The following is a 41,717-nucleotide window of genomic DNA, read 5'->3' as shown; positions in this document are numbered from 1 at the left end:
CGTCGAGCGGCCGAGCGGCCGTCGCCGCAGGGCGCTGGCCGCGGCGCAGGAGCGTGCGGCCGCGGCCGAAGCCGGGCCGCGGACGCCGTTCGCGCTGCCGCCGGCCGACGCCGACCGTGCGCCCGAGGTGGCGGAGGCCGGTGGTCTTTCCGCCGCTCCCGAGCTTGGATCCGCTCCCCAGTTTGGACCCGTGCCCGGGCTCGGTTCCGCTCCGGGGGTCGGTTCCGCTCCCGGGCTCGGTTCCGCTCCCGCGCTTGGATCCGTACATCAGCATGGATCCGTACCCCAGCATGGATCCGCTCCCGAGCTTGGATCCGTGCCCGGGCTCGGTTCCGTGCCGGTGCCCGGGGCCGTACCCGGGGCTCTGCCCGTGGCCGGTGCGCCCGGCGCTCCGGCGGGCGGGGCGCTGCCGGTGTCCGACGAGGGGCGGCACGAGGCCGTACGGGGGGTGCCGGGCGCCGATCACACGCCTCCGCAGCCGCATCCGCTGCCCAGGTCCCCGCTGCCCGAGGAGTTCCGGGACGGGGCGCGGGCCGAGGCGACCGGGCGTCGCCGGGCCGTGTCGCCGCCGTCGGCGCGGGACGGGGGCGGGGCCGGGGTCGAGACGCGGAGCGTCACCGGTTCCGGGACGGGCACGGGCACGGGCACGGGTTCGGGGACGGGCACCGGTTCCGTACCGCTGCCGCCCGAGTTGCCGATGCCGAAGGACTCGACGCAGGGGCGGGCGTTCAGCGTCCGTACGCTCGGGCAGGGCGTGCCGTTCGTGCCGCCCGCGCAGGTGGCGCCGGTGGCCCCGACGACGCCTGCCGTGGCCCCCGCCGCGCCCTCCAACGGGTCGGGGCGGCGGCGGAAGCTCGCGACGCCGCCCGAGGTGGACCCGCCGGCTCCGGCGGCGCTGCCCGCGGCGGCCGGTGCCGAGGTCGAGGTCAGGCCGCACCCGCAGTCCTCGCCCGAGGCCGCGCTCGGGCTCGTCCCGGCGGCGCCCGAGGGCCGCGCGTACGCCATAGGGGCGCCCGCCGAGGGCTCCGCCGAAGGCCCCGAGCCGCTCGACGGTCCCGGCGGCGCGGTCGAGGTCGCCAACCGGCCGGCCCCGCGTCCCGTCGACGACGAGCTGCCTCCGGAGCCCCTCGACAACCCGCGCCGGCTGCTCGTCTGGCCCGCGCCCGACGTCGCCACCCAGCAGGCGCTGAGCGACCGCGGCTACCGGCCGGTGATCGTGCACTCCCGCGAGGAGGTCGACGCGCAGATCGCCGCCTTCCCGGCCGCGCTGTTCGTCGACCCGCTGACCGGGCCCATCACCCGCACCGCGCTCCAGTCGCTGCGTCAGGCCGCCGTCGCCGCCGAGGTGCCGGTGCTGCTCGCGGCGGGTCTGGGGCAGGCGACCAGGGAGGCGGCGTACGGCGCCGACCCGGCCGTACTCCTCAAGGCGCTCGCGCCGCGCGACAGCGAGCAGCACCCGTCCCGGGTCCTGCTGATCGAGGAGCACGAGGACATCGCGGACGCGCTCGCGGCCACCCTGGAGCGGCGCGGGATGCAGGTGTCGCGGGCGGCGACGGACACGGAGGCGGTCGCGCTCGCCTCGGAGACGCGGCCGAACCTGGTCGTCATGGACCTGATGCAGGTGCGCCGCCGCCGCGCCGGGATCATCGACTGGCTGCGGGCGAACGGGCAGTTGAACCGCACCCCGCTCGTCGTCTACACCTCGGTCGACCTCGACGAGGAGGAGCTGCCGAAGCTGGCCTCCGGCGAGACGGTCCTCTTCCTCGCCGAGCGGTCGAACAGCACCGAGGTCCAGGCCCGGATCGTCGACCTGCTCGCGAAGATCGGCACCAACTAGGCACGGCAAAAGGGAAAGGGGAGGGCGCCCCCGCCCTCCCCTTTCCGTCCGGAGACCCTCTCGGTCAGAGCTGGGTCACGTCCAGCTCGCCCTCCGCGTACTGCCTGCGGATGACCTTCTTGTCGAACTTGCCGACGCTCGTCTTCGGCACCGCCGGCACGATCGCCCAGCGCTCCGGCAGCTGCCACTTGGCGATGCCGCCCTCGTCGGCGAGGAACGCCCGCAGCGTCTCGTAGTCCGCGGTCCCGCCCTCCTTGAGGACGACGGTCGCCAGCGGGCGCTCGCCCCACTTCTCGTCCGGTACGGCGACGACGGCGGCCTCGGCGACCTCCGGGTGGGCCATGAGGGCGTTCTCCAGCTCGACGCTGGAGATCCACTCGCCGCCGGACTTGATGACGTCCTTGGCGCGGTCGGTGAGGGTGAGGAAGCCGTCGGGGCTGATCACGCCGACGTCGCCGGTCTTCAGCCAGCCGTCCTCGCTGAACTTGTCGGCGGGGCGGATCTCCTCGGCGTCGATGCCGCCGAAGTACGAGCCCGCGATCCAGGTGCCGCGCACCTCGAGCTCGCCCGCCGACTCGCCGTCCCAGGGCAGGTGCTCGCCGGAGGGGCCGACCAGGCGGGCCTCGACGCCGGCCGGGAAGCGGCCCTGCGTGACGCGGTAGGGCCACTCCTCCTCGGCGGTGAGGCCGTGCGGCGGGTGGGCCATCGTGCCCAGCGGGGAGGTCTCGGTCATGCCCCAGGCGTGGCAGAGGCGGACGCCGAGCCGGTCGTAGGCCTCCATGAGGGAGGGCGGACAGGCGGCGCCGCCGATGGTGACCTGGACCATCGAGGAGAGGTCGCGGGGGTGGGCGGTGACCTCGGCGAGCAGGCCCTGCCAGATGGTGGGGACGGCGGCCGCGTGCGTCGGCTTCTCGCGCTCGATCATCTCGGCGAGCGGGCCCGGCTGGAGGAAACGGTCCGGCATCAGCATGTTGATGCCGGTCATGAAGGTGGCGTGGGGCAGGCCCCACGCGTTGACGTGGAACTGCGGGACGACGACCAGGGTCGTGTCCCGGTCGGTGAGGCCCATCGACTCGGCCATGTTGACCTGCATGGAGTGCAGGTAGATCGACCGGTGGGAGTAGACGACGCCCTTCGGGTCGCCGGTGGTGCCGGAGGTGTAGCACATCGCCGCGGCCGAACGCTCGTCGAGCTCGGGCCAGTCGTACGTGGTCGGGCGGCCGGCGATCAGCTCCTCGTACTCGTGCACGCGCGGCACGGCGCCGTCCAGGACGGAGCGGTCCCCGGGGCCCGCGACGACGACGTGCTCGACCGTCGGCAGGTGCGGGAGCAGCGGGGCGAGGAGGGGGAGCAGGGAGCCGTTGACGATCACGACCCGGTCGGCGGCGTGGTTGACGATCCACACCAGCTGCTCGGGGGGCAGACGGAGGTTGAGCGTGTGGAGGACCGCGCCCATCGAGGGGATCGCGAAGTACGCCTCGACGTGCTCGGAGTTGTTCCACATGAGGGTGGCCACCCGCTGGTCGCCGATGACCCCGAGTTCGTCGCGCAGGGCGTTGGCCAACTGGTGCGCGCGGGCCCCGGCCTCCGCGAACGTGCGGCGCTGCGGCTCGGGCTCGCCCGTCCAGGTGGTGATGGTGGACTTCCCGTGGATCGTCATCCCGTGCTTGAGGATGCGGCTCACGGTCAGCTGTACGTCCTGCATGGTGCTGTACACGGGGCGTCCTCCCGGTGGGCGCTACGTGGCAGTTAGGGGTGTGGAGATTCTGCGCACGTACCGCGCGGTATGTCACTACCCGGGAGTACGGAAATTGCCAGTGATCGCTGGCGGAAGAGGGCGAACGGCGGGCCCTACGCCCCGTTTCGCTACCGTACGGGGGTCAGCTCCGGGTCCTCACGGAGCTTGCCGAGCGCCCGGGACACCGCGCTCTTCACCGTGCCGACCGACACCCCCAGCACCTCGGCGGTCTGCGCCTCGCTCAGGTCCTCGTAGTACCGCAGGACCACCATCTGCCGCTGCCGCTCCGGCAGCTTCAGGACCGCGCGCCACATCGCGTCGTGCAGCACCTGCCGGTCGGCCGGGTCGGGCTCCGGCAGCCCCGTGGGTTCCGGCAGCTCCTCGCAGGCGAACTCGTCGACCTTCCGCTTGCGCCACTGCGACGTGCGGGTGTTCAGCAGCGCCCGGCGGACGTAACCGTCCAGCGCCCGGTGGTCCTCGATGCGCTCCCAGGCCACGAAGGTCTTGGTCAGCGCGGTCTGGAGGAGGTCCTCGGCGTCCGAGGGGTTGGCGGTCAGGGAGCGCGCGGTGCGCAGGAGCACGGGCCCGCGCGCTCGTACGTACGAGGAGAAGGACGGGTACGACGCGTACTGCGAGGCACCGGCGCAGACGGGGCCAGAGGGTGGCGGAGTCATGACTCCACGCTAGGAGGGGACGGGCCCCGGCGGATCGGCCCCAGGTCCCGAACCCCGCTCCGCCTCAGGTTGTAGGGGCGGGGACGGCTCCACCTCCTCTGGGTGGAGTCCCCCCACCCCCGCCTCAGGGTCGGAACCTGCCTGGGGAGGACATCACCGGGCCCGGATCGGGGGCGGAGGGGAGGGGGAGGAAGGGGGAGGAGGGGAGGGGGCGGGCGTGGGGCCCGGTGCGCTGGGCGGCGGTCCGCGCGGATCGCGGAGGCGGATCGCGGAGGCGGATCGCGGAGGCGGATCGCGTGGACCGCGTTCAGCGCTCCTGTACTGGTCGGGGGCGGGTCGCCGCGAACGCGGTCCTGGTCGTGACGCGGGCGACCGGTGCGTCCACCTCGCTGCGGTCGATGTGGAGCAGGCGACCGCCGTGCGACTCGGCGACGTCGCCCACGTACTGGTGGATGCGGGCGTGCGGCGTCCAGGCCTGCGGGTGCAGCACCGACTCGGTGTACAGCGACGGCTGCCCCCGCCAGCGCGCGAACCACATCACGGCCGGCAGGTCCTTCGTGCCCGCCCTCCGCTGCGCCTCGATGTCCCTGACCCCCGAATCGGCGCTGCTGTAGAAGCCGGGGACGTAGCCGAGGCGCCGCACCTCCCGGTTCCAGGCACGGACGAACGAGAGGGTCGTCGCGGCGCACCGCGCGTCACCCCGCTCGTAGGCCTCGATGTCGAGGTACAGCGGGCTGCTCGCGCCCATCCCCAGGGCCTGCGCCGCCCGGACCGCCTCGGCCCCCTCGTTGGTGCCCTGCCGCGAGGGGTCGGCGCCGATCGCGTACGGCCGCTTGGCGGGCGAGACGACGCACGGCGCCTGGGAGCCGACGAACAGGGGCAGCAGCCGCCAGCCCATGGCGTGCACCGAGGCGACCCACGCCGCGCTCAGCTCCCGCTGCTTCGGGCACCCCCGGCCCCGGCCGCCGAAGTAGACCCCCACGGCCCCGTACGACGAGCTGCGCCACGCCTTCATCACCGCGACCGACGGCGCCTCACACGTGTCGAAGGCCTTGCCCTCGAAGTACGCGAGCGCGGGCGCACCGGCGAGAGCGGGGGCGGTGCGCAGGCGCGCCCCCGCCGGGTCGGGCGCGGGGGCGGGGCCGGGGGCGGGCGCGGTCAGGAGAGTGGCCCCGGCCACCGCCACCATCAGGGCGGCCAGCACCGACCGCGCCCCGAGAGGCGACGCGGAACGCGAGCGGCTCGCCGGTGAGAGCGAGGGCGGCGAGGGCGGCGAGGACGGCGAGGGCGGCGAGGAGGACGAGGGCGGCGAGGAGGACGAGGAGGACGAGGTGGACGGTGGCGGCGGTGCGGGCGGTGAGGTGGACGGTGACGGCGGCGCGGACGGTGACGTGGACGGTGACGGCGGCGCGGACGACGAGGACCGGTGCTGCGGCGCGGACGACGAGGACCGGTGCTGCGGCGCGGACGACGAGGACGGGTGCGGTGGCGCGGACGAGGGGGACGAGGTCGGTGGCGGCGGTGGCGGCGGTGTCTCGGGTACGGGGTCGGGTTCGGGTGCGGCAGGGGGGCGGGCGCTTGTGCTCATGGCGCGAGTGAAGGACCGCCCGAGCCACCCGGCCACCGCTGGGCCCGTCGCCTCAGCCGTCCGTGCCCAGGATCAACCCGGACGTGGGAACCCCGGTGCCCGCCGTCACCAGGGTCCGGGCCGCGCCGGGTATCTGGTTGACGGAGGTGCCGCGCACCTGGCGTACCGCCTCCGCTATGCCGTTCATGCCGTGGAGGTAGGCCTCGCCGAGCTGACCGCCGTGGGTGTTCAGCGGGAGGGCGTCGGCCGCGACGAAGTCGGCCGCCTCGCCGGGCCCGCAGAAGCCGAACTCCTCCAGTTGCATCAGCACGAACGGGGTGAAGTGGTCGTAGAGGATGCCCACGTCGATGTCGGTCGGCGCGAGTCCGGACGTCCGCCACAACTGCCGGGCGACGACGCCCATCTCCGGCAGCCCCGTCAGATCGTCCCGGTAGAAGCTGGTCATGGCCTCCTGCCGGCGTCCGGCACCCTGCGCCGACGCCAGGATCACGGCGGGCGGATTCCGCAGGTCACGGGCGCGCTCGGCGGAGGTGACGACGATCGCCTGACCGCCGTCGGTCTCCTGGCAGCAGTCGAGGAGCCGGAGCGGCTCGACGATCCAGCGCGAGGCGGCGTGGTCGGCGAGGGTGATCGGCTTCCCGTGGAAGTAGGCGGCGGGGTTGCGGGCCGCGTGCCGCCGGTCGGTGACGGCGACGTGGCCGAAGGCGTCCGGGGTGAGCCCGTAGGTGTGCAGATAGCGCTGGGCGGCCATGGCGACCCAGGAGGCCGGAGTGAGCAGCCCGAAGGGCAGTTGCCAGCCGAGGGCCGCGCCCTCCGCCGAGGGCTCGCGCTGCTGGACGCCGGAACCGAAGCGGCGGCCCGAGCGCTCGTTGAACGCCCGGTAGCAGACGACGACCTCGGCGACCCCGGCGGCGACGGCGAGCGCGGCCTGCTGCACGGTGGCGCAGGCCGCCCCGCCGCCGTAGTGCACGCGGGAGAAGAACGACAGCTCGCCGATGCCGGACGCCTGGGCGACGGTGATCTCGGGGTTGGTGTCCATGGTGAAGGTGACCAGGCCGTCGACGTCGGCGGGGGTGAGCCCGGCGTCGTCGAGGGCCGCCCGCACCGCCTCGACGGCGAGGGAGAGTTCGCTGCGGCCGGAGTCCTTGGAGAACTCGGTCGCCCCGATGCCCACGACGGCCGCCCGGCCGCCCAGCTCGTCCCTGCTGCGGAGGCTCATCGCCCGACCTCCACGGTGACCGTCCCGGTGACGTGGTGTCCGAGCCCGTTCGCCCCGACGACCCTGACGCCGACCGTGTCCCCGTCCACCTCGGTGACCGTCCCGGTCAGGACCATGGTGTCCCCGGGGTGGTTGGGGGCGCCGAGCCGGATGGCGACCTTGCGGAGGACGGCCCGGGGGCCGAAGTGGTCGGTGATGTACCGGCCGACGAGCCCGTTGGTGGTGAGGATGTTCATGAAGATGTCCGGGGACCCCTTCTCCCGGGCCAGTTCGGCGTCGTGGTGCACGTCCTGGTAGTCGCGGGAGGCGACGGCCCCGGCGACGATCAGGGTGCGGGTGATCGGGATCCGCAGCGGCGGCAGTTCGTCCCCGGGCTTCATGACGGGTCCCCCTCCGCGAGCAGGTCGCCGAGCTCGGCGAGGAGTTCGGTGCCGCAGCCCAGATAGGCGTCGAGCTGCCGGCCCCACAGGAAATGGCGGTGGACGGGGTGGTCGAGGTCCGCGCCCATGCCGCCGTGCAGGTGCTGTCCGGCGTGCACGACCCGCTTCCCCGCCTCGGACGCCCACCAGGCGGCGGTCAGGGCCGCCGCCCCGGCGTCCAGGCCCTCGTCGAACCGCCAGGCCGCCTCGTAGGTCGTGACACGGATGGCCTCGGTGTCCATATGGGCGTCGGCGGCCCGCAGTTGCACCGCCTGATGCGTGGCCAGCGGCCGCCCGAACTGCTCCCGCACCGACGTGTACGCCACGGCTCTCGCCAACGACCCGGCGCACACCCCCGCCTGCAGCCCGGCGAAGGCGATCCGCGCGGCGGCGAGCACGTCCGCGTAGGCCGCCGCTCCGGGCCCGCCGAGCCGCTCGCCGGTCGGCCCTGACTGCCCGGCAGGCCCCGCGCGCCCTGCCCCCGTCCGCGCCACCGCCCCGCCCAACCGCTCGGCGGGCGTCCCCGCCAGGACGAGCCGGCCGGCCGACCAGGGCGCGGTGAGCTCGACGGCCTCGACGGCCGCCGCGTCCTCCGTGCGGACCAGCCACAGGGCGTGCTCCTCGTCGGGGACGAGGACATGGGTGGCGTCCCTGAGCCACGGCACCCACTCCACGACCCCAGTGAGCCGCCCGCCACCGGAGGCCACGACTCCGCCTGCCTCCCCGTGAGCCGCGTCGTCGCGGGTGGCGGGGGTGGCGGGGGTGTCGCGGGAGTCGCGGGAGTCGCGGGTGTCTTGGGAGTCGCGGGTGGCGCGGGAGGTGACCGTGTCCGGGGCCGGCAGGGCGCCCGTCACCACCGTCGTGCCGTCGCGGAGGCCGGGAAGGAGGCGGGCGCGCTGTTCCCGGGTGCCGTGCCGGGTGACGGCGAGGATCCCGTACACACAGGTCGCGGCGAACGGGACCTGGGCGGTGACGCGGCCCTGTTCCTCCAGGAGGAGGACGAGGCCGAGGAGGCCGGTGTCCTCGACGGCGCCGGGGAGGCCGGCCGCGCAGAGGGCCTTCCAGAGCTCGGCGTCGGTGCCGGTGCCGGCGGCCCTGAGCCGGTCGTGGGTGGCGAGGTCGCCGAAGATCCGTCCGGCCAGCTCCCGGGCGGCCTCCTGCTCCTCGGTGGGCGTGAAGTCCATGTCAGTCCTCCCCTCCCGCGCGGAAGACGGGAAGCTCCAGCTCCTCGTCGACCCGCAGGAACTCCAGCCGCACCGGCATGCCGATCCGCACCTTGTCGTACGGCACTCCCACCACGTTGCTGATCATCCTTACGCCCTCGGCGAGTTCGACGAGCCCGACCGCGTAGGGCGGATCGAAGGCCGGGAAGGACGGGTGGTGCATCACGACGTACGAGAAGACCGTCCCGGCGCCGCTCGCCTCGACCGTGTCCCACTCCCGCGAGCCGCAGTCGGCGCACCCCGGCAGCCAGGGGAAGCGCAGGGCCGCGCAGGCGCCGCAGCGCTGGATGAGCAGCTTGTGCGCGGCCACTCCTTCCCAGAACCCGGCGTTGTCCCGGTTGACCACGGGACGCGGCCGCCTGGCCTTCGGCCGCCCGCCCTCGGTCCCGCCGCTGATCCCGCCGCCGGTGCCGGTCCCGGTGCCCCCGCCGACACCGGTGCCGGCCTCCGCGCCCGTCCCGGTCTCCGTCTCCGTCCCCGTCCCCGTGCCCGTCCCCGTCCCGGTCCCTGTCCCGGTCTCCGTCCCCGTCTCCGTGGGGCGCCGGCCGGCGGGGGCGTACTTGAGGATGCGGAAGCGGTGGGTGCCGGCGAGGGTGCCGCCCGCCCGGACGTCCATCCGCGTGGTCACGAAGTGCCCCGCGCCGAGCTTGGTGGTCTTGCGCGGCGACACGGACTCGATGACGGCGTCGAAGGTGATCTCGTCACCCGGCCGCAGGGGCCGCAGGTACTCCTGCTCGCAGTCCGTCGCGACCACCGACGTGTACCCGGCGCCGTCGAGGAGGGCGAACAGCTCGTCGTACGCCCCGGAGCGGTCGGTGTGTCCGGAGAGGCCGCCCATCGTCCACGCCTGGAGCATGGTCGGCGGAGCGACGGCGTCCGGCCCCCCGTAGGCGGGGTGGGCGTCCCCCATGGCCTCGCACCAGTGCCTGATCATGGGCAGGTTGACCGGGTCCTTGCCGGTGCCCCCGACGGCGGCCGGCCGGCCCTCGTACGCGGCGATCAGCTCGTACAGCCCGTCCGCCGTCCGTTCCGTCCCGCTCATCGCCGCCCCCTCCCCTTCATGCCGAGCCGCATCCTCGCGACGATCTCGCGCTGCACCTCGCTCACCCCTCCCCCGAAGGTGTTGATCTGCGCGGCACGGTTCATGCGCTCCAGCTCACCGCCGTCGAACTCCCCCGGCGATCCCGCCCGCACCGTCCCCGCCCCGCCCGCGATCTCCTGACATATTCGATACACCTCCACCGCCGATTCGGTTCCCGCGAACTTCACTCCGCTCGCGTCGCCCGGGGCCAGCCGGCCGCCCCCCACGTCCCCCACCAAACGCCAGTTCAGCAGGCGTGTCGCCGCCAGTCGGGCGTGCGCTTCGGCGGCTCGAATCCGGATCCACGGCTCGTCAACACGGCGCCTGCCCGTCACCGGATCGGGGGTACGCGCCCGGTCGAGTACGGCGCCGAAGAAGTCCTCGGCCTGCATGCCGATCGCGGCGAGAGCGACCCGCTCGTGGTTCAGCTGGCTGGTGATGAGCCCCCAGCCGCCGTGCTCGGGCCCGACGAGGTTGCCCGCGGGGACCCGGATCCCGTCGTAGTACGTGGCGGTCGTCGTCAGCCCGCCCACGGTCGCGATGGGGGTCCAGGAGAAGCCGGGGGCGTCGGTGGGGACCAGGACGATGGAGATGCCCCGGTGCGGGGGCGCGTCGGGGTCGGTGCGGCAGGCGAGCCAGATCCAGTCGGCGTTCTGGGCGTTGGAGGTGAAGATCTTCTGCCCGTCGATCACCCAGGAGCCGTCGTCCGCGGGGCTCCCACCCGCCGCGCTCCCCTCGGCCGGGGCCGGGTCCCGAACCGCCCGGGTGCGGAGGGAGGCGAGGTCCGTGCCCGCTTCGGGCTCGCTGTACCCGATGGCGAAGACGGTCTCGCCGCGCAGGATCCGGGGCAGGAAGAAGGCCTTCTGCTCCTCGGTCCCGTACGCCATCAAGGTCGGTCCGACGGTGTTGAGGGTGACCATCGAGACGGGGGCGCCCGCGCGGTACGCCTCGTCGAAGAAGACGAACTGCTCGTCCGGGCCACGCCCCTGCCCGCCGTACTCCTCGGGCCAGCCGAGGCCGAGCAGCCCGTCGGCGCCGATGCGGCGGAGCAGTCGGCGCTGGGCGGCCGTGTCGTCGGGGGGAGGCGGGCCGTCGGGCATCAGCTCCCGGAAGTACGCGCGGAGTTCGGCGCGCAGCCGCAGCTGCCGCTCGGTCGGGGCGAGGTGCACGGCGACGGCCTCCCGTGGGACGACTGAGGTTTCTGACTGTCCGTCAGATTCAGGACCCCTGTCAAGGTCGAAGACGCCCGCACCCGGTTCCGGCTTCCGCTCGGCCCCCTCGGGGGCCTTCGCGCACCCTCGGGTCGGGCACCCGCCCACGAAACGCGTGACGGCCCGCGCGACGGTACCGAAGTACCGCCGCACAGGCCGTCGTTCACACCGCGGTCACGCCCCCCGTCGGGCCGGCTCCCGTGCTGCCGGTCACCACCACGGGTTGAAGTTCACCACGTTGTTGGACTGGGCGATGTGGGTGAAGGCGGAGCCGTTCACACTCGCGGTGTTGTTCTGGTTGGAGGCACCGGATCCGGTCGCCACCTGCTGCGTGGTGGTCGAGTTGCCGTGGTTGTCCCCACCCACGCCGCTCCCGATGATCGAGGCGACGCTCGTGTTCGATCCGTCGTCCGCGAACCCGCCGTTGTCGGCCTGGGCCACCCCCGTGAAGAGCGCGGCGGCGAGGGGCAGGGCGGCGGCAGCGGCGAGGACGCGGGCGGTACGGATGCTTGCCATATGTGTTCCTCCGGGAACTGAAACTGGTGCTGTTGCACGGAGCTGCTCTGAACGGACCTGAAGGGATCTGAACGGTTCTGAACCGATCCGAGCTGAGCTGGTCTGAAGTACGGCTATGTCCAAGGCAGTTGGCCTACCGCCCCGGTCGTTTTCTGCTCGACGTCGCGAATCCAGAGTTGCCCACCGAATCCCCGGCGAACCACCCCGGAGCGACCGATTCCCCCGCAAGCGTGAGGACAAGCCGATAAACCCCGGCAGTCCGACGAAAGCCGCAGCTCACCGCGGTGAACACGCGTCGCTACGAGCACGGCCCGTGCGCCGCAAGAGAGGAAGCGTTCCGGCATCCCCTCCGCCGACCGCCGCCCCGGAGCGGACGCCACGGCGCGTCTCCCGCGCGGGGGGATCGAGCACATTCACGACCCAGGGGTAGGCGTTCGAACCGATCCGCGCCCCGCCACGCCCCCGGGACGCCTCCGGGGCGCCCCCTAGACGCCCGCGTCCCCCACTGCCCCCTAGACGCCCGCGTCCCCCACCGCCGCCTCGAAGGCCGCGTACGCGGGCGCGTCGAAGAGCACGAAGCGCACTTCCTCCACCTCGGTACGGGCCGTCCGCACCGTCTCCACGGCGATCCGGGCGCCGTCGTCCATAGGCCAGCCGTAGATACCGGTGGAGATCGCGGGGAACGCGACCGTACGGTCGCCGAGCCCGTCGGCCACGCGGAGGGACTCGCGGTAGCAGGAGGCCAGCAGTTCCGAGCGGTCCTCGTCCCGCGACCAGACCGGGCCGACCGTGTGGATCACGTGGCGGGCCGGCAGCCGTCCCGCCGTGGTCGCCACGGCCTGCCCGGTCGGCAGGCCCTTGCCGTAGTGCGAGCGGCGCAGATCCTGGCAGGCGGCGAGGATCTCCGGGCCGCCCTTCCGGTGGATGGCGCCGTCGACCCCGCCGCCGCCCAGCAGCGAGGAGTTGGCGGCGTTGACCACGGCGTCCGCCGCCTCCGCGGTGATGTCCCCCTGAACCAGCACGATGCGCACCACGGCGAGCCGCCCTTTCCTCCGGTCTTCCCCCGCCGGATTCAAGCCCCCGGGACACGCCCCGGCCATCGGATTTCCCGCCGCGCGACCCGGAAGGGGCGCCCCGGGTGAATCCGGGGCGCCCCTTCACCGTCCGGCGTACGGACCTGCCGGCACCCGCGACAACGGGTTCGGCGCGGCCCTACTGCTGGGGCGGCTTGTCCTGACCCGGACCCGGGTCCGGGCGTCCCAGCTGCTCCCTGAGCTTCTCCTGGCCGGTGTCGACCTGGCCGCTGTACTTGCCCTGGGTCTTCTGGTCGACGAAGTCGCCGGCCTTGTCGATGCCTTGGGACGCCTGATCCTCGTGGCCCTTCAGCATTCCCTTGAGCTTGTCCAACATGGACATCCTGGCCTCCTCGCACGATTCCGGCCCCTCCAGCATCACCGCACCCCCGGCAATCCGCATCCGCTGAGCCGTCCCACCCCGAAGCCGTGCGACCATCACCGAACATCCGGACATCCGGACATCCGGACATCGGAACATCGGAACTTCTCCGAACTTCCCCGAACGGACGTACGCAGCGTTCGTATGCTCTGGCCATGACACTCTTTCGGTCGCGCGGCCGACGCGAAGCCGGTCTCCAGACACTGAACGACTTAGCCGAGGTGAGAGCCCTCTACCAAGCGGGGCGCTACGCCGAGGCGGAGGCCGGGGCCCTCTCCATCGCCGCCGCGCAGAAGCGGCCGCACGACGAGCCGTTCGCGCCGATGGCGCTGGGCGTCGCCGCCCTCGCGGCCGGCGCCCTGGGCCGCAGCGACGAGGCGCTCGCCACCTTCGACGCGCTGTTGCCGGACTACGACCGGATCTTCGGCCCCGACCACACGATGACCCTGAAGTTGCGCACCGACCGCGCCCAGGCGCTGAACATGCTCGGCCGGCACAACGAATGCGAGGCGGAGTGCGTCGAGGTCATGCACCTCGCGGCCCGCAACGAGACGCCGGAGATGCCGTACGTCGTGATGGCCGCCCTCAACGGGCAGATCGCGGCCCTCAACGCGCTGGGCAACTACCAGGCGGTCGAGGGGCTGACGCGTGACTTCCTCGCCGCCCACGACCGCGTGGACCAGTTCACCCTGGTCGTGCGGCTCTCCCTGACCACCAGCCTCAACGCCCAGGGCCGCCACGAGGAGGCCATCGCCGAAGCGGAACGCGCGGACGAGATACACCGCAGCCTGCCCGCGGAGCAGCGCGGTCCGGAGGCCGGCGCCGCCGACCTCGCCACGGCCATGGCCCTCCACGGCCTCGGCCGCGACGCCGAGGCCCGCCCGCTGGCCGCCGCCGTCCACGAGGCCAGCCTGACCGCCTTCGGCCCGGACAACAACCGCACCATCCAGGCCCTGGCACTGCTCACCCGCATCGACGGGGGCTGAGCCCCGCTCCGCGCCGCACCCGGCCGTTACGCGCAGGGCGGGCCCCGGAATCCGGGGCCCGCCCTGCGACCTGCCGCTTCGTACGTCAGACGGGGGCCTCGGTTCGGGAGCACCCGTACCTGCTCGCCATGTCGTACTCGTGGCCGACCGAGATCCCGCGCGTACATGCGGCGCACACGGCGGAATTCACGGGGTTGACCCGCAGGACGTAGACGTCCTCCAGGGCGAGCACCGCGTCCACCTGCTCCTTGCCGTGCTCCGCGATGCCCTGCTGGACGAACTCGAACGCACCGTAGACGGCCCCGCATTCGCACGCGACCCGGTTGGAGTACGAGTGGCCCATGCCCTCGACCCCCAGCTCGGACTCGATCCTTTGCAGCTCCTCGCTCGAGACGGGCTCCAGCCCCCGCTCCTTGATCCGCTTGGGCGTCCAGTACCAGGACTTGACCCTCGCCCCCTGCTCCGGAGTGAGGTAGAACGTCGCGGACCTGCCCTGCCGCAGGGTGTCCTGCACGGCGGCGACGACCGTGCTGTCGTCGGCCGAGATCACCGCTTTTCCGCCGCCGACGACGGCCTCGACGGAGTCGAGCGAGAAGCCTGCCATGACGCGTACCTCCAGGAAGGGCAGGGAAGGCCAGGGATGCTCCGACCCACCGGGAAGAGCCCCGGCCGAAGCCCCGAGCGCGTACGCCGCGGGCGACAACCCACGCCTGCTGCGATCGTCACCCACGGTGTGGCCCTTCGCCAGCCGGGACCGCCACCAGGACCACGGCCCACCCACCCACCCACCCACCCACCAGGAAGCCCCTGACAGCGCGCACCGCCCGGAAGGTCCCCCACGCCGCGACGCCCCTCGTCCAGGCCCCCGTACACGACCGAGGGGCGCCCCTCACCGGGACGCCCCTCGTCATCCGGCGCACGCGCCGGCCTGCTGCGGTGGGTGTGGGATTTGAACCCACGGTGACATCGCTGCCACGACGGTTTTCAAGACCGTTCCCTTAGGCCGCTCGGGCAACCCACCTGTGCCCCGCCTCACCTGCTGCGGAGCGGCTACAGCCTACCGGCTGGGCGCTGCTGCGGATGTACGCACTTTTGGGGGTGCGCGGAGGGTCGAGCGGCGGGGGGACGGGGGATCATCCTGTGCGGTCCGGTCAACGCGTGGGAACCGCGAGCGAGTTCGTGTGCGTGCTCCCTGCGTGACGCCCGTGGTCGGGGTGACCGGTTCCGGGGTGGGAGTGGCGTCGGAGTGGGAGGGGCATCACCGTTGTCCATCAGCAGTCTTCCTGTGCCGTTCCATCTGGATCCGCCGCCGCCGGAGTCGTTCCGGAAGCGGCTGCGGCGCATGCTGCGGTCGCGCAAGGCGCTGTCCGGTGTGACGCAGTGGTTCGTGGACTGGGGGCTTCCGCTGGCGGTGGTCGTCGGCGGCCTGTACTTCCTGGCGGCGCGGGGCGAGGGGTACAAAGACGTCTACAAGACGTTCACGCTCATCGACCCGCCGAGCGGCCTCCCGTCGTGGGGCGCGTCGCTCATCGGGTGGCTCCTCGTGCCCGCGATCATCGGTGGGGTGGCCGGTCACGTCATCGCCACCCGCATCCGGAGCGTGAAGCAGCTGACGACGAGCGGTCTCTTCCGGAGGCGGAAGCTCGGCGACAGGCTTCGGCCGCCGTCGCGGATCGCGTACCTGGGCGACTACTTCAACAAGTCGCCGGAAGCCCACGCGCTGGTCGACAACTTCGTGCGCCGGGCGCACCGGAATCACTGGCTTCTGGCACAGGACCACTGGGAAGTACTGGTGCGCGACACGATGTGCACGGCGGAGTACGCGGAACTGGGCCGGGCCGAGTGCCTGCGGCAGGCCCAGGACCTGACGAGCATCCACGTCCGCACCGCCGCCACCGCCGGACAGTGCGTCGTGTGCGCGGCGCGCCAGATCTGAACGGATCCACCCGGCCATGACGAGCAGGACGAACAGGAGGGGTTGACGGATGCGTACGCGAAGCGCGGTGGAGATCGCCCGGGCATCCCTGGCACTGGCTTATCCGCAGGCGACCGAGGACGGGTTGGACCGGGCCGCGCAGCTCATGGTGCGGTGGAGTTCGGAGGGCGTCGGCGAGCGGCTCGACGGCGAGCTCACCGAGCTCCTGCTCCGGGACCTGCAGACGATCACGGAGAGCCCGACCCCGGTCGAGCGAGTCGCCGACGAGTGGCGGCAGGAGGCCGCCCCGCCGGCGCGCCGTGTCTGGCGGCGGACTTCGGACCTCCCGCCGGACGTACCGCCGGACGTGCCGCCGGCCACGTCCACCCGCGGCTGACCCGCCGGCGCCTGACTGGCCGCGCCGGCTTACGGGGGAGATGGTGGGCGTGCTCGGGGTGGGCGTCGGCGTGTTCGACGGTCGGGCGTGACACGAGGGAGGGGAGCGCCGGGTGTCCGGTGCTCCCCTCCCTCGTGTGCGACGGGGGGGGGTCGCCAGCTGTCTCCGTCGTGTGCGACGGGGGGCCGTCAGCTGTCTCCGTCGTGTGCGACGGGGGGCCGTCAGCTGTCGCCGTCGTGTGCGACGGGGGGCCGTCAGCTGTCGCCGGTGCGCTCGCCGAGGGTGACCGTGGTCGTGGCGGTCTTGCCGTCGCGCTCGTAGGTGACCTGGACGGAGTCGCCGGGCTTGTGGGTCCAGATCTCGCTGATGAGGGTGGGGCCGCTGTCGATCTGGTGGCCGCCGAAGCCGGTGATCACGTCGCCCGCCTTCAGGCCCGCCTTGGCCGCGGGGCCGTTCGCGGTGACGGGGGCGCTGCCGCCGGCGCCCTGGGAGGCGATGGTGGCGCCGCTGCCCTTGCCGTTCATGTTCACGGTCGCGCCGATCACCGGGTAGACCGGCTTGCCGGTCTTGATGAGCTGCTGGGCCACGTTCTTGGCCTGGTTGACCGGGATGGCGAAGCCGAGGCCGATCGAGCCCGCCTGGGACTGGCCGAAGCCGCTGCCGGTGGACTGGATGGCCGAGTTGATGCCGATCACGGCGCCGCTCGCGTCGAGCAGCGGGCCGCCGGAGTTGCCGGGGTTGATCGAGGCGTCAGTCTGCAGCGCGCTCATGTACGAGTTGCTGCCGCCGGAGCCGTCGCCCGAGGCCACCGGGCGGTTCTTGGCGCTGATGATGCCCGTGGTCACCGTGTTCGACAGGCCGAAGGGCGCGCCGATGGCGATCGTCGAGTCGCCGACGGCGACCTTGTCGGAGTCGCCGAGCGCCAGCGGCGTCAGCCCCTTCGGGGCGTTCGTCAGCTTCAGGACGGCGACGTCGTAGCCCTGGGCCCGGCCGACGACCTCGGCGTCGTACGACTTGCCGTCCGAGAAGGTCACGGAGAGCGTGCCGCCGTCCGCGGCCGACGCCACCACGTGGTTGTTGGTGACGATGTGGCCTTCGTGGTCGTACACGAATCCCGTGCCCGTGCCGCCCTCGCCCTCGCTGCCGCCGGACTTCGCCTGGATGGTCACCACGCTCGGCAGCGCCTTCGCCGCCACCGCGGCGACCGTGCCCGCTTCGCGCTTGAAGGAGGCAGGGGCGTCGCCGGAGGAGACCGTGGTCGAGCTGAAGCCGCCGTTGTCGCCGCGCTCCGCCGCCCAGTAGCCGATGCCGCCGCCGATGCCGCCGGCGACGAGCGCCGCGACCAGGACGGCCGCGACCATGCCACCGGTCCGCTTGCGGGCCCCGGGGGCGGGCTGTGCGGGCGGGGGCGGCGCGCCCCAGGCCGGTACCGCCGGCGGGGGCGGCGGCCAGCCACCGGCCGCGGCGTGGGCCTGGGCCGGTGCGCCCGCGGGGGCCTGCGCATAGGTGTGCCGGCCGTGCGCCGGGTCGGGCATGGACTGCGGGTGGGCGGGGGCGGGGGCGGGTGCCTGGGAATCGGTCCGGGGCAGCGTCCGGGTCGGGGCCGGCTCGGGCTCCGCGGGAGCGGCCGGGGCGGGTGCCGGGGCCGCCGGGTCCGGGGTGGCCTGGGCCGGAGGCTCCGTCGCGTCCGCCGTGTCCGCCGCGTCCTTCGCGCCCGTCGTGTCCTTCGCGGGCGGGGTCGTCGGGGGTACGGGAGGCGTGGGAGGGGCGGACGGGGCAGCCGGGTCCGCCGGAACCGCCGTGCCCTCGTTCTCGGTGCTCACAGCTCGCTCTCCTCGTTGACTGCGGGATGGTGGTCCTGCTGGCCACCTACTGCTCCAGGGTGCTGTACCAGCTTTTCCCACAGGACGTCGGGCCGCTGTAAGGCGGAGCTGTGCGTTCGCACCCAGACCTTTATATACGGACAGAACGGACTCACTCCGGTGTGCCCGCCGCACCCCGCCAATGGCACCATGACGCCGTGACTCACGCACGGCAGCACCAGAACCGCGTCCCCCTCCAGGTCGTCGCCCACCGTGGAGCATCCGAGGACGCACCGGAACACACCCTGGCCGCCTATGTGAAGGCCATCGAGGACGGCGCCGACGCCCTGGAGTGCGACGTCCGGCTCACCGCCGACGGCCATCTCGTCTGCGTCCACGACCGCCGCGTCGACCGCACGTCGAACGGCCGCGGCGCGGTGTCCACCCTCGAACTGGCCGATCTCGCCGCGCTGGACTTCGGGACCTGGAAGGGATGGGAGGAGTCAGGCGAGAGCCCGGACCGGAAGGCTCCCGGCTCGACCTCCGTCCTCACCCTGGAGCGCCTCCTGGAGCTGGTCTCCGACGCCGGGCGCCGGGTCGAGCTGGCGATCGAGACCAAGCACCCGACCCGGTGGGCGGGCCAGGTCGAGGAGCGCCTGCTCCAGCTCCTCAAGCGCTTCGGCCTGGACGAGCCGGAGTCCCCCGCCGACTCTCCCGTACGGATCATGAGCTTCTCGGCCCGTTCGCTGTCCCGGATCGCCGCGGCGGCGCCGACGCTGCCCACGGTCTCGCTGGCCCAGTTCGTCTCGCCCCGGCTGCGCGACGGGCGGCTTCCCGCGGGTGCGCGCATCGCGGGTCCGTCGATCCGGATCGTCCGTCACCACCCCGCGGTGATCCTCCGGCTCCAGAAGGCCGGGCACCAGGTCCACGTCTGGACGGTGGACGACGCCGAGGACGTCGAGCTCTGCGAGCGCCTGGGCGTTGACGCGATCATCACCAATCGCCCGAAGCAGGTACTGGCCCAGCTGGGCCGCGACTGAGCTTCGATATACCGACTTGTCCCGTTTCACCCGTCTCCCTTTTCCCACCCTTCACAGGACACAACAGGACTTACAGGGAGTGCACCGGCGCGTTCCGTGTGTACGCGATCGTCACGAGTGCGTCATCGAACGCGGATTGGCCGGTTTCCGGTCCAGGCCTGCGGGGCATCCACACGGTGGCGTGGGGCAAAGGAGGTCTCGGGGGTGGCGTTGGTGGTGGCACAAGAGGTGCCCACGTCGTCGAGCATGGCCGTACCCCATGGCCCTGCCGGCGTCGGTGAGGCGAGGCACCGGATGCGGGACGAGCTGTACCGCAGCGGGGTGTCCGAATCGGTCGTCGACGACGCGGTGCTGATCCTTTCCGAACTGCTCAGCAACGCCTGTCGTTACGGCAGGCCGCTGGGGTGCGCGGATCGGGGCGACGGCGACGTACGGGCGGCCTGGCGGGTCGATCCGGCGGGCGGCCTGCGGGTCGAGGTCACGGACGGCGGCGGTCCGACGCGCCCCGTTCCGTCGACGCCCTCGGTCACCGCGCACGGCGGCCGCGGGCTGAACATCATCGGCGCGCTGTCCCAGGACTGGGGCGTACGGGACAGCGCGACCGGCGAGGTCACCGTCTGGGTGGTGGTCACCGAGGGACACCGCCGCGAGGACTTCGCGGCCCGCGTCGGCGGCGGCTCCGGCTTCGACTTCCTGGACGCGTACGACGACCTGGACTGACCCCGGCCCGACGAGGTCCGGCTACCCGGCCGACCAGGTCCGGCGCCACGGACCGACCAGGTCCGGCGCCACGGACCGACGAAGTCCGGCGACCCGACCGGCGAGAACCCGACGCCACGGATGGACCAGGTCCGGCGCCACCGACCGACCAGGTCCGGCGACCCGACCGGCGAGATCCCGACGCGACCGACCCCGCAAGGTCCGGCGACCCGACCGGCGAGATCCCGACGCCACGGACCGACAGGTCCGGCGCCACCGACCCGCGAGTCCCGGCCCTTCGGCCGGGAGGGCCGCGCCCCGCCTGAGGGGCGGTCGGGCCCGGTGCGGCTAGGCTCGCGCCCGATACAGCACGCACTCAGCGCACACAGCGCGCAGCACGCCGCGATCGGGAGAAAGCCACACCATGGCCAAGAAGCGCCCCCAGACGAAGGCCGGCAAGACCGGTCAGGCACAGGTCACGAGCGGGGAGATCCCGGTCGTCGGTGCCCGCGAGCCGTGTCCGTGCGGTTCGGGCCGCCGCTACAAGGCGTGTCACGGCCGGGCCGCCGCCCACGCCGTGACCGAGCTCGTCCAGCGCCCCTTCGAGGGCCTGCCCGGCGAGTGCGACTGGGTCGCGCTGCGCGAGCTGGTGCCCGCCGCCACCGTGCCGCTCACCCTGAAGGGCGGGCTGCCCGAGGGCGTGCCGTCCGTGACGCTCGCGACCGTGCTGCCGATGGCGTGGCCGGCGCTCCGCCGCGACGACGGCTCCGTCCTGCTCGCCCTGCAGAACGACTCCACCTCCGGCGACCTCGCCCGCGATCTGGCCGACACCCTCCAGCGCGCCCTGGAGGCCGAGCCGGGCACCCCGGTCCCCGCGCGCCGCGTGCCGGCCGAGGGCCCGCGCCTGCAGGAGCTGCTCGACGCGGACGCCGTGTTCGCGCCCGAGGTCCACACGGGCTTCGAGTTCTGGATCCCGCAGTCCGCGGACGGTGGCGACCCGGAGGTCGCGGCCTCCCTGGAGCGGGCCAACGCGGCCGCGATCCCGACCGTGAAGCTGACGGGCGTGGACTCCGCGTACTGGTGCGAGACCCCGGACAAGAACCACCTCCGCTGGGTCATGCCGCACCCGGAGGAGAAGCTCCTCGACGCGCTCGCCCGCCTCCAGGCCGGCGAGGGCACCTCGCTCGGCGCGGACACCCGGCTCGTCGGCTCCTTCCGCGCGCACGGCCTGATGGTGCCGGTGTGGGACCTGCCGACGTCGATGACGGCCGAGGAGTGCGAGAAGCCGGCGGCCGAGTTCGCCGAGCGGCTGGCCGAGGCGCTCGCCTCGGACGCTCCGCTGACGGCGGAGGAGCGCCGGGCGCGCGGTGGCCTCACGAACCGTCAGGTCACTCTCAGCTGATACCCCAGGTGGTATCGGTGACTGACAGACCGACCAGTCGGTGACTTCCGCCACAACGCGGTCGGGGGACGGGTAAATCCCTGTCCGAATAACCGAGATCGAATTTGCGAACAGCAGATCTCTTGTTACCGTTCTGGAAGCCCGGTCGCTGGTGCATCCCCCGTCGCCAGCGATCGGGCCTTTCCATGTCCGCTCCCGGCTCGGCCGGAGCGTCGACGCTCAACTTCCTTCGCTGTCCGCCGTGTTGCTGCCCGAGCGCAGCAGCAGCGGAGTGCCCGCGCCTTCGCCCGTGCCCGCGAATTCCGATACCGCCGTATAGGCCGTGGCCGCGCCGCGACCACGCTCCGGAGGCGTTTCACAGGTTCCCGGTTCGTCCTGCGCGGGCACCGGGCAACGCACCTGAACGGTCCGCCCGCCGGGGGCCATGAGGGTAAGAAACGCGTCGAGATCCTGGCGCGTGGCGTTCCGGTAGTACGTGCGCGCCCAGACGTCGGGACCCTCGCTCAGGACACAGGTCTGCGCCTCGACCCCCTCGGGGGAGGCGAGTTCCGGACCACAGCGCGTGACCCGCTCCGGGGCCGCCGGAGTCGCCGGGGTCGCCGAAGCTCCGGCCGCGCGGGGAGCGGCCGGAGCGGGAGAAGCGGGCGTACGCGTCCCGAGGCCCAGGCCCCTCAGCAGCTCCCCCGCCTTGGCGTCACCCGCGCCGGAGGGGCGTACGGGGTCGCCCGTCGGCCCCGCCATGGCGACGAGCGGCAGCAGGACGGCCACCGTGACGGCGGTCCCGAGTCCGACCACGCGGAGGTTCACCGGACTCATGGAACCCACCTGCTCCTGCTCGGCTGGAGATCTCGAACGGTGGGCTGAACATAGCGGCGGGCGGCGGGCGCCCGGCCTGCCGCGCGCCCGTTCCCGGACAAGTCGGCCCGGGACGCACCCGTTCGGGTGAACGCCCGCCGGCGCGGCCACGCCGACCCCGGCACCCCGGTCGCCCGCTCCGGCCGCGCCGATCCCGGTCTCGCGGTCGCCCACTCCGGCCCGCCGGTCCCGGCACCCCGGTCGCCCGCTCCGGCCGCGCTTGCCCCCGGTCTCGCGGCCGCCGGCACGGCCGCGCCCCCGCCCCCGCCGGCCCGGCCCTCAGTACGTCAGTCGGCTTCCGCCGCCCGGGGTGCTCGTGCTCGCCTCGACCAGGGCGTCGACGACCGCCTCGACGTCGGGCAGCCAGGGGCGGGCCGAGCCCGCGAGCGGCGCGCGCTCCCACCGCACCTGGCCGGTGCCCGTGACCGAGGGCGGCAGGAGGAGGTAGCCGCCCTCGCCGTGGAACCGGAGCGAGCTGGGCACGCTGTCCTTCGCGTAGAGCAGCTCGCCCAGCCGTTCGAGGTCGTACGGGGCGACGAGGATCGACCACCGGGTCGGCGTCGCCACCACCGGGCCCAGCCGCATGCCGGTCGCGGCGAGCGCTGCGAGGGCCCGCGCGCCCGCCACGGCGGGCAGGCTGACGGCGCAGGGCGCGTCGCCGCCGGTGGCGAGGAGAACCGGGGCGTCCGGGCGCCTGGCCCACCACCAGCGGACCATCCGGTCGTCCGTGGTGGCCGCGAGCAGCCCGGGGTCGTACGGGTGCGCCCCGGGGACCGCGCAGTCGGGGTCGGGGCAGGCGCAGGCCGCGGCGGCGGCCGTACGGGTCGTCGTTCTCAGGCCGGCTCCCGGCAGGACGGGCCAGTCCCACTCGACGGCGAAGGTGACCACCGCGTCGAGCCGGGCGGTCCTCGCCTTGCGCCGGGACCGGAGCCTGCGTCGCCTTCCGAGGATCTCGCGCATGTGCGCTCGTTCCTTTCCGTTGAACGCCGAATCCACATCACACCATGTGCAGGACACTTCACTGTGCGTATCAGCGCGTACCGGGTCGGCGGGGTGGCACCCCGCGTCCGAGCGGGGCCGGCCGGGCCGAATCCAGGTGGAACCAGGTGGAACCGAGCGGAACCAGGTGGAGCCAGGTCAGAGCCAGGTGGCGCCGGGCCGTCTCCGGGGGCGGGTCGGAACACGTTCCCCGCCACGCGGGAGGGGGGCGCGGCCTGCGGCATGTAAGACGCCGGGGTCCCGCGTCACGTTCCGGGGCAGCTCCAACTGCCCCTGCCTGTCACCGATTACGTACCCAGCACGCTCGGAATGACGCGCTTTCAAACGACGCCAGTCGACCGCAAAAGGTGCACACCGGGGACAATTTTCGGCCAACTTCCCGCGCACTTCAACCCTTGCGCACGACCTCACGGACACCACAAGTCCCGTGGGGACAATGCTGGACATCGTTCCTCTTGTGCGTGTACATGTGGATGCATCGAGCGGCTCGGAATGACATGGGGGTTTGCGATGCTATGGCGTCAAACGCACCGGTCGGAAAGCCGACTGACATGAGTGCCCCGCACATCCCGAAAGTGGCTGGAATCGATGCCACGGTTCCCGGGCCCCCGCACACTACGGCGCCCCTCCCCGGGGTCCCGGCCGCGGCGCCCCCCTCCGACGCGGTCCCGCCGCCCGGAGCCCTGATCCAGGACCGGCTGGCCGCGTGGGTCTCCGACCTCACCACGCTCCACGAACTCACCGAGCGCCTCATCAGGACCTCCTCCCTCGACGAGGCCCTCCGCGAGGCGCTCGGCGCCGGCGCCGCGCTCGTCGGCGCCCGCCGCGGCATGGCCGTCCTCGAACCGGCCGACGGCCTCGGCCCCGCCACCACCATCGGCCTCGGCCTCGCCCACGCCGACCTCGGCACCATCGAGACCGTCCCGCGCGGCGCCACCGGTTACGGCCGCCTCCTCGACGGCCTCCCCGAGCCCGGGCGCCCGGACCACGTCCCCGATCCGATCGCCATCCGCGACGTGCGCACCGAGGAAGGCCTCGACCCGCGCCACCGCGAGGTCGCCGCCCGCCTCGGCTACGCCGCCAGCTACGCCCTCCCCCTCGCCACCGAGGACGCCGGGCGGCTCGGCGCGGCCGTCTGGCTCTACGACGAGCCCGCCGAACCCACCGACCGCCAGCGCCACCTCATCGGGCTCTACGGCCGCTTCGCCACCGAGCACGTCGCCCGTCTCCTCCAGGTCGAGCGCGCCCGCGTCCGGATGTCCACCGTCGCCGAGGAGCTGCTCCCCAGCCGCCTCCCCCGCGTCCCCGGCGTCCAGCTCGCCGCCCGCCACAGCACCGGCCCGCTGGGCGGCGGCGACTGGTACGACGCGCTGCCGCTGCCCGACGGCGCCCTCGGCCTCGCCGTCGGCTCCGTCTCCGGGACCGGACCCAGCGCGCTCGCCGCGATGGGCCGGCTGCGCGCCTCGCTCCGGGCGTACGCCGTGATGGAGGGCGAGGACCCGGTCGCCGTCCTCTCGGACCTGGAACTGCTGCTCCGGCTCACCGAGCCCGCCCGCTCGGCGACCGCGCTCTTCGCGTACGCCGAGCCCGCACAGCGCCGGATCGTCCTCGCCGGGGCCGGACACGCCCCGCCACTGGTCATCGGCGACCGGCGGACCGAGTTCGTCGAGACCTCGCTCTCGGCCCCGCTGGGCATGCTCTCCTGCTGGGAGGCGCCGAGCGTGGAGCTGTCCCCCGCACCCGGAGAAACGGTGCTTCTCTACACCGACGGGCTGCTCCGCCGTACCGGCGACGCCATGGACCGCGCCTTCGCCCGGCTGCACGCGGCCGCCGCGAGCGTGCCGAAGGCGGATCGGGGCGACCCCGGCGCGGTCGCCGACCACGTGCTGCGGACCCTGCTGCCCGAGGGCCTCGACCCCGCCGTGGACGGGGAGGACGTGGTCCTGCTCGCCGCGCGCTTCGAGTGAGCCCGGCGCGTGGGGTACGTGTAAGCGGAACGTGACTCTTCGGTAAGAGGCCTTCCGGCCCTGGGCCCCCTTCCGTACGACCGTACGATGGTGGGGGTTCAGTGTCGTACCAAGAGGAGGCAGACCCGTGGCCGAGGAGCTCACGCCGGAGACCCCGGAAGAGTCGACCGAAGAGCAGGCGATCAAGCAGCGGAAGAACGGCCTCTACCCGGGCGTCTCCGACGAGCTGGCCGAGAACATGAAGTCCGGCTGGGCCGACACCGAGCTGCGCGACCTCAAGCCGATCGCCCAGGCAGGCAAGACCGCCGCGCGCCGCGCCGCCGTCTCCGCCCGCTTCCCCGGCGAGCGCCTGGTGATCCCGGCCGGAAACCTGAAGACCCGGTCGAACGACACCGAGTACAGCTTCCGCGCCTCCACCGAGTACGCGTACCTCACCGGCGACCAGACCCAGGACGGCGTCCTCGTCCTGGAGCCCACCGCCGCCGGCCACGAGGCCACGATCTACCTGCTGCCGCGCTCCGACCGCGAGAACGGCGAGTTCTGGCTCCACGGCCAGGGCGAGCTGTGGGTCGGCCGCCGCCACTCCCTCGCCGAGGCCGAGCAGCTCCTCGGCATCCCCGCCAAGGACGTCCGCGAGCTGGCCGATGCGCTGCGCGAGGCCACCGGCCCCGTCCGCAACGTCCGCGGCCACGACGCCGGCATCGAGGCCGCGCTGACCGACAAGGTCACCGCCGAGCGCGACGAGGAGCTGCGGGTCTTCCTCTCCGAGGCCCGTCTCGTCAAGGACGACTTCGAGATCGCCGAGCTGGAGAAGGCCTGCGCCTCCACCGCCCGCGGCTTCGAGGACGTCGTGAAGGTCCTCGACAAGGCCGAGGCCACCAGCGAGCGCTACATCGAGGGCACGTTCTTCCTGCGCGCCCGCGTCGAGGGCAACGACATCGGCTACGGCTCCATCTGCGCCGCCGGTCCGCACGCCACCACCCTGCACTGGGTGCGCAACGACGGCGACGTCCGCTCCGGCGACCTGCTGCTGCTCGACGCCGGCGTGGAGACCACCGAGCTCTACACCGCCGACATCACCCGCACCCTGCCGATCAACGGCCGGTACACCGAGCTCCAGCGCAAGATCTACGACGCCGTGTACGAGGCGCAGGAGGCCGGCATCGCCGCGGTGAAGCCCGGCGCCGCCTACCGCGACTTCCACGACGCGGCCCAGCGGGTCCTCGCCGAGAAGCTCGTCGAGTGGGGCCTCGTCGAGGGCCCGGTCGAGCGCGTCCTCGAACTCGGCCTCCAGCGCCGCTGGACCCTGCACGGCACCGGCCACATGCTCGGCATGGACGTCCACGACTGCGCCGCCGCGCGCACCGAGATGTACGTGAACACCACCCTCGAGCCGGGCATGTGCCTGACCGTCGAACCGGGCCTGTACTTCCAGGCCGACGACCTGACGGTGCCGGAGGAGTACCGCGGCATCGGCGTCCGGATCGAGGACGACATCCTCGTCACCGAGGACGGCAACCGGAACCTGTCGGACGGGTTGCCGCGCCGCTCCGACGAGGTCGAGGCGTGGATGGCCGCGCTGAAGGGCTGACCTCCGCGTACGTTGGAACCGAAGGGCCCCCGCCGACCGACCGGCGGGGGCCCTTCCCCGCACCTCCGCACGCCCCCGGGGCCGTCAGGCCAGCAGCAGGGACGGGCTGTCCCGCCACTTCAGGATCTTGTCGAAACTGACCACCGCGCCGCCCCGGCCCGAACGGTTCCCGAACTGCACGTGGTCGGCGAGCTCCTCGATCAGCCGAAGGCCCCGGCCGTGCTCGGCGTCGTCCGACGGCGCCCGCGGCACCCCGGCGCCCGGGAAGCCCGGCCCCGCGTCGGCCACCTCGATGCGGCAGGTCTCGCCGTCCAGGTACGCCGTCACCCGGTACGCCCCCGAGGGCGGTCCGCCCGGCGCGCCGGGCCCGGCCCCGCCGCCGTGCTCGACCGCGTTCGCGCAGGCCTCCGTGAGCGCGACCGACAGGTCGTAGGACACGTCGGGATCGACACCCGCCGTCTCCATCGTGCCCAGCAGGAGCCGCCGGGCGAGGGGCACGCTCGCGGCCTCGCGCCGCAGATGGAGTGACCACCAGATGCTCATGCTCCAGCCTCCCGGCAGCGGCTCGACATACCGTTACGTATTGCCGGACGGAACCCTTCGTAAGCGCCCGAAGCCGTCAAGAGCGCTCGTTCGGCGGATGCGACCGGTCGGGCGCCGGTGTATGTCGGGCCCGAAGACCCCCGTATGTCACCCCGAAGAGGCCCAAGAACGACCTTCCGGACCTGCCGCATGGCGGTGGGGCCCCTGGTGCGATGATGGGCCCGCCATGACTGCCCCCGCGCTCGCTCCACGGCTGCTGAGGGCCGCGGTCTTCACCGCGGTCTGCGTCGTGCTGTCCGCGCTGGGCCACGCCATCGCCGCCTGCGCGGGGATCGCAATGTGGACCCTCCTCGCCGGATTCCTCGGCGTCTTCGGGATCACCGTCCTCCTCGCCGGCCGCGAGCGCTCCCTCGGCTTCGTCGTCACCGCCCTCGCCGGCGGGCAGCTCGGCCTGCACGTCCTCTTCGGCCTCGGACAGCGCCGGCCGGCACTGGGCCCCGAGGCCGACGACGCCCTCGTACGGATGGCCGCCCGGCTCGTCTGCGGAGCGGGACCCTCGTCCCTCAGCACCGCCGACGCCGCCCGGATCGTCACCGACGCCGGACTCGACCCGGCCGGCCCGCACGCCCACACGGGCCACGCGGCCGCCGCGCCCGCCGGCGACCTGCTGCCCGGGCTGCCCATGCTCCTCGGGCACCTGCTCGCCGCACTGGCCACGGGCTGGCTGCTGCGCCGCGGCGACCGCGCCCTCCGCCGACTCGTCGAGCTCTCCGGACAGGGCGCCACCGAGCTCGCCGAGTGCGCGCTCGTGCGCTCGCTGCGGGGCGCGCTGCGCCTCGTACGGGCGCTGCTCGCCGGACTGCCGACGGACCCGCGCACGGGTCCGCGGCCGCCCGCCCGCACCGCGGGCGACTCCTCGCCGCCGCCGGTGGCCGAGGCGCTCAGGAACACGGTGATCAGGCGCGGCCCACCGGCCGCCGACTGCGTCCTCGCAGCCTGACGCGGACCCCTCACCAGGAGCGGGGCCGCGCTCGTCCGCACGCCTGTGCGGGGACATCGTCCCCCGGTGTGCCGGACTCCCCCGTCTTCCTCCGAGCTGGAGTGTCCTCTGCCATGAACGTCTCCCGTGTCGCCCTCGCCGGCGGTATCGCCCTGTCCTCCGTCGTCCTGCTCTCCGGTACGGCCTTCGCGCACGTCAGCGTCCAGCCGCAGGGCGAGGCCGCCAAGGGCGGCTACGCGACCGTCAACGTCAAGGTCCCCAACGAGCGCGACGACGCCTCCACCGTGAAGGTCGAGGTCAACTTCCCGCTCGACCACCCGCTGGCCTCGGTCATGCCGCAGCCCGTCCCCGGCTGGAAGGCCGAGGTGACCAAGAGCAAGCTGAGCAAGCCGCTGGAGCTGCACGGCAAGAAGATCAACGAGGCCGTCTCCAAGGTCACCTGGACCGCCGACGGCTCGAAGATCGGCCCCGGCCAGTTCCAGCAGTTCCCGCTCTCCCTCGGCCAGCTGCCCGAGGACACCGACCAGCTCGTGCTCAAGGCGATCCAGACGTACGACAACAAGGAGGTCGTGCGCTGGATCGAGGAGTCGAAGGAGGGCGCGGAGGAGCCGCGGAACCCGGCCCCCGTCCTGAAGCTCTCCGCCGCGTCCGCCGACCACCACGGCGGCGGCGCCACTCCCACGGCCACCGCCTCCGCGGACGCGAAGGGCGGGCACGACGACAAGGCAGGCGGCCACGAGGAGACCGCGGCCGCACCCTCGTCGACCGACACCACGGCCCGCGTCCTCGGCGTCGTCGGCATCCTCGCGGGTGTCGCCGGCGTCGCCTTCGGCCTCCTCGCCGGACGCCGCCGCTCGGCCTGACGGCCGCACCCCACCCGAGAACCGAGAGAACCACCATGTCTGAAGAGAAGACGTCCGGGGCGGCCACGGCCCGTCCCGGGCGGCGCACCCCCCTGGTCATCGCGGCCGTCGCCATCGCCGCGGCGATCGGACTCACCGCGGCCGTCGGCCTCGGCGGCAACGACGACACGGCCTCCGGGCCGGTCGCCGAGGTCACCGGCGGCACCGACCCGACCAAGGCCGCGACCGTCCTCGACCGGCCGTTCACCAAGCCCTCGCTCGTCCTCACCGACACCAAGGGCGAGAAGTACGACCTGGTCGAGCGCACCAAGGGCAAGCCGACCCTCATCTACTTCGGCTACACGCACTGCCCCGACGTCTGCCCCCTGACGATGAGCAACATCGCCATCGCCAAGAAGCGGCTCCCCAAGGCCGACCAGGACAAGCTCCAGGTCGTCTTCGTCACCACCGACCCCGAGCGGGACACCTCCGCCGAACTCGCCAAGTGGCTGCCCGCCGCCGGCGACCCCTCCTTCACCGGTCTCACCGGCGACTTCTCCGCCATCCAGGCGGGCGCCAAGCAGATCGGCATCGGCATCGACCCGCCGAAGACGGAGGACGGCAAGGTCGTCTCCATGCACGGGGCCCAGGTCATCGCCTTCTCGCCCGCCACCGACCAGGGCTACGTCCTGTACGGCGAGGACGCGTCCGTCGACGACTACGCCAAGGACCTGCCGAAGATCATCAAGGGGGAGAACCCGTGAACCGCCGCACCACCGCCCTGACCGCCGCCGTGGCGCTCGCCGCCTCGCTCGCGCTGGCCGGGTGCTCGTCCTCCGACGACAAGCCCCACCTGGAGGTCAGCGGCGCGTTCATGCCCCAGCCGGTGATGGACATGGCCGGCGGCTTCCTCACTATCAAGAACGACGGAGACGCGGCGGACAAGCTCACCTCCGTCACCAGCCCGCTCTCGGACGACGTCACCATCCACGAGACGAAGGACCAGAAGATGCGGGAGGTGACGTCCTTCGACATCCCCGCGAACGGGGAGCTGAGGCTCGAACGCGGCGGCAACCACATCATGTTCATGGAACTGAAGTCGAAGCCGAAGCAGGGCGACAAGGTCAGCATCGAGCTGCACTTCGAGAAGGCCGACCCCATCAAGGTCGACGTTCCCGTCGAGGCGGCCAACCACGACCCGCAGCAGCACTGAGCTCGTTGACGGAGTGACACAGAGATGACAACCACCGCCCCGCGCCTCGGTACCGCCCTGGCCCGGCTGCTCGTCCTCGCGGCCGCGCTGCTCGGCACGCTCCTCGCCGGCGCCGCCCCCGCCTCCGCGCACGCGGCGCTGACCGGAAGCGACCCGAAGGACGGGGCGGTGGTCGCCACCGCCCCCAAGGAGGTCAACCTCACCTTCTCCGAACAGGTGGCCATGAGCCCCGACTCGATCCGGGTCCTCGACCCGGCGGGCCGGCGGGCCGACACCGGAGAGATCCGGGACCTGTGCAGCGGATCCGTCGTCCGCTACGGGGTGGGGCTCCGCGCCGGACTGCCCGACGGCACCTACACCGTCGCCTGGCAGACCGTCTCGGCCGACAGCCACCCCATCGCCGGCGCCTTCACCTTCTCCATCGGCGCCCCCTCCACGACCTCCGTCGCCCTGCCCGACCGGACGGCCGGCGGCGGGCCCGTCGGCGTCCTCTACGGCATCGCCCGCTACCTCTCGTACGCCGGATTCGCCGTCCTCGTCGGCGGCGGCGCCTTCGTCCTGGTCTGCTGGCCGCGCGGGGCTAGCGTCCGGCCCGTCCAGCAGACGGTCGTACGGGGCTGGCTGACCCTCACCGGCGCCACCCTGGCGATGCTGCTCCTGCGCAACCCGTACACCGGCTCCGGCGAACTCGCCGACGCCTTCGACCTGGCGGGCCTGAAGTCCGTCCTGGAGACCAAGACCGGGGCCGCGCTCACCTCCCGGCTGCTGCTGCTCGGCGCCGCCGCGCTCTTCGTGGCCGTCCTCTTCGGCGCCTACCCCCGGCGCACCGACCCGAAGGAGCGGAAGGACCTCGCCTTCGGACTCGGCATCGGCGGCACCGTCGTCGCCGCGGGCATCGCCGGCACCTGGGCCCTGGCCGAGCACGCCTCGACGGGTGTCCAGCCCGGCATCGCCATGCCGGTCGACATCCTCCACCTCCTCGCCGTCGCCGCCTGGCTCGGCGGCCTCACCGTCCTCCTCGTCGCCCTCTACCGGGCGCCGTCCCTCGAACGCCGTGCCGTCGCGCGCTTCTCCACGGTCGCCTTCGGCTCGGTGTCCGTCCTCGCGGCCACCGGGCTCTACCAGTCCTGGCGCCAGGTCGGCTCCTGGTCCGCCCTCACCGGCACCAGCTACGGCCGGCTGCTCCTCGTCAAGATCGGCCTCCTCGCCGCCCTCGTCGGCATCGCCTGGACATCCCGCCGCTGGACCCAGCGCTTGGCCGACACGACCGGGACCACGTCCGGGACCGGGACCGGGACCGAGTCCGGGACCGGGACCGGGCTTGGGACCGGGACCTGGCTTGGGGCTGACTCCGAGACCGAGCGCGAGTCCGAGCTCGGGGACGCCTCGGAGACCGAGGCCGAGACCGACGCCGAGGCCGTCTCCCGGGCCGAGCGTGAGGCCGAGGACGCCGGGCTCGACCCCGAGCGGGCCGTCCAGCTCGCCCGGCAGCGGGCCGCCGTGGCCACCGCGCGGCGGAAGCGCGAGCGGGACGCGGATCCGGAGCGGGCCGGGCTGCGCCGCTCGGTGCTGACGGAGGCCGCCGTCGCCGTCGTGCTGCTCGCCGTGACCACGATCCTCACGTCGACCGAACCGGGCCGCACCGAGGAGGAGGCCGGGCGGGCGGGCGCCACCGCCGCCGGTCCTGCCGCGGTGCCCGACCGGCCGGTCGACATCCGGCTGCCGTTCGACACCGGGGGCGTCGACGGCAAGGGCGTCGTCCGGCTCAGCCTCGACCCAGGCCGCACCGGCGCCAACGGTCTCCACCTCTTCGTCGAGCGCCCCAACGGCAAGCCGCTGGACGTCCCGGAGATCAAGGTGGCCCTCACCCTGGAGGCGAAGGACATCGGACCGCTGCCCGTCGCCCCCGACCGGATCCAGACCGGACACTGGAGCGCGAGCGGCGTCCAGATCCCGCTGCCGGGCGAGTGGAAGATCCAGGTCACCGTCCGTACCTCCGAGATCGACCAGACCACCATCGACAAGAACGTGAAGATCGGCTGAACGACGTGACCGACAGCGACAACCTTGAGATCTCCCGGCGGCGCCTGCTCGGCACCGTCGGCGCGGCGGGCGCGGCCGGGCTCGTCATCGGCGCGGCCGGCGGGGTCGGCGTCTCCGCGGCCGTGTCCGGCGGCGACGGCTCCGACGGGTCCGGCGCGGGTGGCTCGCCGGCGCTGGCCACCGTCGGCGCGACCGAGGTGATGTTTCACGGGAAACATCAGGCCGGCATCACCAACCCCCTCCAGGCGCGCGGCCATCTGGTCGCCTTCGACCTCGCCCCCGGCGCGGGTCGCAAGGAGGCGGCCGCCCTGCTGCGCCGCTGGTCGGTCACGGCGAAGGCGCTGATGGCGGGCAAGGCGCCGGCCGGGGACACGGGCATCGCGCTCGACGCGGGTCCCTCCTCCCTCACGGTCACCTTCGGCTTCGGCCGCACCTTCTTCGACCGCACCGGGCTCGCCGCGCGCCGCCCCACCGCGCTCGACCCGCTGCCGGCCTTCTCCTCCGACGCCCTGGACGCCAGGCGCTCGGAGGGCGATCTGTGGGTGCAGATCGGTGCCGACGACGCCCTCGTCGCCTTCCACGCGCTGCGCGCCCTGCAGAAGGACGCGGGTGACGCCGCGCGGGTCCGGTGGCAGATGAACGGCTTCAACCGCTCGGCCGGCGCCACCGCGAAGCCGATGACCGCCCGCAACCTCATGGGCCAGGTCGACGGCACCGGGAACCCGAAGCCCACCGACCCCGACTTCGACCGGCGGATCTTCGTCCCGGCCGGGACCGGGGGCGCGGAGGAGTGGATGGCCGACGGCTCGTACGCGGTGGTGCGCCGGATCCGGATGCTGCTCGACGACTGGGAGAAGCTGCCGCAGGACCGGCAGGAGCAGGTGATCGGGCGGCGGAAGTCCGACGGGGCGCCGCTCAGCGGCGGTACCGAGACGACCGAGCTGGACCTGAACAAGCTCGGTCCCGACGGGAAGCCGGTGATCCCCGACAACGCGCACTCCCGGATCTCCGCCCCCGAACAGAACGGCGGGGCGGCGATGCTGCGCAGGCCGTTCTCCTTCCACGACGGGATCGGCCCGGACGGGGCTCCGGACGCCGGGCTGCTCTTCGTCTGCTGGCAGGCGGACCCGCTGAAGGGCTTCGTCCCGGTGCAGCGCAAGCTCGACCGGGGGGACGCGCTGTCCCCGTTCATCCGCCACGAGGCCAGCGGTCTGTTCGCCGTGCCGGGCGGCCCCGCCGAGGGCGAGTACGTGGGCCAGCGACTCCTGGAGGCCTGAGCGGGGAGTCCGTTCGAGAGGGCGGCCCGCGCTCCCGGCGACCATTAGGGTGACGGTATGTCCGCCACCCGGTTCACGTATCTCGGCCCCGAGGGCACCTTCACGGAGGCCGCGCTCCGTACGCTGCCCGAGGCGGCGACGCGGGAGCTCGTCCCGATGGTCTCCGTCCCGGCCGCGCTCGACGCCGTACGGAACGGGGAGGCCGCCGCCGCGCTCGTCCCGATCGAGAACTCGGTCGAGGGCGGGGTGACCGCGACCCTGGACGAGCTGGCCTCCGGCGAGCCGCTGATGATCTACCGCGAGGTGCTCCTCCCGATCGCCTTCGCGCTGCTCGTGCGGCCCGGCACCGCGCTCTCGGAGATCAAGACGGTGACGGGCCACCCGGTGGCCCAGCCGCAGGTGCGGAACTGGCTGCGGGCGCACCTGCCCGACGCGCTGTGGGAGTCGGCCGCCTCGAACGCGGACGGCGCCCGGCTGGTGCAGGAGGGCCGCTTCGACGCCGCCTTCGCGGGGGAGTTCGCGGCGGCGACGTACGGCCTCGAAGCGCTGGTCACGGAGATCCACGACGCGGAGAACGCCGAGACCCGCTTCGTGCTGGTGGGCCGGCCGGCCCGCCCGTCGGCCCCGACGGGCGCGGACAAGACCTCGGTGGTGCTGTGGCTGGGTGACGATCATCCGGGTGCCCTCCTCGAACTGCTCCAGGAGTTCGCGGTGCGTGGGGTGAACCTGATGCTGATCCAGTCCCGTCCCACGGGGGCCGGGATCGGGAACTACTGCTTCGCCGTGGACGCCGAGGGCCATATCTCGGACCGGCGGGTGGGCGAGGCGCTGATGGGGCTCAAGCGGATCTGCCCCCAGGTGCGGTTCCTCGGCTCGTACCCGAGGGCGGGTGTCGAGGTCGACGACGTGCTGCCGCTGCGGCGCGGGACTTCGGACCAGGCGTTCACTGCGGCCTCCGACTGGCTGGCGAGGGCCCAGGACGGTCGGGCCTGACCCGATACTGACCGACCGCTCCCGCTGCCGGGGGCGGTCGTCCACAGGTACGAACCACTAGTCCTACCTGCATACTTTTCGGTTACCCACAGAGGTTATCCACAGGCATCGCGCCCAGCCTGGGGACAAGTCGACACCTCACTCCGACAAGGTCGACAAATCGCCCTGCCGACTCCTCGCCGGCGCGTCGCCCGTCCACAGCGCCCGACTGACGCGCACGTCAGCACCCCTCGCCCGATCAACTCTTTAGAGCGAGCAATTCCCACCCAAATGAGTGGGCGAATGGTGTTTGATCACGGAATTCCCAGGGGTGGCGACGGAAATCCCCGCACCCCTCTCCGTAATCCACAGATCTTCCGCACAGCCTGTGGATAAGTGAATGCGAGGTCCCTGGTTCCGGGATTCGTCCGGGCCTCAATTCGGGCAAAACAACACGCATGACAACGCGCGCCCTTATCCGGTGGGGCCGGGCGAACGCGCACCGGTAGCCTGGTGGGGTGATTGACCTTCGCCTGCTCCGTGAGGACCCCGACCGTGTTCGCGCCTCCCAGCGCGCCCGTGGAGAGGACGTCGCGCTCGTCGACGCCCTGCTCTCCGCCGATGAGCGGCGCAGGTCGTCCGGCGTCCGCTTCGACGAGCTCCGATCCGAGCAGAAGGCGCTCGGCAAGCTGATCCCCAAGGCCACCCCCGAGGAGCGCGCCGAGCTCCTCCAGAAGGCCGAGCAGCTCAAGACCGACGTCAAGGCCGCCGAGGCCGAACAGAACGACGCCGACGAGACCGCCAAGCGGCTCCTTCTCCAGCTCGGGAACATCGTCCACACGGACGTCCCGGTCGGCGGCGAGGAGGACTTCGTCGTCCTGGAGACGCACGGCACCATCCGCGACTTCGCGGCCGAGGGCTTCGAGCCCAAGGACCACCTGGAGCTGGGCGAGGCGCTCGGCGCCATCGACGTCGAGCGGGGCGCCAAGGTCTCCGGCTCGCGCTTCTACTACCTGACCGGCGTCGGCGCGCTCCTGGAGCTCGCCCTGGTCAACGCGGCGATCGCCCAGGCCACCGAGGCCGGCTTCATCCCCATGCTGACCCCCGCGCTGGTCCGTCCGCGCGCCATGGAGGGCACCGGCTTCCTCGGCCAGGCCGCGGAGAACGTGTACCACCTGGAGAAGGACGACTACTACCTCGTCGGCACGTCCGAGGTGCCCCTCGCGGCGTACCACATGGACGAGATCATCGACGCGGACAAGCTGCCGCTGCGGTACGCGGGGTTCTCGCCCTGCTTCCGCCGCGAGGCCGGCACGTACGGCAAGGACACCCGCGGCATCTTCCGCGTCCACCAGTTCGACAAGGTCGAGATGTTCTCGTACGTCGCGCCGGAGGACGCCGAGGCCGAGCACAAGCGGCTCCTGGAGTGGGAGAAGCAGTGGCTGACCGGTCTTGAGCTGCCCTTCCAGGTCATCGACGTCGCCACCGGCGACCTCGGCTCCTCCGCCTCCCGCAAGTTCGACTGCGAGGCGTGGATCCCCACCCAGGGCAAGTACCGCGAGCTGACCTCCGCGTCGAACTGCGACAGCTTCCAGGCCCGTCGCCTCTCCGTCCGCATGCGCGACGAGCAGGGCGGCAAGAAGACCGTGCAGCCGCTGGCCACCCTGAACGGCACGCTGTGCGCCGTACCGCGCACCATCGTGGCGATCCTGGAGAACCACCAGCTCGCCGACGGTTCCGTGCGGGTGCCCGAGGTCCTGCGGCCGTACCTCGGCGGCCGCGAGGTCCTGGAGCCGATCGCCAAGTGAGCCCCTTCCCCTACCGCCTGGTCGCGACGGACCTCGACGGCACGCTGCTGCGTTCCGACGAGTCCGTCTCGGGCCGTACGCGGGACGCGCTCGCCGCCGTGACGGCGGCGGGCGCCGCGCACATCGTGGTCACCGGCCGAGCGGTGCCCTGGACCCGGCACATCCTCGACGACCTCGGCTACGAGGGGATCGCGGTCTGCGGGCAGGGCGCGCAGGTCTACCACGCCGGCGAGCACCGGCTGCTGACCTCGCTGACCCTGGACCGGCAGCTCGCGGGGCTCGCCCTGTCCAAGATCGAGGCCGAGGTGGGCCCGCTGGCCCTGGCCGCGAGCCGTGACGGTCTGGACGGCGAGGTCCTGATGGGCCCCGGCTACCGGGCGCAGGAAGGGCCGCTGCCGTACGTCCCGTACGAGGACCCGGCGGAGATCTGGTCGGCCCCGCTGACCAAGCTGTACATCCAGCACCCGACGCTCACCGACGACGAGCTGACCAGGGCCGCCCGTGAGACCGTCGGCGGGCTCGTCGACGTCGTCATGGCCGGGCCCGGCATCGTGGAGATCCTGCCGCTCGGCCTGAGCAAGGCGACCGGCCTCTCCCTCGCGGCCCGCCGCCTCGGCGTGAAGGCCGCGGAGACGATCGCCTTCGGCGACATGCCGAACGACATCCCGATGTTCGGTTGGGCGGCCCACGGCGTGGCCATGGGGAACGCGCACGAGGAGCTCCGGGCGGTGGCCGACGAGGTGACCACCTCCAACGAGGAGGACGGCATCGCGGTCGTCCTGGAGCGCCTGCTGAGCGCCTGACCCCGCCGAGACGACACGAAGGCCCGCTCCCCGGAGGGAGCGGGCCTTCGCGGTTCGCGGCCCGCGCGGACGAGGTCCGCGCGCTCGAAGCGGCCGCCCCGGGGAGTCCCCCGTGCTCCCCGTACAACTAGTGTGCGCCGGGCCGCTGTTCGGTAGCGAACGGTTTTCCGCGGGTCAGCGGATAGCAGGCGAGGCCGATCGCCAGCGAGATGGCGTGGCCCAGGTCGGTGTACGTCCGGTCGGCGGCGAGCGGGACGAGGAAGAAGGCGACCGCTCCGGCGAGGTAGAGCCAGCGCCAGGGGCGCGGCAGCCGGTAGGTCAGGATCCCGGCCGAGGCGGCGAGCCCGTAGCTGACCCCGATGTCGACGACGTGCGCCATGCTGCGCGGCACGTCGTGGAGCTGGATGGCCGCCAGGACCACCTGCTGGCTGACGAGCGTCGCCGCGACGTGGGCCGTCGCGACGGTGAAGAGCCATTTCGGGGTGCCGAGCCAGCGTTCCACGGGCGCGTGCAGGACCTCGAAGAGCACCGCGTACAGCAGGAGGTCGGCCGGGTCCGCGATCCAGAACGCGCTGCCGAGCAGGGCCCGCAGCGGGTGGTGGGCGAGCTGGTGGAGGTTGCTGCTGTTGCGGTGGAGGAGATAGGTGTCCAGACCGGCCGGGGAGAGCGCGATGACGAGGCTGGTGAGCGCGATGACCGCCAGCCACACATGCGTACCGGGTGACGAACGCACCCACGACCTGATCGGCCGGGACGGTTCGCCACCCGGAGAGGTTTTGCTCGGCACCTTTCAGTGCCTATCACCCCGAGATGGGGGAAACCTCAGAAATTGATCATGTGTCCGGCAATACCGTGGATCGCTTCCTTCACGGCCTCGCCCAGGGTCGGGTGCGCGTGGACGTTCCGGGCGACCTCGTGGACGGTGAGGTCCCACTGCTGGGCCAGGGTCAGCTCGGGCAGCAGCTCGGTGACGTCCGGGCCGATCAGGTGGGCGCCGATGATCTCGCCGTGCGTGCCGTCGGCGATGATCTTGACGAAGCCGGTGGCGTCGCCGAGACCGTGCGCCTTGCCGTTCGCCACGAACGGGAACTTGGCGACCTTGACGTCGAAGCCCTTCTCGCGGGCCTGCGCCTCGGTCCAGCCGAAGCTGGCGATCTGCGGCTGGCAGTAGGTCGCGCGCGGGATCATCGGGTAGTCGAGCTCCATCGTCTCGGCGTCCCCGATGGTCTCGGCCGCGATGACGCCCATGGCCTCGGCGGTGTGCGCGAGCATCAGCTTCGCGGTGACGTCGCCGATGGCGTAGATGTGCGGCACGGAGGTGCGGCAGCGGCCGTCGACGTCGATCGCGCCGCGCTCGGTGAGGGCGACACCGGTGGCCTCCAGGCCGTAGCCGGTGACGTTCGGGGCGAAGCCGATGGCCTGGAGGACCTTGTCGGCCTCCAGGACCTTCTGGACGCCGTCCTTGCCCGTGACGGTGACGCGGACCTGCGGGCCGGACTCGTCGATGGCCTCGACGCGGGTCGAGGTCAGGACGTCGACGCCGAGCTTGCGGTACTGCTTCGCCAGCTCCTTGGAGACCTCTTCGTCCTCCAGCGGGGCGATCCGGTCGAGGAACTCGACGATCGTGACCTTGGTGCCGTAGTTGTTGAGGACGTACGCGAACTCGATGCCGATCGCGCCGGCGCCGGCGATGACGATCGACTTGGGCGCGTCCTCGGCGAGGATCTGCTGCTCGTACGAGACGACGCGGTCGCTGAGGGCGGTGCCCGGGAGCAGACGCGGGGTGGCGCCGGTGGCGATGATGCAGTTGTCGAACTGGATCGTCTCCGAGGTGCCGTCGGACTTGGCGACCTGGAGGGTGTTCGCGTCGAGGAAGGTTCCCCGGCCGTTGAACTCGGTGATCCCGTTCTTCTTCATGAGGAAGTGGACGCCCTTGACCCGGCCGTCCGCGACGGTACGGCTGCGGCGGAAGGCCTCGCCGTAGTCGAAGGAGACGGTGCCGTCGACCTTGATGCCGAAGGTCTTGGCCTCGTGGTTGAAGATGTGGGCGAGTTCGGCGTTGCGCAGCAGCGCCTTGGTGGGGATGCAGCCGACGTTCAGGCAGACACCGCCCCAGTACTTCTCCTCGACGACCGCTACCCGCTTGCCCAGCTGGGCGGCGCGGATGGCGGCGACGTAGCCGCCGGGGCCAGCTCCGAGTACGACGACGTCGAAGCGGTCTGACATGACTGACTCCCGAGGGTGATGAGGGTGTTCGGTCCACGTACGGCCCCACAGTAGTCCGGCGCTCCTCGGACGGTCAGGGCGGCAGTTGTAGGATGACTGGACAACCGGGCGAATGGAGAGGTCGGAACGGTATGGCACTCACAGCGGCGGGGCGGACCTCGCTGGTGGACTCCGTCGTGGAGCAGCTGCGCGCGCAGCTCGCCGAGGGCGAGTGGGCGGTCGGCGACCGCCTCCCGACCGAGCACGAGCTCGCACAGCAGCTCGGCGTGGGCCGCAACACCGTCCGCGAGGCCGTCCGGGTCCTCGTCCACGCCGGCCTCCTCGAGTCCCGCCAGGGCAACGGCACCTTCGTCCGGTCGACCGCCGACCCGACCGCCGTGCTGCGCGGCATGCGCCACGCGGGCGCGTCCGACGTCCTCGAACTGCGGATCGCCCTGGAGGCCGAGGCCGCCCGGCTCGCGGCCGCCCGGCGCGACACCCACGACCTGCTGCGGCTGCGGGCGGCCCTGACCGGCCTGCGGGAGGAGGGCGACCGGGACGCGGACGCCGACCTCGCCTTCCACCTGGCGGTCGTGGGCGCGACCCACAACGCGGCCTTCGTCGAGGTGTACCGCTTCTTCTCCGCCCAGGTGCACGAGGTACTGGTGGAAGCCCTCGGCGACCACGCGATGCCGCCGGTCGACATCGACGCCCACGAGGCGCTGGTGGCGGCGATCGAGGCGGGCGACCCGGACGCCGCGGAGCGGCAGGCCCGCGAACTGCTCCGGGTCCCGATGGAGACGGTCACCGCCCTGACCGAACAGCGCCGATGAACACCGGCGCACGCGCGGAGGCGGAGACCCGCGCCGAAGCACCGGCGCCCGGACTCCCGCGGGCGTCCGGGCAGGTGACCGGGCGGCGGGCGCTCGCCCACCCCGCGGTGCTCCTCACCGGCATCGTGCTCGCCTCGCTGAACATGCGGGTCGCGCTGGCGAGCGTGGCACCCCTGGTCGGCGAGATGTCCGAGGCCTTCGGGCTCTCCTCCACGGCGAGCTCGCTGGTGACGTCGGTGCCCGTGCTCTTCCTCGGCGTGGGCGCGCTGGTGGCCCCCTGGCTCGGCCGCCGCTTCGGCGCCGAGCGCGTGCTGTTCGCGGCGCTCCTGCTGCTCGGCGCCGGCATCCTCGTGCGCGTCCTGCCGTCCGTGTACGCGCTCTACGGCGGCGGGATCCTCGTCGGCACCGCGATAGCCCTGCTCAACGTACTGACGCCGGGTCTGATCAAGCGGGACTTCCCGGAACGGGCCGCGGGGATGACCTCCGTCTACACGGGCGCGATGATCGCCGGCGCGACGGTGGCCGCGGCGGCCGCGGTGCCGCTGGAGAAGGCGCTGGGCGGCGGCTGGCAGGCCTCGCTCGGCGTCTGGTCGCTGCTCGCCGTGGTCGCGGCCCTCGCCTGGCTGCCGCAGGTGCTGATCGCCCGCGGCCGTACGGGCCATGGCGTACGGGCCGTCCCGGCCGCCGGCGCCCGCCCGGTGCGCGTCTGGCGCTCCGCGCTCGCCTGGCAGGTCACCCTTTTCATGGGGCTGCAGTCGCTGTGGTCGTACGTCCTGATCGCCTGGATGCCGACGATGTTCACCGACCACGGCATGAGCCGCTCCACCGCCGGCGTGATCTTCGCCTTCAACAACCTGATCCAGGTCGCCGGCGCCTTCCTGGTGCCGCTGCTGGCCGGCCGGATGCGGAGCCAGCGTCCGCTGATCGTCCTGGTCACCGCGCTGGTGGCGGCCGGTTACGCCGGACTGATGACGGCGCCCGTGCAGGGCGCCTGGCTCTGGTCCGCGGTGCTCGGCGTCGGCCAGGGCGGGGCGGTGGGTCTCGCCCTGACCCTGATCGTGCTGCGCTCCGGGGACGCGGTGACCGCGGCCAGGCTGTCCGGGATGGCCCAGACGGTGGGCTATCTGCTCGCCGCGGCCGGTCCGCTGGCGGCCGGTGCCCTCCACCAGGCCACCGGCTCCTGGACCCTGCCGATCTGCGTGGTCCTCGGCGTCTGCGCGGCGGCCCTCGCCGTCGGCCTGCTCGCGGCCCGCGACCGGACACTGTGAACCGGAGGGTGTTGCCGGACGGTGTGAACCGGACGGTATGAACCGGACAGCGTGAACCGGAGGGTGGGCGAGGAAGGCGGGGGCGGGGCGGCTCCGGGGTGGGGCTCCCGGGGGCGGGGGACGCCCCCGGAGCCGTACCGCTTCCTCCTTCGGGGACTACTCCTCGCCCGCGAGCTTGAGGGTGCGGAGTTTGTGGCCGGCGAACCAGGTCGCCGCGACCGTGACGGCGATGAGGAGTATCGAGGCCGTCGGGAGCGCGACGTCCGAGGTGACCAGACCGTCGCCGGTGACCTTCT

General features: G+C 72.9%; 38 protein-coding genes, 1 tRNA gene and 1 pseudogene (1 of these 40 only partly in view). 20 read left to right on the top strand and 20 right to left on the bottom strand.

Going from position 1 to position 41,717, the window contains the following annotated elements; genetic code table 11:
• Nucleotides 1-1,837: pseudogene (locus MRBLMG1_RS08745) on the top strand (PAS domain S-box protein); the annotation flags it as partial.
• Between the two features lie 64 nt (nucleotides 1,838-1,901).
• On the opposite strand, the gene MRBLMG1_RS08740 reads toward MRBLMG1_RS08745, so the two are convergent.
• From MRBLMG1_RS08740 to MRBLMG1_RS08690, 11 genes are all read right to left on the bottom strand, one after another.
• The gene (locus MRBLMG1_RS08740; protein ID WP_367822396.1) at nucleotides 1,902-3,554 is read right to left on the bottom strand and encodes a long-chain fatty acid--CoA ligase; all 1,653 of its coding nucleotides are present in this window, start codon (nucleotides 3,552-3,554) and stop codon (nucleotides 1,902-1,904) included.
• A 149-nt stretch (nucleotides 3,555-3,703) separates the two neighbouring features.
• Nucleotides 3,704-4,249: a SigE family RNA polymerase sigma factor gene (locus MRBLMG1_RS08735; protein WP_367822395.1), complete on the bottom strand. Its 546-nt coding sequence runs from the start codon at nucleotides 4,247-4,249 to the stop codon at nucleotides 3,704-3,706.
• Nucleotides 4,250-4,556: 307 nt separating this feature from the next.
• Nucleotides 4,557-5,438: a DUF1906 domain-containing protein gene (locus MRBLMG1_RS08730; RefSeq protein WP_367822408.1), complete on the bottom strand. Its 882-nt coding sequence runs from the start codon at nucleotides 5,436-5,438 to the stop codon at nucleotides 4,557-4,559.
• A gap of 451 nt (nucleotides 5,439-5,889) precedes the next feature.
• Nucleotides 5,890-7,056 carry a lipid-transfer protein gene (locus MRBLMG1_RS08725; protein ID WP_367822393.1) on the bottom strand — a complete coding sequence of 389 codons (1,167 nt, stop codon included), beginning with the start codon at nucleotides 7,054-7,056 and terminating at the stop codon, nucleotides 5,890-5,892.
• On the bottom strand, nucleotides 7,053-7,436 hold the full coding sequence (locus tag MRBLMG1_RS08720; RefSeq protein WP_367822391.1) for a MaoC family dehydratase: 384 nt from the start codon (nucleotides 7,434-7,436) through the stop codon (nucleotides 7,053-7,055). The genes MRBLMG1_RS08725 and MRBLMG1_RS08720 overlap by 4 nt, the downstream gene beginning before the upstream one ends.
• Nucleotides 7,433-8,659: an acyl-CoA dehydrogenase family protein gene (locus MRBLMG1_RS08715; RefSeq protein WP_367822389.1), complete on the bottom strand. Its 1,227-nt coding sequence runs from the start codon at nucleotides 8,657-8,659 to the stop codon at nucleotides 7,433-7,435. Before MRBLMG1_RS08715 ends, MRBLMG1_RS08720 begins: the two co-directional genes overlap by 4 nt.
• 1 nt (nucleotide 8,660) lies before the next feature.
• The gene (locus MRBLMG1_RS08710) at nucleotides 8,661-9,740 is read right to left on the bottom strand and encodes a bifunctional MaoC family dehydratase N-terminal/OB-fold nucleic acid binding domain-containing protein (protein WP_367822387.1); all 1,080 of its coding nucleotides are present in this window, start codon (nucleotides 9,738-9,740) and stop codon (nucleotides 8,661-8,663) included.
• The gene (locus tag MRBLMG1_RS08705; RefSeq protein ID WP_367822385.1) at nucleotides 9,737-10,948 is read right to left on the bottom strand and encodes an acyl-CoA dehydrogenase family protein; all 1,212 of its coding nucleotides are present in this window, start codon (nucleotides 10,946-10,948) and stop codon (nucleotides 9,737-9,739) included. Before MRBLMG1_RS08705 ends, MRBLMG1_RS08710 begins: the two co-directional genes overlap by 4 nt.
• A 252-nt stretch (nucleotides 10,949-11,200) precedes the next feature.
• Nucleotides 11,201-11,506 carry a hypothetical protein gene (locus tag MRBLMG1_RS08700; RefSeq protein ID WP_367822384.1) on the bottom strand — a complete coding sequence of 102 codons (306 nt, stop codon included), beginning with the start codon at nucleotides 11,504-11,506 and terminating at the stop codon, nucleotides 11,201-11,203.
• 512 nt (nucleotides 11,507-12,018) lie between these two features.
• Complete coding sequence (locus tag MRBLMG1_RS08695) at nucleotides 12,019-12,540, bottom strand: O-acetyl-ADP-ribose deacetylase (RefSeq protein WP_367822382.1); 522 nt, start codon at nucleotides 12,538-12,540, stop codon at nucleotides 12,019-12,021.
• Nucleotides 12,541-12,718: 178 nt separating this feature from the next.
• Nucleotides 12,719-12,922, bottom strand: a complete 204-nt coding sequence (locus tag MRBLMG1_RS08690) for an antitoxin (RefSeq protein WP_367822381.1) — start codon at nucleotides 12,920-12,922, stop codon at nucleotides 12,719-12,721.
• Between the two features lie 194 nt (nucleotides 12,923-13,116).
• Between MRBLMG1_RS08690 and MRBLMG1_RS08685 the strand changes: the two genes are divergently transcribed.
• Nucleotides 13,117-13,947, top strand: coding sequence for a tetratricopeptide repeat protein (locus tag MRBLMG1_RS08685; RefSeq protein ID WP_367822379.1), 831 nt, complete (start codon nucleotides 13,117-13,119; stop codon nucleotides 13,945-13,947).
• A gap of 85 nt (nucleotides 13,948-14,032) precedes the next feature.
• On the opposite strand, the gene MRBLMG1_RS08680 is transcribed toward MRBLMG1_RS08685, so the two are convergent.
• Together MRBLMG1_RS08680 and MRBLMG1_RS08675 are read right to left on the bottom strand one after the other, a co-directional pair.
• Nucleotides 14,033-14,551 (bottom strand): hypothetical protein, encoded by a 519-nt coding sequence (locus tag MRBLMG1_RS08680; RefSeq protein ID WP_367822376.1) that lies wholly within the window; start codon nucleotides 14,549-14,551, stop codon nucleotides 14,033-14,035.
• Between the two features lie 330 nt (nucleotides 14,552-14,881).
• Nucleotides 14,882-14,968: transfer RNA gene (locus MRBLMG1_RS08675), tRNA-Ser, on the bottom strand.
• A 243-nt stretch (nucleotides 14,969-15,211) separates the two neighbouring features.
• On the opposite strand from MRBLMG1_RS08675, the gene MRBLMG1_RS08670 reads away from it, so the two are divergent.
• Together MRBLMG1_RS08670 and MRBLMG1_RS08665 are read left to right on the top strand one after the other, a co-directional pair.
• Complete coding sequence (locus MRBLMG1_RS08670) at nucleotides 15,212-15,883, top strand: DUF6313 family protein (protein ID WP_367822374.1); 672 nt, start codon at nucleotides 15,212-15,214, stop codon at nucleotides 15,881-15,883.
• Nucleotides 15,884-15,932: 49 nt separating this feature from the next.
• Nucleotides 15,933-16,259: a hypothetical protein gene (locus tag MRBLMG1_RS08665; RefSeq protein WP_367822372.1), complete on the top strand. Its 327-nt coding sequence runs from the start codon at nucleotides 15,933-15,935 to the stop codon at nucleotides 16,257-16,259.
• A 254-nt stretch (nucleotides 16,260-16,513) separates the two neighbouring features.
• On the opposite strand, the gene MRBLMG1_RS08660 is transcribed toward MRBLMG1_RS08665, so the two are convergent.
• The gene (locus MRBLMG1_RS08660) at nucleotides 16,514-18,082 is read right to left on the bottom strand and encodes a S1C family serine protease (RefSeq protein WP_367822370.1); all 1,569 of its coding nucleotides are present in this window, start codon (nucleotides 18,080-18,082) and stop codon (nucleotides 16,514-16,516) included.
• 197 nt (nucleotides 18,083-18,279) lie between these two features.
• On the opposite strand from MRBLMG1_RS08660, the gene MRBLMG1_RS08655 reads away from it, so the two are divergent.
• From MRBLMG1_RS08655 to MRBLMG1_RS08645, 3 genes are all read left to right on the top strand, one after another.
• Complete coding sequence (locus MRBLMG1_RS08655) at nucleotides 18,280-19,101, top strand: glycerophosphodiester phosphodiesterase (protein WP_367822368.1); 822 nt, start codon at nucleotides 18,280-18,282, stop codon at nucleotides 19,099-19,101.
• A 117-nt stretch (nucleotides 19,102-19,218) separates the two neighbouring features.
• Nucleotides 19,219-19,821 (top strand): ATP-binding protein, encoded by a 603-nt coding sequence (locus tag MRBLMG1_RS08650; protein ID WP_367822366.1) that lies wholly within the window; start codon nucleotides 19,219-19,221, stop codon nucleotides 19,819-19,821.
• A gap of 403 nt (nucleotides 19,822-20,224) precedes the next feature.
• Entirely contained in the window at nucleotides 20,225-21,202 is a 978-nt protein-coding gene (locus MRBLMG1_RS08645) for a DUF5926 family protein (protein WP_367822364.1), read from the top strand.
• A 219-nt stretch (nucleotides 21,203-21,421) separates the two neighbouring features.
• Here MRBLMG1_RS08645 and MRBLMG1_RS08640 read toward each other — a convergent pair whose 3' ends face one another.
• Together MRBLMG1_RS08640 and MRBLMG1_RS08635 are read right to left on the bottom strand one after the other, a co-directional pair.
• Entirely contained in the window at nucleotides 21,422-22,018 is a 597-nt protein-coding gene (locus MRBLMG1_RS08640) for a hypothetical protein (protein ID WP_367822363.1), read from the bottom strand.
• Nucleotides 22,019-22,336: 318 nt separating this feature from the next.
• The gene (locus tag MRBLMG1_RS08635) at nucleotides 22,337-23,017 is read right to left on the bottom strand and encodes a bifunctional DNA primase/polymerase (RefSeq protein ID WP_367822361.1); all 681 of its coding nucleotides are present in this window, start codon (nucleotides 23,015-23,017) and stop codon (nucleotides 22,337-22,339) included.
• 554 nt (nucleotides 23,018-23,571) lie between these two features.
• Between MRBLMG1_RS08635 and MRBLMG1_RS08630 the strand changes: the two genes are divergently transcribed.
• On the top strand, nucleotides 23,572-25,023 hold the full coding sequence (locus MRBLMG1_RS08630; protein WP_414721514.1) for a PP2C family protein-serine/threonine phosphatase: 1,452 nt from the start codon (nucleotides 23,572-23,574) through the stop codon (nucleotides 25,021-25,023).
• A 127-nt stretch (nucleotides 25,024-25,150) separates the two neighbouring features.
• Nucleotides 25,151-26,614, top strand: a complete 1,464-nt coding sequence (locus tag MRBLMG1_RS08625) for an aminopeptidase P family protein (protein ID WP_367822359.1) — start codon at nucleotides 25,151-25,153, stop codon at nucleotides 26,612-26,614.
• Nucleotides 26,615-26,698: 84 nt separating this feature from the next.
• Here the strand turns inward: MRBLMG1_RS08625 and MRBLMG1_RS08620 are convergent, their stop codons facing one another.
• The gene (locus MRBLMG1_RS08620; RefSeq protein WP_367822357.1) at nucleotides 26,699-27,157 is read right to left on the bottom strand and encodes an ATP-binding protein; all 459 of its coding nucleotides are present in this window, start codon (nucleotides 27,155-27,157) and stop codon (nucleotides 26,699-26,701) included.
• Between the two features lie 226 nt (nucleotides 27,158-27,383).
• On the opposite strand from MRBLMG1_RS08620, the gene MRBLMG1_RS08615 reads away from it, so the two are divergent.
• The 9 genes from MRBLMG1_RS08615 (at nucleotide 27,384) to MRBLMG1_RS08575 (ending at nucleotide 37,115) form a co-directional block, all read left to right on the top strand.
• On the top strand, nucleotides 27,384-28,157 hold the full coding sequence (locus tag MRBLMG1_RS08615; RefSeq protein WP_367822355.1) for a hypothetical protein: 774 nt from the start codon (nucleotides 27,384-27,386) through the stop codon (nucleotides 28,155-28,157).
• Nucleotides 28,158-28,270: 113 nt separating this feature from the next.
• Nucleotides 28,271-29,020, top strand: a complete 750-nt coding sequence (locus MRBLMG1_RS08610; RefSeq protein ID WP_367822354.1) for a YcnI family protein — start codon at nucleotides 28,271-28,273, stop codon at nucleotides 29,018-29,020.
• Nucleotides 29,021-29,055: 35 nt separating this feature from the next.
• A complete protein-coding gene (locus MRBLMG1_RS08605) occupies nucleotides 29,056-29,763 on the top strand; it encodes an SCO family protein (RefSeq protein ID WP_367822352.1) in 708 nt (235 codons plus the stop codon).
• Nucleotides 29,760-30,212: a copper chaperone PCu(A)C gene (locus MRBLMG1_RS08600; protein WP_367822350.1), complete on the top strand. Its 453-nt coding sequence runs from the start codon at nucleotides 29,760-29,762 to the stop codon at nucleotides 30,210-30,212. Before MRBLMG1_RS08605 ends, MRBLMG1_RS08600 begins: the two co-directional genes overlap by 4 nt.
• A gap of 24 nt (nucleotides 30,213-30,236) precedes the next feature.
• Nucleotides 30,237-32,255, top strand: coding sequence for a copper resistance CopC/CopD family protein (locus MRBLMG1_RS08595; RefSeq protein WP_367822348.1), 2,019 nt, complete (start codon nucleotides 30,237-30,239; stop codon nucleotides 32,253-32,255).
• 5 nt (nucleotides 32,256-32,260) lie between these two features.
• The gene (gene efeB, locus MRBLMG1_RS08590; protein ID WP_367822347.1) at nucleotides 32,261-33,532 is read left to right on the top strand and encodes an iron uptake transporter deferrochelatase/peroxidase subunit; all 1,272 of its coding nucleotides are present in this window, start codon (nucleotides 32,261-32,263) and stop codon (nucleotides 33,530-33,532) included.
• Nucleotides 33,533-33,589: 57 nt separating this feature from the next.
• A complete protein-coding gene (gene pheA / locus MRBLMG1_RS08585; RefSeq protein WP_367822345.1) occupies nucleotides 33,590-34,525 on the top strand; it encodes a prephenate dehydratase in 936 nt (311 codons plus the stop codon).
• 497 nt (nucleotides 34,526-35,022) lie between these two features.
• A complete protein-coding gene (gene serS, locus MRBLMG1_RS08580) occupies nucleotides 35,023-36,312 on the top strand; it encodes a serine--tRNA ligase (RefSeq protein ID WP_367822343.1) in 1,290 nt (429 codons plus the stop codon).
• Entirely contained in the window at nucleotides 36,309-37,115 is an 807-nt protein-coding gene (locus MRBLMG1_RS08575) for an HAD family hydrolase (protein WP_367822341.1), read from the top strand. Before serS ends, MRBLMG1_RS08575 begins: the two co-directional genes overlap by 4 nt.
• A 127-nt stretch (nucleotides 37,116-37,242) precedes the next feature.
• Here the strand turns inward: MRBLMG1_RS08575 and MRBLMG1_RS08570 are convergent, their stop codons facing one another.
• Together MRBLMG1_RS08570 and lpdA are read right to left on the bottom strand one after the other, a co-directional pair.
• Nucleotides 37,243-37,902: a rhomboid-like protein gene (locus tag MRBLMG1_RS08570; protein WP_367822339.1), complete on the bottom strand. Its 660-nt coding sequence runs from the start codon at nucleotides 37,900-37,902 to the stop codon at nucleotides 37,243-37,245.
• Between the two features lie 35 nt (nucleotides 37,903-37,937).
• On the bottom strand, nucleotides 37,938-39,341 hold the full coding sequence (lpdA, locus tag MRBLMG1_RS08565) for a dihydrolipoyl dehydrogenase (protein WP_367822338.1): 1,404 nt from the start codon (nucleotides 39,339-39,341) through the stop codon (nucleotides 37,938-37,940).
• A 131-nt stretch (nucleotides 39,342-39,472) separates the two neighbouring features.
• Between lpdA and MRBLMG1_RS08560 the strand changes: the two genes are divergently transcribed.
• Entirely contained in the window at nucleotides 39,473-40,153 is a 681-nt protein-coding gene (locus MRBLMG1_RS08560) for a FadR/GntR family transcriptional regulator (RefSeq protein ID WP_367822336.1), read from the top strand.
• Nucleotides 40,150-41,421, top strand: a complete 1,272-nt coding sequence (locus MRBLMG1_RS08555) for a CynX/NimT family MFS transporter (RefSeq protein ID WP_367822334.1) — start codon at nucleotides 40,150-40,152, stop codon at nucleotides 41,419-41,421. The genes MRBLMG1_RS08560 and MRBLMG1_RS08555 overlap by 4 nt, the downstream gene beginning before the upstream one ends.
• A 156-nt stretch (nucleotides 41,422-41,577) precedes the next feature.
• Here MRBLMG1_RS08555 and MRBLMG1_RS08550 read toward each other — a convergent pair whose 3' ends face one another.
• On the bottom strand, nucleotides 41,578-41,717 hold the 3' portion of the coding sequence (locus MRBLMG1_RS08550) for an ABC transporter permease (protein WP_367822332.1). The gene runs 580 nt beyond the window's last position; the window shows 140 of its 720 coding nt (coding positions 581-720); its start codon lies off the right edge, out of view; it ends in the stop codon at nucleotides 41,578-41,580.

This window comes from Streptomyces sp. LMG1-1-1.1 (genome assembly GCF_040815545.1).
GTDB lineage: Bacteria > Actinomycetota > Actinomycetes > Streptomycetales > Streptomycetaceae > Streptomyces.
Note: the sequence above shows the minus strand (reverse complement) of the source record. Positions and strands in the feature narration are given on the sequence as shown.

Coding starts and splice junctions, on each gene's coding strand:
- MRBLMG1_RS08620 (WP_367822357.1), bottom strand. CDS start 27,157: ATGAGCATCTGGTGGTCACTCCATCTGCGGCGCGAGGCCGCGAGCGTG.
- MRBLMG1_RS08730 (WP_367822408.1), bottom strand. CDS start 5,438: ATGGTGGCGGTGGCCGGGGCCACTCTCCTGACCGCGCCCGCCCCCGGC.
- MRBLMG1_RS08640 (WP_367822363.1), bottom strand. CDS start 22,018: ATGAGTCCGGTGAACCTCCGCGTGGTCGGACTCGGGACCGCCGTCACG.
- MRBLMG1_RS08555 (WP_367822334.1), top strand. CDS start 40,150: ATGAACACCGGCGCACGCGCGGAGGCGGAGACCCGCGCCGAAGCACCG.
- MRBLMG1_RS08725 (WP_367822393.1), bottom strand. CDS start 7,056: ATGAGCCTCCGCAGCAGGGACGAGCTGGGCGGCCGGGCGGCCGTCGTG.
- MRBLMG1_RS08690 (WP_367822381.1), bottom strand. CDS start 12,922: ATGTCCATGTTGGACAAGCTCAAGGGAATGCTGAAGGGCCACGAGGAT.
- MRBLMG1_RS08595 (WP_367822348.1), top strand. CDS start 30,237: ATGACAACCACCGCCCCGCGCCTCGGTACCGCCCTGGCCCGGCTGCTC.
- MRBLMG1_RS08560 (WP_367822336.1), top strand. CDS start 39,473: ATGGCACTCACAGCGGCGGGGCGGACCTCGCTGGTGGACTCCGTCGTG.
- MRBLMG1_RS08720 (WP_367822391.1), bottom strand. CDS start 7,436: ATGAAGCCCGGGGACGAACTGCCGCCGCTGCGGATCCCGATCACCCGC.
- MRBLMG1_RS08665 (WP_367822372.1), top strand. CDS start 15,933: ATGCGTACGCGAAGCGCGGTGGAGATCGCCCGGGCATCCCTGGCACTG.
- MRBLMG1_RS08605 (WP_367822352.1), top strand. CDS start 29,056: ATGTCTGAAGAGAAGACGTCCGGGGCGGCCACGGCCCGTCCCGGGCGG.
- MRBLMG1_RS08645 (WP_367822364.1), top strand. CDS start 20,225: ATGGCCAAGAAGCGCCCCCAGACGAAGGCCGGCAAGACCGGTCAGGCA.
- MRBLMG1_RS08715 (WP_367822389.1), bottom strand. CDS start 8,659: ATGGACTTCACGCCCACCGAGGAGCAGGAGGCCGCCCGGGAGCTGGCC.
- lpdA (WP_367822338.1), bottom strand. CDS start 39,341: ATGTCAGACCGCTTCGACGTCGTCGTACTCGGAGCTGGCCCCGGCGGC.
- MRBLMG1_RS08700 (WP_367822384.1), bottom strand. CDS start 11,506: ATGGCAAGCATCCGTACCGCCCGCGTCCTCGCCGCTGCCGCCGCCCTG.
- MRBLMG1_RS08735 (WP_367822395.1), bottom strand. CDS start 4,249: ATGACTCCGCCACCCTCTGGCCCCGTCTGCGCCGGTGCCTCGCAGTAC.
- MRBLMG1_RS08610 (WP_367822354.1), top strand. CDS start 28,271: ATGAACGTCTCCCGTGTCGCCCTCGCCGGCGGTATCGCCCTGTCCTCC.
- MRBLMG1_RS08615 (WP_367822355.1), top strand. CDS start 27,384: ATGACTGCCCCCGCGCTCGCTCCACGGCTGCTGAGGGCCGCGGTCTTC.
- MRBLMG1_RS08635 (WP_367822361.1), bottom strand. CDS start 23,017: ATGCGCGAGATCCTCGGAAGGCGACGCAGGCTCCGGTCCCGGCGCAAG.
- MRBLMG1_RS08685 (WP_367822379.1), top strand. CDS start 13,117: ATGACACTCTTTCGGTCGCGCGGCCGACGCGAAGCCGGTCTCCAGACA.
- MRBLMG1_RS08680 (WP_367822376.1), bottom strand. CDS start 14,551: ATGGCAGGCTTCTCGCTCGACTCCGTCGAGGCCGTCGTCGGCGGCGGA.
- MRBLMG1_RS08630 (WP_414721514.1), top strand. CDS start 23,572: ATGGCGTCAAACGCACCGGTCGGAAAGCCGACTGACATGAGTGCCCCG.
- MRBLMG1_RS08710 (WP_367822387.1), bottom strand. CDS start 9,740: ATGAGCGGGACGGAACGGACGGCGGACGGGCTGTACGAGCTGATCGCC.
- pheA (WP_367822345.1), top strand. CDS start 33,590: ATGTCCGCCACCCGGTTCACGTATCTCGGCCCCGAGGGCACCTTCACG.